This is a genomic window from Flavobacterium sp. AED (assembly GCF_000812945.1).
Classification (GTDB): Bacteria; Bacteroidota; Bacteroidia; order Flavobacteriales; family Flavobacteriaceae; genus Flavobacterium.
Genome location: NZ_JSYM01000004.1, coordinates 115344 through 173014, shown reverse-complemented (window position 1 = coordinate 173014; position 57671 = coordinate 115344). Strand labels below are relative to the sequence as shown.

44 protein-coding genes (2 of these 44 cut by a window edge) are annotated in these 57671 nt (G+C 34.0%); 30 read left to right on the top strand and 14 right to left on the bottom strand.

The window, feature by feature from the left end:
• The 4 genes from OA85_RS14270 to OA85_RS14255 all read right to left on the bottom strand — a co-directional run.
• On the bottom strand, positions 1-1205 hold the 5' portion of the coding sequence (locus OA85_RS14270; protein WP_039110456.1) for an arabinan endo-1,5-alpha-L-arabinosidase. 412 nt of this gene lie to the left of the window's left edge; only the first 1205 of its 1617 coding nucleotides appear in the window; it begins with the start codon at positions 1203-1205; the stop codon falls past the left edge of the window.
• Positions 1206-1216: 11 nt separating this feature from the next.
• Positions 1217-2764, bottom strand: coding sequence for an alpha-N-arabinofuranosidase (locus tag OA85_RS14265; protein WP_039110455.1), 1548 nt, complete (start codon positions 2762-2764; stop codon positions 1217-1219).
• Positions 2765-2863: 99 nt separating this feature from the next.
• The gene (locus OA85_RS14260) at positions 2864-4426 is read right to left on the bottom strand and encodes a RagB/SusD family nutrient uptake outer membrane protein (protein ID WP_039110454.1); all 1563 of its coding nucleotides are present in this window, start codon (positions 4424-4426) and stop codon (positions 2864-2866) included.
• Between the two features lie 31 nt (positions 4427-4457).
• On the bottom strand, positions 4458-7505 hold the full coding sequence (locus OA85_RS14255; protein WP_082014178.1) for a TonB-dependent receptor: 3048 nt from the start codon (positions 7503-7505) through the stop codon (positions 4458-4460).
• 634 nt (positions 7506-8139) lie between these two features.
• Here OA85_RS14255 and OA85_RS14250 point away from each other — a divergent pair.
• Positions 8140-8829, top strand: a complete 690-nt coding sequence (locus OA85_RS14250) for an NUDIX domain-containing protein (RefSeq protein ID WP_039110453.1) — start codon at positions 8140-8142, stop codon at positions 8827-8829.
• A gap of 204 nt (positions 8830-9033) precedes the next feature.
• Here the strand turns inward: OA85_RS14250 and fsa are convergent, their stop codons facing one another.
• The 3 genes from fsa to OA85_RS14235 all read right to left on the bottom strand — a co-directional run bounded on the left by fsa (position 9034) and on the right by OA85_RS14235 (position 13165).
• Complete coding sequence (gene fsa / locus OA85_RS14245; protein WP_039110452.1) at positions 9034-9690, bottom strand: fructose-6-phosphate aldolase; 657 nt, start codon at positions 9688-9690, stop codon at positions 9034-9036.
• A 27-nt stretch (positions 9691-9717) separates the two neighbouring features.
• Positions 9718-11757, bottom strand: a complete 2040-nt coding sequence (locus OA85_RS14240; RefSeq protein WP_039110451.1) for a transketolase — start codon at positions 11755-11757, stop codon at positions 9718-9720.
• Between the two features lie 409 nt (positions 11758-12166).
• Positions 12167-13165 (bottom strand): GntR family transcriptional regulator, encoded by a 999-nt coding sequence (locus OA85_RS14235; RefSeq protein WP_039110450.1) that lies wholly within the window; start codon positions 13163-13165, stop codon positions 12167-12169.
• Positions 13166-13293: 128 nt separating this feature from the next.
• Between OA85_RS14235 and OA85_RS14230 the strand changes: the two genes are divergently transcribed.
• The 10 genes from OA85_RS14230 to OA85_RS14185 all read left to right on the top strand — a co-directional run bounded on the left by OA85_RS14230 (position 13294) and on the right by OA85_RS14185 (position 32476).
• Positions 13294-14319, top strand: a complete 1026-nt coding sequence (locus OA85_RS14230; RefSeq protein WP_231557111.1) for an aldose epimerase family protein — start codon at positions 13294-13296, stop codon at positions 14317-14319.
• 59 nt (positions 14320-14378) lie between these two features.
• Positions 14379-16727, top strand: a complete 2349-nt coding sequence (locus tag OA85_RS14225) for a glycoside hydrolase family 2 TIM barrel-domain containing protein (RefSeq protein WP_039110446.1) — start codon at positions 14379-14381, stop codon at positions 16725-16727.
• A complete protein-coding gene (galK, locus tag OA85_RS14220) occupies positions 16727-17896 on the top strand; it encodes a galactokinase (RefSeq protein WP_039110445.1) in 1170 nt (389 codons plus the stop codon). The genes OA85_RS14225 and galK overlap by 1 nt, the downstream gene beginning before the upstream one ends.
• 1 nt (position 17897) lies before the next feature.
• Complete coding sequence (locus OA85_RS14215; protein WP_039110444.1) at positions 17898-18950, top strand: UDP-glucose--hexose-1-phosphate uridylyltransferase; 1053 nt, start codon at positions 17898-17900, stop codon at positions 18948-18950.
• Between the two features lie 164 nt (positions 18951-19114).
• Positions 19115-22189 (top strand): TonB-dependent receptor, encoded by a 3075-nt coding sequence (locus tag OA85_RS14210; protein ID WP_052257267.1) that lies wholly within the window; start codon positions 19115-19117, stop codon positions 22187-22189.
• A gap of 10 nt (positions 22190-22199) precedes the next feature.
• The gene (locus OA85_RS14205) at positions 22200-23717 is read left to right on the top strand and encodes a RagB/SusD family nutrient uptake outer membrane protein (RefSeq protein ID WP_039110442.1); all 1518 of its coding nucleotides are present in this window, start codon (positions 22200-22202) and stop codon (positions 23715-23717) included.
• Positions 23718-23875: 158 nt separating this feature from the next.
• On the top strand, positions 23876-27010 hold the full coding sequence (locus OA85_RS14200; RefSeq protein ID WP_039110441.1) for a glycoside hydrolase family 2 TIM barrel-domain containing protein: 3135 nt from the start codon (positions 23876-23878) through the stop codon (positions 27008-27010).
• Between the two features lie 89 nt (positions 27011-27099).
• Positions 27100-29322: an alpha-galactosidase gene (locus tag OA85_RS14195; protein ID WP_039110440.1), complete on the top strand. Its 2223-nt coding sequence runs from the start codon at positions 27100-27102 to the stop codon at positions 29320-29322.
• Between the two features lie 88 nt (positions 29323-29410).
• The gene (galE, locus tag OA85_RS14190; RefSeq protein ID WP_039110438.1) at positions 29411-30430 is read left to right on the top strand and encodes a UDP-glucose 4-epimerase GalE; all 1020 of its coding nucleotides are present in this window, start codon (positions 29411-29413) and stop codon (positions 30428-30430) included.
• A 360-nt stretch (positions 30431-30790) separates the two neighbouring features.
• Positions 30791-32476, top strand: a complete 1686-nt coding sequence (locus tag OA85_RS14185; protein ID WP_039110437.1) for a sodium/sugar symporter — start codon at positions 30791-30793, stop codon at positions 32474-32476.
• Between the two features lie 35 nt (positions 32477-32511).
• Here OA85_RS14185 and OA85_RS14180 read toward each other — a convergent pair whose 3' ends face one another.
• The 4 genes from OA85_RS14180 to OA85_RS14165 form a co-directional block, all read right to left on the bottom strand.
• Positions 32512-33321 carry a polysaccharide deacetylase family protein gene (locus OA85_RS14180; RefSeq protein ID WP_039110436.1) on the bottom strand — a complete coding sequence of 270 codons (810 nt, stop codon included), beginning with the start codon at positions 33319-33321 and terminating at the stop codon, positions 32512-32514.
• 109 nt (positions 33322-33430) lie between these two features.
• Entirely contained in the window at positions 33431-33799 is a 369-nt protein-coding gene (locus OA85_RS14175; RefSeq protein ID WP_039110435.1) for a glyoxalase, read from the bottom strand.
• A gap of 313 nt (positions 33800-34112) precedes the next feature.
• Positions 34113-34478, bottom strand: a complete 366-nt coding sequence (locus OA85_RS14170; protein WP_039110494.1) for a toxin-antitoxin system YwqK family antitoxin — start codon at positions 34476-34478, stop codon at positions 34113-34115.
• 175 nt (positions 34479-34653) lie between these two features.
• Positions 34654-35667, bottom strand: coding sequence for a TlpA disulfide reductase family protein (locus OA85_RS14165; RefSeq protein ID WP_039110434.1), 1014 nt, complete (start codon positions 35665-35667; stop codon positions 34654-34656).
• Between the two features lie 161 nt (positions 35668-35828).
• On the opposite strand from OA85_RS14165, the gene aspS reads away from it, so the two are divergent.
• From aspS to OA85_RS14080, 17 genes are all read left to right on the top strand, one after another.
• Positions 35829-37577 (top strand): aspartate--tRNA ligase, encoded by a 1749-nt coding sequence (gene aspS, locus OA85_RS14160; RefSeq protein ID WP_039110433.1) that lies wholly within the window; start codon positions 35829-35831, stop codon positions 37575-37577.
• Between the two features lie 129 nt (positions 37578-37706).
• On the top strand, positions 37707-37901 hold the full coding sequence (locus tag OA85_RS14155) for a cold-shock protein (protein ID WP_007137066.1): 195 nt from the start codon (positions 37707-37709) through the stop codon (positions 37899-37901).
• A gap of 232 nt (positions 37902-38133) precedes the next feature.
• Positions 38134-38499, top strand: a complete 366-nt coding sequence (locus OA85_RS14150) for an NADH-quinone oxidoreductase subunit A (RefSeq protein WP_039110432.1) — start codon at positions 38134-38136, stop codon at positions 38497-38499.
• Positions 38500-38618: 119 nt separating this feature from the next.
• Complete coding sequence (locus tag OA85_RS14145; protein ID WP_035668744.1) at positions 38619-39167, top strand: NADH-quinone oxidoreductase subunit B; 549 nt, start codon at positions 38619-38621, stop codon at positions 39165-39167.
• 3 nt (positions 39168-39170) lie between these two features.
• Positions 39171-39692 carry an NADH-quinone oxidoreductase subunit C gene (locus OA85_RS14140; RefSeq protein WP_039110431.1) on the top strand — a complete coding sequence of 174 codons (522 nt, stop codon included), beginning with the start codon at positions 39171-39173 and terminating at the stop codon, positions 39690-39692.
• Positions 39693-39727: 35 nt separating this feature from the next.
• A complete protein-coding gene (locus tag OA85_RS14135; protein WP_039110430.1) occupies positions 39728-40966 on the top strand; it encodes an NADH-quinone oxidoreductase subunit D in 1239 nt (412 codons plus the stop codon).
• Positions 40967-41041: 75 nt separating this feature from the next.
• Positions 41042-41572, top strand: a complete 531-nt coding sequence (locus tag OA85_RS14130) for an NAD(P)H-dependent oxidoreductase subunit E (RefSeq protein WP_039110429.1) — start codon at positions 41042-41044, stop codon at positions 41570-41572.
• Between the two features lies 1 nt (position 41573).
• On the top strand, positions 41574-42941 hold the full coding sequence (nuoF, locus tag OA85_RS14125; RefSeq protein ID WP_039110427.1) for an NADH-quinone oxidoreductase subunit NuoF: 1368 nt from the start codon (positions 41574-41576) through the stop codon (positions 42939-42941).
• An 18-nt stretch (positions 42942-42959) separates the two neighbouring features.
• Positions 42960-44009, top strand: coding sequence for a 2Fe-2S iron-sulfur cluster-binding protein (locus OA85_RS14120; protein WP_039110426.1), 1050 nt, complete (start codon positions 42960-42962; stop codon positions 44007-44009).
• Entirely contained in the window at positions 44002-45054 is a 1053-nt protein-coding gene (gene nuoH, locus OA85_RS14115; RefSeq protein ID WP_039110425.1) for an NADH-quinone oxidoreductase subunit NuoH, read from the top strand. Before OA85_RS14120 ends, nuoH begins: the two co-directional genes overlap by 8 nt.
• Before the next feature lie 114 nt (positions 45055-45168).
• Positions 45169-45714 (top strand): NADH-quinone oxidoreductase subunit I, encoded by a 546-nt coding sequence (locus OA85_RS14110; protein ID WP_039110424.1) that lies wholly within the window; start codon positions 45169-45171, stop codon positions 45712-45714.
• The gene (locus OA85_RS14105) at positions 45714-46253 is read left to right on the top strand and encodes an NADH-quinone oxidoreductase subunit J (protein ID WP_035668726.1); all 540 of its coding nucleotides are present in this window, start codon (positions 45714-45716) and stop codon (positions 46251-46253) included. The genes OA85_RS14110 and OA85_RS14105 overlap by 1 nt, the downstream gene beginning before the upstream one ends.
• A gap of 1 nt (position 46254) precedes the next feature.
• Positions 46255-46575 carry an NADH-quinone oxidoreductase subunit NuoK gene (gene nuoK / locus OA85_RS14100; RefSeq protein ID WP_035668725.1) on the top strand — a complete coding sequence of 107 codons (321 nt, stop codon included), beginning with the start codon at positions 46255-46257 and terminating at the stop codon, positions 46573-46575.
• 6 nt (positions 46576-46581) lie between these two features.
• Positions 46582-48477, top strand: a complete 1896-nt coding sequence (gene nuoL / locus OA85_RS14095; RefSeq protein ID WP_039110493.1) for an NADH-quinone oxidoreductase subunit L — start codon at positions 46582-46584, stop codon at positions 48475-48477.
• A gap of 9 nt (positions 48478-48486) precedes the next feature.
• The gene (locus tag OA85_RS14090) at positions 48487-49929 is read left to right on the top strand and encodes a NuoM family protein (protein WP_039110423.1); all 1443 of its coding nucleotides are present in this window, start codon (positions 48487-48489) and stop codon (positions 49927-49929) included.
• A gap of 12 nt (positions 49930-49941) precedes the next feature.
• Positions 49942-51312: an NADH-quinone oxidoreductase subunit N gene (locus OA85_RS14085; RefSeq protein WP_039110422.1), complete on the top strand. Its 1371-nt coding sequence runs from the start codon at positions 49942-49944 to the stop codon at positions 51310-51312.
• 204 nt (positions 51313-51516) lie between these two features.
• Entirely contained in the window at positions 51517-52233 is a 717-nt protein-coding gene (locus OA85_RS14080) for a DsbA family protein (protein WP_039110492.1), read from the top strand.
• A gap of 76 nt (positions 52234-52309) precedes the next feature.
• On the opposite strand, the gene OA85_RS14075 is transcribed toward OA85_RS14080, so the two are convergent.
• Complete coding sequence (locus OA85_RS14075; RefSeq protein WP_039110421.1) at positions 52310-53020, bottom strand: hypothetical protein; 711 nt, start codon at positions 53018-53020, stop codon at positions 52310-52312.
• A gap of 513 nt (positions 53021-53533) precedes the next feature.
• Between OA85_RS14075 and OA85_RS14070 the strand changes: the two genes are divergently transcribed.
• The gene (locus tag OA85_RS14070) at positions 53534-54526 is read left to right on the top strand and encodes a Gfo/Idh/MocA family protein (protein WP_039110420.1); all 993 of its coding nucleotides are present in this window, start codon (positions 53534-53536) and stop codon (positions 54524-54526) included.
• 79 nt (positions 54527-54605) lie between these two features.
• Here the strand turns inward: OA85_RS14070 and OA85_RS17085 are convergent, their stop codons facing one another.
• Entirely contained in the window at positions 54606-55202 is a 597-nt protein-coding gene (locus tag OA85_RS17085; protein WP_052257266.1) for a hypothetical protein, read from the bottom strand.
• A 189-nt stretch (positions 55203-55391) separates the two neighbouring features.
• Between OA85_RS17085 and OA85_RS14060 the strand changes: the two genes are divergently transcribed.
• Positions 55392-56264 (top strand): AraC family transcriptional regulator, encoded by an 873-nt coding sequence (locus OA85_RS14060; protein ID WP_039110419.1) that lies wholly within the window; start codon positions 55392-55394, stop codon positions 56262-56264.
• A 40-nt stretch (positions 56265-56304) separates the two neighbouring features.
• On the opposite strand, the gene OA85_RS14055 is transcribed toward OA85_RS14060, so the two are convergent.
• Positions 56305-57671, bottom strand: partial view of a glycoside hydrolase N-terminal domain-containing protein gene (locus tag OA85_RS14055; RefSeq protein ID WP_039110418.1) — the 3' portion only. It continues 1039 nt past the right edge of the window; the window shows 1367 of its 2406 coding nt (coding positions 1040-2406); its start codon lies beyond the right edge, outside the window; the stop codon is at positions 56305-56307.

Here is a 57671-nt window from a genome sequence, read left to right as displayed (position 1 = left end):
TCCGGTAAACGTGCTTGAGACGAATAAAACCATTCTTTGGTTTCTGGGTTCTGGAAAACAGCACAATGTGAGATTCCAACCCAACCGGTATGATTATTAAACGAATAAGGATGTGTTAGCATTGGCCAACAATCGGCGCCACTGGTCACATCGGCACCATTGATTCCTAGATAAGGACCCATGATGTTTTTGGAACGAGCCACACGAGTATTGTAGGGAACATCAAGTCCGTCGTAAGCCATGAATAGATAGTAATATTCAGTATCTGAATTGTATATAATCTCTGGTCCTTCGGAACCTTGCCAGCGACTTGTAGCACTGCGGGTGGCAATACGGGTTCCATAATCACTCAGCGTTTTCAATTGATCCGGTTTCCCAGTTGTAGGATTCAGTTTTAAGGCTGCAATACCAGAATGCCAAGATCCGTAAATTAGGTATTGCTCTCCCCCAGGAGTTTCAACAAAACTTGGATCAATAGCATTGAATTTGAAATAAGCATCATCCCAATTTCTGGTGCCTGTAAAAGAATATGGTTTTAATCCGTCAGGTTCTGAACAAACCACCATTCCTTTATCTGTCCAAACATTTGAAGCTAAATCATCGGTTTCAGCCAAACCAATAAAGGCTCTTTCCCCCCAAGTGTTATCAAAAGTACTTCCAATTATAGGGTTATCGACCACAATGCTGTAATACATGCGGTATTTGTTTCCCACTTTTCGAACACAAGGAGCCCAATATCCATAATTAGGATTTTCAATTGGTGGTAAAGCAGGATTCATTCTTGCTCTTTTGTTATTCAAAGAATCCTTTACCCAAGCCGGAGCTGTTGTCATAGATGATCCCATAAATTCCCAATTGACAAGATCTTTAGAACGTCTGTAAAAAAAATGTCCATGTCCTTCAGTGGCGTTTCCATAAGAAGCATCCGTTTGATACATATAATAATAATCGCCACATTTGGCAACTGTTGGGTCGTGAACGTTTGCTAAATTCCATTGTGAATTAGAACCCCAAGAAGAAATGGAGGAATAATTATCTAAATAGCTAGGTCCAGGAAAACCGGGTACAACCACTACTGGCGGCACAGGAGTTGGTGTTGGAGTTGGGGTAGGAGCGTCACTACTCGAACAACTACTAACGGTAACAGCTACTAAAAAAAGCACTAGATAGGGTACTAATTTTAAAATGGAATTTGATTTTTTCATTGTATTCTTTTTTATTTACCTTCTAACATTATTACAGAAAAAGGAGGAACTGTTATTACTAACTTACCCTTTTTTATTTCAAACCCTTTGAAAGCGGTCGGTTGGATTTTTGTTGGGTTGTCAAAGGAATTGAAATCTTGCAATTTTGGGGATGCTAATAGGCTTCCCGAAACATTTTTGATTCCAAGTTCTTTTATGTCGATTTCGATTTTATTTTCTTTTTTAGAGTCAATATTTACTAATGAAATATGAACTAATCCGTTTTTATCTTTTGATGCTGAAGCAGATAAAGCCGGAAGTGTTTCGCCATTATAGGTGTATAGTGGAGAATTTATTGTAATTGGTAATAATTTTGCATCTTGATGTACGCTGTACATTTGCATCACATGATAAGTAGGTGTTAAAATCATTTTGGCTTTATCCGTAAGAATAACGGCTTGCAAAACATTTACACATTGCGCTAGATTAGCCATACGAACTCTGTCAGCATGGTTATTGAAAATATTAAGAGTTGCCCCTGCCAAAACAGCATCTCTCATCGTATTTTGTTGGTATAAAAATCCAGGATTGCTTCCTTTTTCTACATCGTACCAACCGCCCCATTCATCTACAACCAAAGCAATTTTTTGCTCAGGATCGTATTTATCCATGATGGCGCCATGTTTGGTAATAAGTTCATCCATTTTTAAGGCTTCTTTCATGGTGGTGAAATATTGCCCTTCGGTAAAATCTACTGCATCTCCTTTTTTGTTCCATTCAATTACAGAATAATGGTGCATTGCTACACCGCCCAACATACTTCCTGGGATATTCTTCATTAATGTTTCGGTCCAATTATAATCGGCATCACTTGCGCCAGATGCAATACGCATCAATCCGCCAGTGTTTTCCCAATCAGACATAAATGTGGCATATTTACGGTATTCGCCAGCATAATAGTCCGGTTTCATATTACCTCCGCAACCCCAAGCTTCATTTCCAATTCCCCAAATTTTTACTTTCCAAGGTGCAGTTCTGCCATTTTTTTTACGCAAATCACTCATTGGGCTTTTACCACCAAAGTTGGCGTATTGTACCCAATCAGAAAGTTCCTGAACGGTACCGCTTCCCACATTTCCGGATAAGTAAGGTTCTGCTCCAAGTAATTCACACATGTTTAAAAAATCATGAGTTCCAAAACTATTGTCCTCAGTAGTTCCTCCCCACCATTGATTTACAATTGTTGGTCTGTTTTCTTTTGGACCAATACCATCTTTCCAGTGATACGTATCCGCAAAACAACCGCCTGGCCATCTTAAATTAGGGATTTTTAATTTTTTAAGAGCATCAATAATGTCGTTACGGACTCCATTTGTATTTGGTATTTTTGAAGTATCCCCAACAAAGAAGCCACCATAGATTGATCTTCCTAAATGTTCTGCAAAATGTCCGTAGATATTTTTATTGATAGTTGGTGCATTGGCAGTATTTTTTATAGAAAGTACTGTGGTTTCTTTTTGTGCAACAATAAGTTGATTGCAAAAAGTAAAAATAAATAAGATTAATAGGGCTTTTTTCATGTTGTCTCTAAGTTATAATATCACATGGTAAGCTAATTAAAAGCTTACCACATGATACTAAAGAATGCTAAAATTATAATTAACTAACTCAAAATAATATTAATAACCACTGTTTTGAATTGTTCCTGGATTGTTATCCATTTCCAATTGTGGTATTGGGAAAAATTCTCTCCCTGTTGCATAGGAATTAAATTCAACGTCTCTTGATTTTAACCATGCTAATTTTGTAGCATCTTGTAACCAACCCCAACGACGAATATCATCAAAACGGTGCCCTTCTAATGGGAACTCTAAGAATCTTTCGTGACCTATTTGTTCTCTCATGGCAGCTTGACTTAATCCTGGTTTTGCTGTAGCTAAATTAGGTAAGCCAACTCTGTTTCTAACCATTTGAATGTAAGTATATGCACCTGGTGTATCGCCTGTTTCGTTTAAACATTCAGCATACATTAGTAATATATCAGAATATCTTAATAAACGCTCGTTTATGCCTGAACGCCAATCGAATTCATTCGCATAAGCCCCATCTGAATTCTCGTATTTTCTACAGAACAAATCATTTAAATCTCCTGGATTTCCTGCGTAAAAAGTCGCGAAATTTTGTCCATAAAGTTGCATTCCACCTGGTTTGTTGTAAAACATTGTAGCATCTAAACGTGGATCTACTGCACCAGAAGTAGTCAATTCATCATGGAATTCATTAAATAATGTTCTTGTTGGTTGTACGTCTGTCCATCCAAAAGCTCTAGGTCCGTAAGTAATTGCTCTTGCGGATGTTTTCCCCCAACCAGAAGCTGGAGCACCACCCCAACCTAAATCAACACCACCAGCTTGTCTGCTAAATTGTACTTCGAATAGTGATTCTGAATTATTTTCGTTAGAGTCTGTAAAGTTATCACGGTAATTAGCTACTAAAGAGTAAACCCCTAAATCAATCACTTGTTTAAATGTTGTTTTTGCATTTGCAAAATCTTTAGTAAACAAGTATGCTTTTCCTAAATATCCTAAAGCTGCTCCTTTAGTAGCACGTCCTTTTTGACCTGCGTCTAAACCAGTAACATTGTCATAAGAAGCTGGAAGTAAATCAGCAGCAGCTTTGAAATCTGCAATAACTTGCGCCCAACCTTCTTCGTTTGTTTTTTGAGGATAATAAACAGAAATTTCTGTTGGCAATGGTACGCTTTTAAACATGTTTACTGCATGAAATAAATACAATCCTCTCAAGAAATAGGCTTGACCCAGAATTCTATTTTTAAGTGTTGCATCTGCCATTTCGATAGTAGGTACTTTTGTTATAACTTGATTTGCACGGTAAATACCTTGATAATACGTTTCATAAGCCCAGCCATAAATGGCAGAATTCGAAACATTTGAGTTAAAACGACCCACATTGTACATCGCATCCCATGGACTGTTACTTCTAGTGTCATCCCCTTTTAAGTCTAATAATAAAGGTGTACTTCTCATGTAAGTACCATCGGTCAATAAGCTTCCGTAAGCGGCATTTACGCCTTCAATAGCGTCTTGGTCTGTTTTCCAGAATGAATCTACTGCATCATTATTTGGGTCAACTTGAACTAAATCTTCATTGTTAACACAACTAGTCGTTACGACTGCTAGTGAGAAGAAAACGGTTAGATAATTAAATATTTTATATTTCATTTTGATTCGTTTTTAATTTGTTTGGTTAGTTTTAAAAATTCACTTCAAGTCCTAAAGAAACAGTTCTAGGATTTGGGAATGAACCACCATCGTATCCTCTAGAGAACAATCCGTCATTGCTATTAAAATCAGGGTCGTATCCTCTGTATTTGCTGATTATCAATAGGTTTTGACCATTTACAAATACTTTAGCTTTTTGAATAAAACTTGCAGTTGGAACAGGAATTTCATATCCAATCTCCATAGTTTGTAATTTTATATAATCCCCTTTTTCAATAAATCTATTAGAATCTCTTGTGTTAGCATTTGGATCTCCAATAATTGGACGTGGTACATTCGTGTTTGTATTTGTAGGCGTCCAATAATTAAGTTCGTCAGTACTATGGTTTCCATATTGACCAGCCATTAAATTACGGTACATACCATCAAATACCTTGTTTCCACCACTTCCTTGCCAAAACATAGAGAAATCCCAGTTTTTATATGAACTGCTAAAGTTGATTCCGTAACTGTATTTAGGAATTGTAATTCCTTGGAATGTTCTGTCTAGATCACTAATCTTACCATCGCCATTGATATCTTTGAACTTAACATCCCCAATTCCGGCATTTGTTTGTGTTGGAGATGAAGCAATATCTGCTGCATTTTGAAAAATTCCATTTGTTTCATAAGCATAAATCTCACCTATTGATCTACCCACTTCTGTTTTTGAAGCAGCACCATAGATTGGATTTCCATCAAGACCAATTTGTAATACTTTATTTTTCAAGGTTCCTAAGTTAGCAGAGATACTGTACTTGAAATCATGATGATTGTTATTGTATGTTGCAGAAAACTCTAAACCGTTATTTCTAACCGCACCTGCATTTGTAGTTACACTAGCAGGAAAAGCACCTGTTGAAAATGGTAATGGAACACCAATTAAAAGATCAGTTGATTTCTTAACATAATATTCAGCCGTAAACTGCAAGTCATTATTGAATAATCCTAACTCAAGTGCCACATTGGTAGTTTTTGTTTCTTCCCAATGTACATTTGGATCTAATGCACTTACTACTGTTGTACCTGGAGCTAATTGATTATTAAAATCATAACCAGCAAAACTATTAATTGTACTAGCGAAGAAATAAGTTGGTATCGTATTATTTCCTAATATACCGTAACCACCTCTTAATTTAATATTGCTTACCCATTCTGGTAAGTGAAGAAATTTTTCATTACTAATTTTCCAAGCCCCTGAAAAAGAGTAAAAATTACCTTTATTGTATTTTTGGCTAAAAAGAGACGTTTTATCTTGTCTAAAGTTAGCTTGTAACAAATAACGATCATCATAGCCGTAATTTATTCTACTCAAGTATGATACACCAGTAACCGTATTTTCATACTCCCCAGCACTTGTTGCATCAGCATATTCTAAATGGCTAATTTCGCCTGGTTTGTAACCCACACCTCTTGACCAGTGGTTGTAATTATCATTTCTTTCTTGAACCCATCCTGCTAAAACATCAAATTTATGTTTACCAATTGCTTTTTCGTAAGTTAATAAATTATTAAGGAAAGTTCTAGACTGACTTCCAGTAGATACATCTAGTGAAGCTTCATCATTAGTAGTAATGTAATACCAACCTAAATCACTTGGCGGTACAAATTTTCTGTTTTGCCAATCTAATCTGTCAAAACTAGCGTCAATTTTGTATTTTAATCCTTTTACGATTTCAAGTTCTCCCCAAATGTCCCCAATGAAACGATTTCTTTTGGCGTTATTTGTTATTAAGTTATTGTATCCAATAACGTTCATTGAGATTGCTCTTTGTGTTAAGTTAGTTGTTCCTCCGTATCCACCTAGTCTATTTACATCATAAACAGGCATTGTAGGAATAGCACCTAATAAATCACTAACTGGCGATTCCCCAGCATTGTATTCGTTAAAATTTTCTTTACCAGATTGAGTGAAACCTATTTTTGAACCGTATTTAAATTTCCCTTTTTTACCTGTTAAGTTTAAAGTGGTAGATAATCTCTTGTAATCTTGTGGTGAATTAAGATAGCTGCTGTTTTTGAAATAATCTACATTCATGTTATATCCTAAGCTTTCTGCCCCACCACTAAAAGTTAAGGAATGGTTTTCTATGATACCAGTTTGGAATGCCGCTTTTTGCCAGTTAGTATCTACATTATTGATATAAGAAGGACTTGTTGGGTCATTTCCTGGAGCTACACTTAATCCAGCATTTATCTCAGCTGCGCTAGTAATATTTTGATACCCTACTCTGTCAGTTAGAGACCATTTTTTAGCTACATTTTGAAATCCAACAAGGGATTTGTATTTAATGTCAAATTTACCAGATTTCCCTTTTTTGGTAGTAATAATGATTACACCATTAGCTCCACGAACCCCATAAATCGCTGCCGAAGATGCATCTTTTAAAACTTGCATAGATTCTATTTCTCCTGTAGCAAAATCATAAGGACTGTCTACAATCATACCATCTACTACGAAAAGCGGATTGTTATTACTAAAAGAGCTGATTCCTCTAATTTTAATATTAACAAAACCTCCTGGTTCTCCAGAGCTTTGCATGGTTACACCAGCAACTTGCCCTTGAAGCATTTTTGCAACATCATAGCTTACTGTTTTTTTGGCATTGTCCATGTTTACTACACTCACTGATCCGGTAAGATCTGATTTTTTCTGAGTTCCGTATCCAACAACGACTACTTCATTTAGTTTATTCAAATCATCATTCATTACTATGTTTAATTGAGATTTGTTCCCTACAGTAACTTCTTGATTTGCAAAACCTATATAACTGAAGACAAGAATATCATTTGAGTCCGCTTTTATTGAATATTCTCCATCAAAGCCAGTAACAACTACTTTGTTGGTACCTTTTATTAAAACATTTACACCCGGTAAAGGCATCGCGTCTTTTGTTGATGTAACGATTCCTTTTATAGTCTTATCTTGTTGTGCAGAAAGAGTATAAGAAGAAAATAACATAACTATTATTGCTAATAGCCATTCTTTTCTTGGCAATAAAAAATTGCAATAGAAAAATAATCGTTGGTTTGTTTTCATTCTGTTTTGTTTTGGTTAATTTATAAGTGTGTATTTTACATTTGTAAATTTAATTAAAAAAAAACAACAAAAACAAATTAATCTGATAAAAAAAACTCCTTAAAAAAATACATCTTGTAAATTAAGTGTAAAAACAACATTTAAATATTGTGGTTTTGTAAAAAAAGTTCCCGTTTTTACAATTTATTTATTTAAAATCCATCCTTTTAGTAAAAAAACAAACTTTTCTACAAAAAACGCGATGTGTTAATTATTTTAAAAAAAAATGGAATATTCTCTTTTTTAACTATAAATCAGAGTGATATTGTAAAAAAAGTCTTGTTTAAAGTGTGCTTTTTTTAGAAAAAAAGTCAAATTGTAACCTGATAAAGAATCATTTTTCTTCTCAATCGATTGAAATGGTATTTCATGAATCAATAATTTTGAAATTCAACGTGTTATCTTTTTCAAATTAGAAGGTAAAAAGGGTATTTTGAAATGCGTAAAGCCTTATTTTAAATGAAGTGTTAAATACTTATTGAACCCTATTTTAAAGTGTCATTTTTTTGTTTTAAATTTACTAAGTGTAAAATCTACATTAATAAAATTATGAAACCTATAAGGAAGTTTATATATTTACCCTAAAAAAAGTAGTATGCTTAATAGTTATAGTTCTGCGGATAAAGTTTTATTGGCGGTAGATTGTATCATTTTTGGTTTTGATGATGAAGGTTTAAAAATACTTTTGATTAAAAGAGATTTTGAACCTGAAAAAGGGAAATGGTCTTTAATAGGGGGGTTTCTTAAAAAAGAAGAAGTATTAGATACTGCCGCAATTAGAATTCTTGATCGCTATACAGGTCTTCAGGATATCTATATGGAACAATTATATGCCTACAGTGAAATAAATCGTGACCCTGTCGAAAGAACTATATCGGTTGCTTATTATGCATTAATTAATATTGAGAATCACAACGCAGAATTGACTCAAAATTATCATGCACAATGGTTTAGTATTGCTCAGGCTCCTAAATTAATTTTTGATCATGATTCTATGGTAGAACACGCTATTAGAAGATTGCGTTATAGAACTTCTATAAAACCGGTTGGATTTGAGCTTTTGCCAGAAAAATTTACCATGCGTCAATTATTGGAATTATACGAAGCCATTTTAAGTAAAGAACTGGACAAAAGAAATTTTATCAGTAAAATCAATTCGTTAGATATTCTTATAAAATTAGAAGAGAAAGACATGATGTCCTCCAGAAAAGGATCGTACCTATATACCTTTGACAAAGAAAAATACGATGCAAAATTATTGGATAATTTTGTATTGAATTTATAAATAGTTTTAGTCTGTTTTCAGAGCATAAAAAAAGGAAGTCTTATTTAAGAGCTTCCTTTTTTTGTATAACTAACTAAAATTAGGCAGAGATAATCCTATTTTCTTTGATTTACTACAATTTCAAGATCTCAGATTATTTCTTATAAATCAGAACTACTGTAATTATAAAAATGACTAAAATATAAGTAGTTCTAAATTTTGGGTTTAACTATTTCCTTTGTTATAATCTGCTAAAAATGTTGCTAAACCACTATCAGTAAGGGGATGTTTTAGCAAACCTTCAATGGCGCTTAATGGACCAGTTATTACATCGGCTCCAATTTTTGCACAATTCAAAATATGCATGACGTGACGTACTGAAGCAGCTAAAATTTGTGTTTCATATCCGTAATTATCGTAAATCAATTTGATTTCGGCAATTAATGCCATTCCATCTGTTGAAATATCGTCTAGCCTTCCAATGAAAGGGGACACATAAGTTGCACCGGCTTTAGCAGCAAGTAAGGCTTGACCTGCTGAAAATACTAAAGTACAGTTGGTTCTGATTCCTTTATTCGAAAAGTATTTTATTGCTTTTATACCATCTTTAATCATTGGAATTTTCACAACAATTTGAGGATGTAAAGCCGCTAGTCTTTCTCCTTCGGTAATCATTCCTGCAAAATCAGTTGAAATTACTTCGGCACTAACATCGCCATCTACCAATTCACATATTTTTACGTAATGTGCAATAATATTTTCAGCACCCGTAATTCCTTCCTTCGCCATTAGCGATGGGTTAGTGGTTACACCGTCTAGAATTCCTAGATCATTGGCTTCTTTTATGTCTTTTAAATTTGCGGTATCGATAAAAAATTTCATTTCTTTATTATTTAGTTTTTTGATTATTTAGTTACTTTCTTCAATATATTTAAGGATTGCTGCACAAGCGTGTTCACTTGTAAATCCAAATTTTTCGTCCAATACGCTTGCCGGAGCTGAATAACCAAAATGGTCCAGTCCCATTACTTTTCCGCTATCACCAATCAACCCTTCAAGGTTTACCGGAAGCCCAGCAGTCAATCCAAATACTAATTTCCCTTTTGGGATAATGCTTTCTTGGTATGCTTTTGATTGTTCTTTGAATAAACCTTCAGATATAATTGACGCTACGTTTATTTTTAGATTTTTAGATTTTTCCAATATAACTGCCGCTTCTAAAAGTGTTGCCACTTCTGATCCATTTGCAATTAAAGTGATATCAGGATCTTGCGTTGATTTAACCAAATAACCTCCTTTTGTTGATTCAGTTGCCTCTTCATATCTTGAAGCTCCTTGTGCTGGAATGTCTTTGATATTTTGTCTCGAAAGAATCAAACCGGTTGGTGTTTTGGTATTGTTTAATGCCATATTCCAAGCCACTGATGTTTCTATAGCATCTGCAGGGCGCAACGCCAGAAAACTTTGATTACCTGAATGGTTTTTTATTTTTTCCATTAAACGAATTTGCGCTTCCTGTTCAATAGGTTGGTGTGTTGGTCCGTCTTCACCCACTCGGAAAGAATCGTGTGTCCAAACATATTTTACCGGAAGTTCTTGAATAGCGGCTAATCGAATGGCAGGTTTCATATAATCAGAAAAGACAAAAAATGTTGCTACTACAGGAATAACACCTCCGTGAAGTGCAATTCCATTAGCTATTGAAGTCATGGTAAGTTCCGCAACTCCCGCTTGTAAAAAGGCTCCGCTAAAATCATTTTTTTGTAAAACAGATGATTTTTTCAGGAATCCGTCTGTTTTGTCACTATTGGATAAATCTGCCGAAGAAACAATCATGTTCTCCACGTTTTCCGCTAAATAGGCCAATACAGCGGATGAAGCATCTCTAGTGGCAGCATTTGGTTTTTGGATAATGCTACTTAGATCTAATTCAGGTAGTTTTCCGGATAAAAACAAATCCATCTTTTGAGATAGTTCCGGATTTTCTTTTCTCCAACTTGCAATTTGAAGTTTTTTATAAGCTGATTTTTCCGCTTTTATTGCTAGTATTTTTGCATAATGCGTTTCCACTTCTTCAAAAATGGCAAACGGATTTTCAGGATTTGCATTTAGATTAATAAGCGTTTTTACATAATCTGCTTTGGTGTCACCAATAGGTTTTCCATGCAATTCACATTCTCCTTCGTACATGGCGCCAGTTGCAGTAACACAACCTTTTCCCATAATTGTTTTTCCAATGATCAGAGTAGGTTTTTCAGATTCTGCATGAGCTTCATTCAACGCTTTTCTAATTTGATCATGGTCATGACCATCAATGGTTATTACATTCCATCCCCAAGCTTCATATTTCATGGCTGTGTTTTCTGAGGTAACTTCCTCTGTCATAGAAGAAAGCTGTACGTTATTAGAATCATAGAACATGATAAAATTATTCAATCCTAAATGTCCCGCGATTCTCCCGGCTCCTTGAGAAATTTCTTCCTGAACGCCACCATCAGTTATGAAACCGTATATTTTGTGATTGAAAAGTCCTTTGAATCTTGCATCTAGAAATTTTGCTGCAATAGCGGCTCCAACTCCCATAGCATGCCCTTGACCAAGTGGACCTGATGTGTTTTCAATCCCTCTAAGTACATCTACTTCTGGGTGACCTGGTGTAACAGAGCCCCATTGTCTAAAATTTTGAAGGTCTTCTTTTTTATAATTCCCCAATAAATAATATTGAGAATACATTAACGCTGATAAATGTCCCGCATCCATAAAGAAACGATCTCTAAATGTCCAATCCATTTCTGTAGGATCAAAATCCACATATTCAGTGTACAAAATGTGCATAAAATCAGCACCTCCCATAGCACCTCCTGGATGTCCTGAATTTGCTTTTTCTACCATAGAAATGGCAAGTGCTCTTATATTATCGGCTGCTAATTGATCAATTTTTTTATTCATAATTTAATTGTCATAATTTGGTGTAAATAGAAAAAGTACATAGTTCGTTTTTAGTATAGGCATTTCAACATAGAAAATTTAAAGTTTCTAAATCCATCTCAAACGGTTCTGTTTTGAAGTGGTTGGTCAAAATTTAATGCGCTAATAGTTTTAAAAACGGGTTGCTGTATTTAATTATTTTTTTCTGTGGTTTTTAAATCAATCAAATAAGAGACTGTTTTTGAGTGAATAACGTAGAAATTAATAATAAGTGTAAAAAATACATTTGCAAATATATGTAAATTTATTTTACAATAACAAATAAATTATTTTTCTTGCTTTTCTAAAACGGGAATCACATTTTCTTTGCCAATAAAAAATGAGATTCCTATTTTTTTAAATTTATGTATGTAAATAAAAGAATTGTTTTTTACAAAGAATTTCGAATAATTAGGGCACACTTGTTTTCTATTTGTTCTTTTTTCCCTTGTAGAATCATCTGTGCCATAATTTTTCCCATGGCTTCAAAATTTGTGGAAATTGTCGTAATTCCATTTGCCACTACTTTTTTGAGAGGAGTTTCGTTATAGGAAATAATGCCAAAATCACTGCCTAATTTTAAGTTTTGGAGCTTTGATTTTTCAATCACACGAACTAGATCTCTGTCGTTAGGTATGATGTATACTTCACCGATGCTTATTTCTCTGTCGGCAAACTCGGTAATGACCTCGTAATTAAATGAATAATTGTTACAGAAATCTAAAAAACCTTCTTTCATTCCCGGTGGTTCTCTAAATCCAGGGAAAATCATAATGAGTTTTTTGTATTTATTTAACCTAGATTTTCCTTTGCATAACCCATTAAAGATGTCTTTTTTGTGATTCTGGTAAATTGCAGGATAGGATTCTAGTTCAATATTGGTCTGATCTAGTATAAAAACTTCATTTACTGGTAGGGTTTTTATAAATTCAGCTACATCGATTAAGTTTGTTGGCATTATAATGTATTTCGTGTAATTCCCATTATTGTCATTTATTAGTTTTTTAAAAACTTGCACATTAAAATAATGGAAAAAGATATCTACCTGTGCATTTTTTCCAATGTTTTTTACAAATGAATTATAGGTGTCTTCTTTGAAAATGTTTAACTCATCAAAAAGTAAAAAAATCCTTTGTTTTATAGTGATTTCAACACTTTTAATGTAGTATCCTTTCCCTGGAATGGCGTAAACAATACCTCTCTTTTTCAATTCATCGTATGCCTGTAGAACAGTGTCACGTGACAATGATGAGGCTAAACAAACTTTATTTACAGAAGGAAGCCGGTCTCCTTTTTTTAGTTTTTCTTCTTCTATTGCCTTTTCAACGGAGAGAATTATCTGCTTATATTTTGGAACTCCAAGATTGTTTTGGATTGAAATAATTTTCATAAATGGAAATTTTTTGCGCAATATACGAAAAACTGGTAGGTACTGGTATGCTAAAATGAATTAATCGTATAATTTTGAATTTAATATTTCGTAAAAAAATAATCAAAATAAAACATATATCATATTTTATGTCTAATTATATAATGGAATTATTTGGTTTAATGCCTGCAGGTGAGATTGTCGATTCTTGTGAATTGACTAACAAAAATGGAATGCAATTAAGTGTTATTAATTATGGCGCTACTATTACGTCATTGAAAATGCCATTGAAAAATGGAGAAATTGTAGATGTAGTTTTGGGATTTGATACTTTAGAAGGCTACATGGAATCCTTTGATTTAGAAAGTGCTCCTTATTTTGGAGCAGCAGTTGGGAGATTTGCCGGGAGAATAAAGGATGGTATTTTTAGTTTGAATGGAAAAAAAATTCAATTGAATAAAAACAATAATAACCATTCATTACATGGTGGAAAAGCCAACTTCAGCCAGAAAATTTGGAAGATAGAAAATGTAAATGAAGGTAAAAACCCATCAATAACGTTATCATACGTTAGTCCAAATAATGAAGAGAATTATCCTGGAGAATTAGCAATTGAGTTAACCTATACATTATCGGAGGAAAATGAATTAATTATAGAATACAAAGCAAACACTACTGAGGATACCATTGTGAATTTGACGCATCACAGTTATTTTAATCTTGATGGTCACGAATCCGAAATCTCAGAACAGGAATTGATTATAAATTCCGATAAAATGTTAGAAACGACAAACGAAAATATTCCTACGGGAAGGTTTTTAAATACGACTAATTCTTCGTTTGATTTTAGTCAACCAAAAAAATGCCCTTCAAAAATTGATACAACGTTTGTTTTAGAAAAAGGAAATGAATTTTCGGCTTCGCTTTTTAATAAAAAGAATAATCTAAAAATGGCAGTTTATACCAACCAACCGGCAGTTCACATTTATGTTGGGGGCAATTGTTTCAATACTGTAAAAGGAAAAGGAAATGTAGATTATCATTCGTTAAGTGGTATTTGTTTTGAAACACAAAATTTTCCTGATGCACCAAATCACGAGTATTTTCCGAATTCGATTTTAAAAAAAGAAGAGATTTATAAGCATAAAACGATCTATAAGTTTCAATCCTTTTAACAAAAACGAATTATAATAATTGCTGTTTTTATTTATTTAAATTTTTATTGTACCAAAAAATGAAGTTGATTCCGAAACATATTATTTTTCTATTGCTAATTACGCTGACTTTTTCTTTTGGAAAAGTGCAAGCGCAATCTAGAACTAAAATAAACTTTGGTTTTGATTGGGAATTCAAAAGAGAAGAAAAAATAGCTTCCAATTGGGAGAAAATAACGATTCCACATACTGATAAAATTGAACCTTTGGTAGTCAATAATCAATTTCAGGGAACGTCATGGTATCAAAAAAAGTTCAAAGTTGGAAATTCAAACAACAAGAAAATCTTTCTTTATTTTGAAGGAGTAATGCAAGAAGCAGATGTTTGGATAAACAATCAAAAAGTAACCAATCATAAAGGGGGTTATTTGCCATTTACGATAGATATCACACCTTTTTTAAATTCGAAAAAAGAGAATACGATAAAAGTTAAAGTCAACAATGAAGATAATCCAGAATTTCTTCCGGGAAAATCATTGAAGGATTTAGATTTTAATTATTATGGTGGGATTTATAGAAATGTATATCTCCTTACAACAGATAAATTATACATTACCAATGCCGTTCAGGCAGATAAAAAAGCAAGTGGCGGGATTTATGCAAACTTTGATAACATTAATAAAGAGAAAGCTTCAGGAACAGTTCAGGTAGATTTGAAAAATGAATTTGCAGTTGCAAAACAGGCTTTATTGAAATTTATTCTAACTACTAAAGAAGGCGGAAAACTAGAATTTAAATCCAAAGCATTTACGATAAAATCCAATTCAGATAAATCGATTACTCAAAAGATTGAAGTAAAAAATCCAAATTTATGGTCAATTTCGAACCCAAATTTATACCATTTAGAAGTCCAGGTCATTTCAAATGATAAAATAATCGATAGTTATTCGGAAAAAGTGGGAATCCGAAAATCCGAAATAAAAGACGATGGTTATTATCTCAATGACGAAAAAGTATACATTACTGGAACAAACGAACATCAGGAATATCCGTATTTAGGATACGCTATTTCGGATGAAGCACAATATCGTGATGCGGTGAAAATTAAAAATGCAGGTTTTGATTTTGTCCGATTATCACATTATCCACATGCCGAAGCATTCTTAAATGCTTGTGATGAATTGGGAATTTTAGTAATGAATAGTTTGACGGGTTGGCAGTTTTTCGGGAATGATACTTTTCAAAAAAATGCTATCAAAGATATTCGGGATATGGCGAGAAGAGACCGAAATCATCCGAGTATTATTTTTTGGGAAGCCTCTTTGAATGAAACCGAAATGAGTGAAAGTTTTATGAAAGAAGCGACAAAAGCCTTGAAAGAGGAATTGCCTTTTGCTCATAATTACAGTGCCAGTTGGATTGATAACGATAATTATGATTTGTTTATACCTGCGCGTCAGCACGGAAAAGCACCAGATTATTGGACCAAATACAACAAAGGAAATCGTAAAATTTTCATTGCTGAATATGGTGATTGGGAGTATTATGCGCAAAATGCCGGATTTAATCAAAAGGAATTTTCAAATTTGAAAGAAGATGAAAGAACTTCCCGTCAGTTGCGTAGCAATGGTGAAAAAAGATTGTTGCAACAAGCCTATAATTTTCAGGAAGCGGCTAATTCGAATAGAAAAGGAGTACAGACTATTGGTGAAGCAAACTGGGTGATGTTCGATTACAATCGCGGTTACAGTAATGATTTAGAGAGTTCTGGAATAAGCGACATTTTTAGGATTCCAAAATTTGCCTACTATTTTTATCAAAGCCAACGAGATACAAATAGCATTTTAGATAAAAAAATAGTTTCTGGCCCAATGGTACATATTGCGAATTATTGGACTTCAAATTCTCCATTGAATATAACCGTTTATAGTAATTGCGACGAAGTTGCTTTGTATTTGAATGATGTTTTGGTTGGGAAACAAAAACCAACAATAAATCAAAATAGTGATGAATTAAAGCATGCGCCATTTGTTTTTAAAGCAGAAAAATTTATTCCGGGAACTTTACGTGCTGAAGGTTTTATAAAAGGAAAGAAAGTAGTTTCAAATGTGGTAAAAACACCTGAAAGTGCTGCTAAAATAGCATTGAATTATGATGTTTCATCAAAAGCAATCAATCCGAATTATCCCGATATGGTTTTTGTTTATGCCAAAATTACAGATGAGAATGGAACTATTATTCCTGATGCAACTAATGAAGTGACTTTTGCTTTAAGCGAAGGCAATGCAGAATTAATAGGTAAAAATCCAGTAAAGGCCGAAGCAGGAATCGCAACTATTATTCTTAAAACATCAAACTTAAAAACATCAATAAAAATAACGTCAAGTTCCGAACGATTACAAAATGGAACGCTTACAATTTCTAAATAATGAATGATATTTTAATCAAAAAAACGACCGCTTTTTTTAAAGAAACATTTGGTGCTGAGCCACAAAAAGTAGTGCTTTCTCCGGGAAGAATTAACATCATTGGGGAACATATTGATTACAATGATGGCTATGTTTTGCCTGCAGCGATTGATAAAATTATTTGTTTTGCTTTCGAAAAAAGTAATTCAGATACATCAAGAATAATTGCGATTGATCTTGATGATGAATTTGAAATTGATGTTACTGATTCAATGGAACTAACGGATAATGTTTGGACTAATTATATTCGTGGGGTTGTTAATCAATTGAAAATAAATGATTTTGAATTTGAAGGATTCAACTGTGTTTTTAGCAGTAATATTCCTGTTGGTTCTGGTTTATCTTCTTCAGCGGCTTTAGAATGTGGTTTTTTATTTGGAATAAATGAACTTTTCAATTTGAATATAAAACCAGTTGATATTGCACTAATAGGTCAAAGTGCTGAGCATTGGGTAGGAATCAATTGCGGGATAATGGATCAGTTTTCGAGTGTTATGGGTTTAGAAAATAAAGTCATAAAAATTGATTGCAAAACATTGGAGTTCGAATATCATAATGCAGATTTCATTGATTATTCTTTGATTTTATTCGATTCGAATGTAAAACATTCATTAATGACATCGGCTTATAATGAAAGAAGAGAGCAATGTGAAGAAGGTATTGCTATTATAAAAAATAATTTTCCTGAGATCACTAGTTTTAGAGATTGTAAGGAGCAACATGTTTTAGAATTGCAAAAGGTAATGAGTGCCAATGTTTTCAAAAGATGTCTTTTTGTTGTAAAAGAAATCAATCGGGTAAAACTAGCCTGTGAAGCATTAGATAATGGGAAAATTGAAGTTTTAGGACAATTGATGTTTGAAACTCACGAAGGATTGTCAACTGATTATGAAGTAAGTTGTGCTGAATTAGACATGATTGTTGATACTCTTAAAAAGGAAGAAGCGGTAGTTGGTTCCCGATTAATGGGTGGAGGTTTTGGAGGTTGCACCATCAACTTGATAAAAAAAGGACATGAAGAAGGGATTAAAAAGAAACTTTCGGCACTTTATTTTGACGCTTTTGGAATAGAATTAAAAATTTATGATGTTAAAATCGGAAACGGTACATCACTTTATAACAATAACTAGGATGAAAAATTTTGATATCAACGAAGATCCGCACAGACGTTATAATCCGTTAATTAACGAATGGGTTTTGGTTTCTCCTCACCGTTCTAAACGTCCTTGGCAAGGCCAAAACGAAACAGTTACCTCAGATTCTTTGCCGGAATATGATCCAACTTGTTACTTATGTCCAGGTAATGTTCGTGCGAATGGGGAAGTGAATCCAGCGTATGAAAATGCTTTTGTCTTTGAAAATGATTTTGCAGCTTTAAAACAGGAAGAAATTGCATTTGAAGAGGACAAAAACGAAACTTTTTTCAAAGCTCAACCAGAAAGAGGAATTTCCAGAGTGGTTTGTTTTTCACCAAAACACAATCTTACACTGCCGGAAATGCCTGTTGCTGCTATTGAAAATATCATTCATACGTGGCAAAAAGAATATACCGATTTAGGTAATGTTGATTACATCAATCACGTTCAGATTTTTGAAAACAAAGGAAGTGTTATGGGGTGCAGCAATCCGCATCCGCATGGACAAATTTGGGCGCAATCGTCATTACCAACAGAAGTGGAAAAAACGCAAAATAACCAGAAGGCATATTTTGATAAACATGGAAGTACACTTTTACAAGATTATTTACAAGAGGAATTAAAATTAAACGAACGTATAGTAATTGAGAATGATCATTTTGTGGCATTGGTTCCTTTTTGGGCAATTTGGCCTTACGAAACAATGATAATCAGCAAGCGTCATTTTGGAAAAATTACTGATTTAACCAAAGAAGAAATCACTGATTTCGCCTTGACTTTAAAGCAATTGACAACTAAATACGATAATTTGTTTGAAACGTCATTCCCATACTCATCAGGAATTCATCAATCTCCAACTGATGGAGAATTACATCCTGAATGGCAATTTCACATGCATTTTTATCCACCATTATTACGCTCTGCAACCGTAAAAAAATTCATGGTAGGATATGAAATGCTTGGTGAATCACAACGAGACATTACTCCTGAAAAGAGTGCTGAAATTCTAAAAAACCTATTAGGATCTCATTATAAGCATTCCCTATAAACCACACAGAATATAGTAAAATTTCCGAATGAATTGATTTTTAGCTCAATTTCAATTTCTTTCTTTAGCAAGGAAGGCTACTATTCTTTTGTTTTTTTTAAAAGGATAATTAAATAAACACCCAAAAAAATTATTAACTAACCAATTTTTAAAACCATGAATTTATGAAAATCATTAAGAAAGTAAATCAGCTGTTAAGGATTAAAACATTCTTAACATCTAAACTCACAATGTCAATAATCATTATGACGTCGTGTATTAGTTTACAGGCTCAGAACACTATTACTGGGTCAATTGTTGATCAAAAAACATCTCAAACCGTTATTGGGGCTTCTGTAGCTGTCAAAGGAACGACAAATGCAACAATGACTGACGGCGATGGAAATTATAAATTAAATGTAGCTGACCCTAATGCTACACTAGTTTTCTCTTACATTGGATATACTAAAGTAGAAGAAGCTATTGCGGGTAGAAAAGTGATCAATGTTTCACTTAAAGAAGAGAATAATACCTTAGATGAAGTAGTAGTAATTGGATATGGTACTGTTAAGAAAAGTGATTTAACTGGAGCTGTTGGAGGATTAAAAGCAGCACAATTAGATTCTCAAAGTAATACAAATTTAGGGAGTGCAATACAAGGTAAAATTGCCGGTGTTACTGTAGAGTCTGCTGGTGGCGCCCCTGGTTCTGGAACCAGAATTCAGATTAGAGGTGCAGGATCATTAAACAATAATAATCCTTTGATATTAGTTGATGATATTGCTGTTGCCTCAATGAATAACCTTAACCCAAATGACATCGAATCAATTCAAGTTTTGAAAGATGCATCTGCGGCTGCAATTTATGGTTCTAGAGCTGCAAATGGTGTAATTTTAATTACTACTAAGAGCGGGAAAAAAGGAGAAATGAAAGTGAGTTTTGATTCTTTTTATGGAATTGCCAGTGTGACTAAAAAACTTGATTTATTAAATCAAGAACAATGGGCAAAGGTAAGTAATGCAGCATATAGTGCAGCAGGAAAAGCACCATTGGACATTGCTTTAAACCCTCAGGTTCCTGGAGCAGGAATTAATTGGCAGAATGAAATTTTCAGAGCAGCTCCTACACAAAACTATTCATTAGGGCTTTCTGGAGGTTCAGATAATTTAAAATACAATATGTCTTTGAGCTACTTTAATCAAGAAGGAGTTATCAAGGAAACTAATTATGACCGTGTTAACTTAAGAGTTAAATCGGATTACAAAAAAGGTATTTTTAAAATTGGAGAAACAGTAATGTTGACCAAAGAAAAAAGAAATGATTTACCAGGAATACCTGGACAAGGAAGAAATATTCTTGGAGCTGCTATTTCTATGATTCCAGGGTTTGCAATTTATAATGAAAATGCTGTAGGTGGATATGGTGGAGCATCAGGTGCGGTTACTGATATATTCAATCCAGTGGCAGCTTTGAATCTTTTTGATGTTAAAAATGATTATTACCAAGCATTGATTAATACCTATGCAGAAGCAAGTTTCTTTGATGGGTTTAAGTATAAATTAAATGTTGGGGTAACAGCCTCAGAACATAAAAGTTATAACTATACACCACGTTATGAAGTGGGTGGATTCTTCAAGAATTTAAAAAATACTTTAGCGGAAGGAAGTGAATTAAATCAATACTATCAAATAGAAAATACTTTAAACTATTCTAAAAAATTTGGTAAGCATTCGGTAAATTTATTGGTAGGACATACTATTTATGAAAATAATTTTCGTTCTATTTCAGGTTCTGTTCAAGGTATGCCTGATGGTATATTTGTTTTGGCAGGTGCTGAACAACCAGCTATATCAGGGTATGCTACTGAGAGTAAATTGATTTCTTATCTTGGACGTGCGATATATTCGTATGATAACAAATATATCCTTACAGCAACTTTTAGACGTGATGGTTCTTCTCGTTTTAGCCCAGAAAATAAATGGGGAAATTTCCCTTCCATTTCTGCAGCATGGGGAATAGGAAAAGAACAGTTTTTCAAAAACTTAGGTTTACCTGTTTCTGAATTTAAAATACGTACTAGTTATGGTATCTTAGGAAATCAAGAAATTGGAGATTACCAGTATCTGGGGTCAATTACATCAGGAATAAGCTATGGTACAGGAGAGCCAAATACACTTTGGATCGGAAACATTCAAACAGATTATCCTGCGATTGGGTTAAAATGGGAGTCAACTTCAACAGCTAATGTTGGTTTTGATTTAGGGTTATGGAATGGTAAATTAGATTATACTTTTGATTACTTCCAGAAAAATACTTCCGATTTACTTTTACGTGTGCCAATTCCATTGTCAGTAGGTTCTAGTAATGACCCTTACACTAATGCAGGGAAGGTTTCAAATAAAGGTTTTGAGATGGGATTAACATACAATCAAAAGGTAGGAGGAGTTAATTTTTCTATAACTTCTAATATTTCAAGTGTAAAAAATCGTGTTGATGAACTAAGCACAGGAAGCCAGATTCTTGCAGGCTCTAGCGGATCATTTCATGGATCAGCAGTGACTTATAGTAAAGTTGGATATCCTATTTATTCTTTTTTCCTTGTTAAGACTGACGGATTATTTAGAACACAAGAAGAACTGGATGCACATAGTGTAAATGGAAATCCTATTCAGCCTAGAGCTCAAATTGGTGACATCAGATATGTTGATTATAATGGAGATGGAAAAATTGATGCTGGAGACAGACAATTTAGAGGTAGTGCTTTCCCTGATTTTGAATATGGATTCCGTCTTCAAGCAGATTGGAAAGGAATTGATATGACCCTAGCTCTTCAAGGAGTTCAAGGAAATGAAATATATAATGGAAATAATACAGACTTAGCAACAGTAAAAGCAAATACAAATTATGCCAGTTCAACTTTAAATTCATTTACTTTTAATCCAAACTCTAATTTTCCAAGATTAAATATTGATGATCCAAATGATAATGGTGCTGATTACTCAGATCGTTTCCTTGAAAATGGGTCATATCTTAGATTAAAAACGATTCAATTAGGATATACGTTTCCTAATGACTTAAGTCAAAAATTAGCAATTGACAAATGTCGATTCTATGTTGCAGGTGATAATCTTTTCACTTCTACTAAATACACAGGATATAATCCAGATGTTTCGGCTGATGGACTTGGAGGTAGAGGAATCGATTATAAATCGTATCCATTAAGCAAGACTATTATTTTTGGTATGCAACTTAACTTTTAAATCAACGAAAATGAAAAAGAAATTAATAATATTATATTTTATGGGAGGACTGGTTTTGCTAAGCTCTTGCTCTGATAACCTCGAATTACAAAATCCTAGTAAAGTAACAACTGGTTCTTTCTGGCAAACTCCTGAGGATTTAGAGTCTGGATTAGCGACTGTTTACAATGTATTAGTAGATAATAATAACGCGGGTTATTGGGAAATACAAGCGATGCAGTTGAAAGAAAACAGAACCGAAAATTTTGTTGCAAGAAATGATGTTCCAGGTCGTTATGCCGTTTCCAGTTATAAAAATACACCTAGTACAAGTGAGACTACCGGGATGTATAAAGCAATGTATATTGGTATATTTCGTGCCAATCAAGTAATCAATTATGCTCCTCAAATCAAGAATATTGATGAAACAAAAAGAGCACAAATAGTTGCTGAAGCTACTTTTCTTAGAGGATTGAACTATTTTAATTTGGTAAATGAATTTGGAAGTGTTCCAATTTTTACAGATTTAGTAAAAGAATCAGCAGATTATTTTAAAGAAAAATCAACAGAAGAAGAAGTGTGGAAACAAATAATTGCTGATTTTCAAGCAGCTGCGACAAGTCCATTACCTGAAATCTATCCTTCAGCTTTAAAAGGTCGAGTAACAAAAAATACGGCAATTGCTTACCTTGGGAAATCGTATTTGTATTTAAAAGATTGGGCAAAAGCCGAAGAGCAATTTTCTAAACTAGTAAATAACGAATCTGCAAATGGGTTTGGTCTTTTGGATGATTATGCACAACTATTTGATGGTAAACATGAAAATAGTAAAGAATCAGTGTTTGAAATTCAATTCAGCAGACAAGGTGGTGCTACTATTTGGGGTGGAAATCCATCCGAAAGAACTAGAGCAACTACTATGGCACAAGAATTAGCGCCAGGAGAAGTTGGAGGATGGTTTGAGTTGTTGCCTACAAAAGTATTATTGGATGCCATGACTAAAGAAAAAACGGTTGATAATAATTTTGATCCTAGAGCTCTTGCTACTTTGGCTTGGAACTATCCGGGTAGTACCTATTATAATTCTGATTTTGCATCAAAGTTTGGAGCTAATGCTATATGGATTAGAAAAAACCAAAACTGGTGGAATAATGATGAAGGGGATTGGAAATCAGAATTGAATGAATATGCAATGCGTTATGCTGATGTTCTTTTAATGCTTGCTGAAGCAAAAACGATGCAAGGAAAAGTGGCTGAAGCGATACCTTTAGTTAAAAGAATAAGAGACAGAGCAAAGTTAGCTACTATCACAATGACAGGATGGAATCAAACCCAAATGATGGATGAGATTATGCACCAAAGAAATGTTGAATTTGCTCGTGAAGGGATTCACTGGTATGATTTAAGAAGATGGGGTACTTTAGAAAAAGTAATTAAAGAAAGTCAAGTTGGCGGTTATCTTAATTACTCAGCGAAATATAACTTCTTTCCTATTCCAGAAAGTGAGTTGAATAACAATCCAAAAATGACACAAAATGCCAATTGGTAATTTGGGTTATACCTTTTAATTAATAAAAGATTAAATAAGAACTTGACAAATGGTTAATGCGTTTTATTATAGCGAATTAATCATTTGTCATCTCTTATAAACATCTGATAGCTTTATGTCTTCAGATAAAAGTAATTCGATCTTAAAATTCATTATATATGAAAAAAGCAACAATTTTATCCTGCATTTTTACCATTATTTCTTTGGTTGTGTGTGCACAAGAAAAGCCAACGACTAACGATTGGGAAAATCCAGCTATATTTCAGATTAATAGAGAACCTGCAAGAGCGGCATTTTTGCCTTATGCTGATGAATCATCTGCTATTGCTGATGATTATGCGCGTTCTCCTTGGTTTTTAACGTTAGACGGAAAATGGAAATTTAATTGGTCACCAACACCAGATGAACGGCCAATGGATTTTTTTAAAACTGATTTTAATGCTACTAATTGGAAAGAAATTGCGGTACCGTCAAACTGGGAATTAGATGGTTATGGGATTCCTATTTATACTAATATTACTTATCCATTTGTCAAAAATCCACCGTTTATTAATCATGCGGATAATCCAGTGGGGTCTTACCGACGTGCTTTCGAGTTGCCAGAAAACTGGAACGGACGCCGTGTTTACCTTCATTTTGAAGCAGGAACTTCAGCGATGTATATTTGGGTAAATGGAGAAAAAGTAGGGTATAGTGAAAACACAAAAAGTCCAACAGAATTTGATATAACTAAATATGTAAAAACAGGGAAAAATCAAGTTGCTGTTGAGGTGTATCGCTGGAGCGATGGATCGTATTTAGAGGACCAAGATTTTTGGCGTTTGTCAGGAATCGACCGCGATGTCTATCTTTACAGTACAACTAATACCCGTATTGCTGATTTCTTTGCGCGTCCTGATCTTGATGCTGCCTATAAAAACGGAAGTCTGTCTGTTGATGTTAAACTGAAGAATATGAATGCGGTTGCGAAAAACAACCAGATTATTGAAGCTAAATTAGTAGATGCAGCTGGGAAAGAAGTTTTTAAGAAAACAATAAAAATTAATGTAGGTGCTAATTCAGTTGAATCAACAACTTTTGCACAAAATGTTTCTGCACCTAAATTATGGAGTAATGAAACACCAAATCTTTATACTTTATTGCTTACGCTAAAGGATGAAAATGGAAAATTTATTGAAACGGTTGCTACGCAAATCGGTTTTCGAAAAGTAGAATTGAAGAACGGACAATTATTGGTCAACGGTATTCGAATTATGGTTCATGGTGTGAATATTCATGAACATAATCCTAAAACAGGTCATTATCAGGATAAAGAAACTATGATGAAGGACATTAAGTTGATGAAGCAATTAAACATTAATGCGGTGCGTTGCAGTCATTATCCAAATAACTTAATGTGGGTAAAACTATGCAATAAATATGGTTTATTCTTGGTAGATGAAGCTAATATTGAAAGTCATGGAATGGGAGCTGAATTGCAAGGCTCTTTCGATAAAACAAAACATCCTGCTTATCTTCCGGAGTGGAAAGCAGCTCACATGGATCGTATTTATAGCTTAGTAGAACGCGACAAAAACCAACCTTCGGTTATCCTTTGGTCTTTGGGTAATGAATGCGGAAATGGACCTGTTTTTCAAGAGGCTTATAATTGGATAAAAAATAGAGATAAAACACGATTGGTTCAATTTGAGCAAGCAGGAGAAAAAGAAAATACGGATGTGGTTTGCCCGATGTATCCAAGTATGGATTACATGAAAGAGTATGCCAAACGTAAGGACGTAAAACGCCCTTTTATTATGTGTGAATATGCTCATGCTATGGGTAATAGCAGTGGAAATTTTCAAGAATATTGGGACGTTATTCGCAGCAGCAAAAACATGCAAGGAGGATTTATTTGGGATTGGGTAGATCAAGGATTTGAAATGACTGATGAAGTAGGACGTAAATACTGGGCCTATGGTGGTGATATGGGAAGTCAAAATTATACCAATGACGAGAATTTCTGTCACAACGGTTTAGTTTGGCCAGATCGTACGCCTCATCCTGGTGCTTTTGAAGTAAAAAAAGTATATCAAGATATTTTATTTTCAGGAGCTGATTTGAAAAAAGGACTTGTTCAAGTAGAAAATGGATTTAGTTATACCAATCTTGATAAATATCTATTCAAATATGAAGTGCTGAAAAATGGGTTGGTTGTCAAAACGGGAACTATTGCTATTCGTCTTGCGCCACAATCTAAAAAAGAGGTTCAGCTAGAATTGCCAAAATTATCTACCGAAGACGGAGTAGAATATCTTTTAAATATTTTTGCCTACACAAAAGACGGTACTGAAGTTTTACCTCAAAATTTTGAAGTAGCCCGAGAACAGTTTTCAATTGGTGAGCCTAAATATTTTGTTAAAACAGCTGATGCTGGCACAAATCCTATAGTTAAAAATACTGAAGATACGGTCACTCTTAGTGCAGCTGGTGTTGAAGTGACTATAAATAAGAAAACGGGTTTAATGCAACAATATAAATCTAACGACGAATATTATTTCAATCAAATGCCTGTTCCTAATTTTTGGCGAGCACCTACGGATAATGATTTTGGGAATTATATGCAAGTAAGCAATAATGTATGGAGAACTGTGGGAAGATTTAGTAATTTGGATGCTATTGAGGTCAAAGAAGTGTCCGGTAAAACAATAGTAGTGGCTCACCTTTTCTTAAAGGATGTAGCTTCTACATATACAATTACTTACGCAATGGATTCTAGTGGTAGTTTAACTGTGCAAAATTCATTCAAAGCGGGAGAAAATCCATTAGCCGAAATGCCTCGTTTTGGGATGTTATTCTCCCTTAAAAAGGAGTTAGATAATTTTAGTTATTATGGAAGAGGACCTTGGGAAAACTATCAAGATAGAAACACCTCTTCTTTGAAAGGGATTTACCAAAGTAAAGTTGCCGATCAATATGTTCCTTATACACGTCCTCAAGAAAATGGATATAAAACGGACGTTCGTTGGTTAACACTTACAAATAGTTCAGGAAATGGTATTGAAATAGAAGGTTTACAGCCGCTAGGTGTAAGTGCATTACATAATTATCCTGAAGATTTTGATCCAGGTTTGACTAAAAAATACCGTCATACGAATGATATTACACCACGTCATGAAGTTGTAGTATGTGTTGATTTAGCACAAAGAGGTGTTGGTGGAGACAACAGTTGGGGCGCTATGCCACACGAACAGTATCAATTGAAAAATAAAGAATATAATTACGGTTTTGTTATTAAACCTAAAAAGAAATAAAAAATTAAAATTTCGCCCCTATTTTAGCAATTATAAATAAGGGTGAAATAAATTGAGCTGATAGAAAGGTGCTGTTAAAATTAATTATTATGAAAGAAAAACTAAAATTCTGTTTCAATAAAAAAGGTGTTTTTACATTGTTTTTTATGTTTGGTGTCATCAGTTTATGGGCGCAAAAAGTTACAATACCTATTGCAACCAATAACAATATGATGCTGTTGCAAACAGATAATAATAATCGTTTGATGACAGTTTATTTTGGTAAACCACTTGAAAACGCAAGTGAATTTGCAACGGTTTCGGCGGGATATAATTATGATTATTCTAATCAAGGAATTTATAATTCTGCATACACACCATCGGGCACTTGGAATCTTTCTGAACCAGCCATTCAGGTCAAACATGCAGATGGAAATACTTCTTTAGAACTAAAATATGTAAGTCATAAAACGGAAAAAATTGATGCTAATAGTTCGATTACCAGTATTATTCTTAAAGATCCAATTTATCCGTTTGAGGTGACTTTGTTTTATAAAGTTTGGGCAAAAGAAAATGTAATTGAGCAATGGACTGAGATAAAACATAACGAGAAGAAAGCGGTATTGTTACAAAAATACGCTTCGGCAAATTTGTTTTTTGGAGGAAAAGATTTCTATCTCACCAGTTTTCAAGGAGAATATCTAAAAGAAATGCAACCTGTTGAAACTAAGCTTGTGCAGGGAATAAGATCTTTAGATACAAAATTAGGAACCAGAGCGATGCTTACACAAACTCCTAATTTTATGGTTTCTTTTGGAAAACCAGCTTCAGAAAATGATGGAACAGTGATGTTAGGTCAATTAGCTTGGAGTAGTAATTTTAAACTTGAATTTGAAATCGACTCTAATAAAAATCTTAGACTAATTGCAGGAATCAATCCGTTTGCTTCTGAATATTCATTGGCTCCAAACGAAATTTTTAAAACTCCTTCTTTAATTTATGCACTTTCAAATAATGGTACAGGCGAAGCCAGTAGAAACCTTCACGATTGGGCAAGAAAATACAGACTTCTTGATGGTCAAGGCGAACGTCTTACCTTATTGAACAATTGGGAAGCCACTTATTTTGATTTTGATGAAAATAAACTTAAAGGCTTGTTTAAAGATGCAAAAGATTTGGGTGTTGATATGTTTTTGTTAGACGATGGATGGTTTGGCAATAAATATCCAAGAAATAATGATGATGCAGGGCTTGGTGACTGGCAGGAGAATAAAAAGAAACTTCCAAGCGGCTTGGGCTACTTAGTAAAAGAAGCTAAAAAAGAAGGAGTTAAATTTGGTATTTGGATAGAACCAGAAATGGTAAATCCTAAAAGCGAATTATACGAAAAACATTTAGACTGGGTAATTCGTCAACCACAAAGGCCTGAGATTTATTATAGAAATCAGCTCGTTTTAGATTTGTCGAATCCCGAAGTTCAAGATTTTGTTTTTGGAATTGTAGATAATCTATTTGTAAAAAATCCAGAATTAGCATTTATAAAATGGGATTGTAATGCGACTATTTATAACGCCTATTCCGCATACCTTAATAAAAAAGGATTGCCACAATCTAATTTGTATGTAGATTACACCAAAGGATTGTATAAAGTACTGCAACGAATTCGTGCCAAATATCCAAAAGTTCCAATGATGTTATGTTCTGGTGGCGGTGGACGTGGCGATTATGAATTTTTGAAGTATTTTACAGAATTTTGGCCAACAGATGACACCGAACCTTTGGAAAGAATTTTTGTTCAATGGGATTACTCCTATTTCTTCCCTTCGATTGCAACCTGTAACCACGTGACCGATTGGGGAAAACAACCACTAAAATTTAGAGTTGATGTGGCTAGTATGGGAAAATTGGGTTTTGATATTGTAGCAAGCAAATTAAACCCTGATGATAAAACATTTTGCAAACAAGCTATTTCGAATTACAATTCATTTAAAGATATAGTTTGGCATGGCGATATGTTTCGACTAGTGAATCCTCACGAAAACAATATTGCAGCATTGATGTATGTAAATCCAGAGAAAAGTAAAGCAGTTGTTTTTAACTACTTAGTGAATAATAGATTTAATATTACTGCTACTGAGCGACCAGTTGTATTAAACGGATTAAATCCAAAGAAAAAATATACGGTAAAAGAAATTAACGTGTATCCAGGCGTTACTTCATCAATTGATTCTGATAAAGTTTACTCAGGCGATTTCTTGATGAAAGCTGGAATAAATCCAAATGTTTCTTTGAAAAGAACGAGTGTAGTTTTAGAGATTAACGAAGTAAAATAAGGCAACCAAATAGTTAAAAAGATAATAAATGATTTATAAGTTATCTACTGAATTTTTACTGTTTTTTAAATAGCATAAATAATAAATTATGAAAATATTAGTTACTGGCGGATTGGGATTTATTGGTTCGCATACTGTAGTTGAATTACAAAAGGAAGGTTTTGAAGTTGTGATTATTGATAATCTTTCTAATTCGTCTGAAGAAGTTTTAAAAGGAATAGTTGCTATAACAGGCATAATGCCAGTTTTTGAAAAGTTGGATTTGAGAGAGAAAGCATCAGTTCAAGATTTTTTCAAAAGACATTCTGATGTTTCTGGTCTAATTCATTTTGCAGCTTCTAAAGCAGTTGGTGAAAGTGTTGGAAACCCGTTATTGTATTATGAAAACAACATTAATACGCTAATCTATTTGCTTCAGGAATTGCAACAAAAACCGGAATCTCATTTTATTTTCAGTTCATCTTGTACTGTTTATGGTCAAGCCGAAACAATGCCGATTAATGAAAGTGCCTCAGTTAAACCAGCAATGTCACCTTACGGGAATACCAAACAAATTGGCGAAGAAATCATTACAGATGTTACAAAAGTAAGTGGGATAAACGCTATTTTGTTGCGTTATTTTAATCCGATTGGTGCTCATCCATCAACAGAAATTGGTGAATTGCCTATAGGGACTCCCCAAAATTTAGTGCCATTTATTACCCAAACCGGAATTGGATTGAGAAAAGAATTATCCGTTTATGGGGATGATTATCCAACAACTGATGGGACTTGTGTGCGAGACTATATTCACGTTGTCGATTTGGCAAAAGCGCATGTTATTGCTTTGCAGCGATTGGTTAACAAAAAGAATTTAGCTAAAATAGAAACTTTTAATCTTGGAACAGGAACAGGAAGCTCTGTTTTAGAAGTTATTGCAGCTTTCGAAAAAGTAAGTGGACAAAAATTACCCTACAAGATTGTTGATAGAAGAGAAGGAGATGTGATTTCGGCTTATGCCAATACAGATAAGGCGAATAACATTCTTGGCTGGAAAACAGAGTCAACTCTTGAAGAAGGGATGGCAAGTGCTTGGAAATGGGAGCAGAAAATCAGAAAGAGCAACTAAAATAAATAAAAACAGTATTGTAAACCAGTGAAATGAATCAGAAATAAAATTAGTATTTAATACGGGGGAAACACCACTCTTTTAAGTATTTAACTTACATAATAGTAATAAATGTAAAAAATACATTTATAAATGACGTAAATAAATATTTTTATTTTACTTTTGACTTTCGTAATTCATAAAATAACAATATAATTTAAACACATATCACATTTTATACTTAAATTTTGTAATGGAATTGTATATTTTTAACCAAATTATAAGATGTGTTTGATGTAAAACTAAAAATAGTTCAGCTAACAATAAAAAAATAGTACAAGTCGCATTCATTTATATTAATTTCTAAAAAACCATTTACTCATGAACCAGAACCTTGCTTTTGCGGATTACGCAGTATTTATTATCTATTTTATCGTGGTGTCCACCTATGGATATACCATCTATCGCAAGCGTGAAAAAAACGAACACGATGCAAAAGCTTATTTTCTTGCAGAAGGAACTCTTACTTGGTGGGCTATTGGTGCTTCATTGATTGCTTCTAATATTTCAGCAGAACAATTCATTGGAATGAGTGGAGAGGGATTCTTTTTAGGAATTGCTGTTGCTGCTTATGAGTGGATTGCTGCTATTGCTTTGATTATTGTTGCAGTTTGGTTTATTCCTGTTTATTTAAAAAACAAGATTTATACCATGCCTCAGTTTTTAAAAACCAGATATAACGAATCTACGGCTTTAATTATGGCTGTTTTTTGGTTGTTTTTATATGTTTTTGTAAACTTAACTTCTATTTTATATTTAGGAGCTGTTGCCATTAATGGTTTAGCTGGTGGGGAATACCTACATGCTATTATGATTGGTTTAGCTCTTTTTGCCTTGCTAATTTCTTTAGGAGGAATGAAAGTGGTGGCGTATACCGATGTAATTCAGGTTGCTGTTTTGATCATCGGAGGATTAGTTACTTCTTATATCGCTTTGACTACTGTTGGACACTATTTTGGTTTTGGTGAAAACGCAATCGCCGGTTTCAAAGTATTAATGGAAAAAGCACCGGAGCATTTCAAAATGATTATTCCAAGACCGACTGCTGCGTCTTCTCAATTGGAAATCAATAAGTATCTTACTTTTCCTGGGATGATGTCCTATTTAGCAGGAATTTGGATTATTAATTTGAATTACTGGGGTTGTAACCAATACATTACTCAAAGAGCTTTGGGAGCAGACTTACAAACTGCCCGAACTGGTATATTGTTTGCCGGTATGTTGAAATTATTAATGCCACTTATCGTTATGTTGCCTGGTATTGCTGCTTTTGTTTTACACGAAAACGGACATTTACCACAATTAGTTGGTGGAAAAGACGGAGCGTATTCTGCAATGTTAACATTCCTTCCTACAGGGTTAAAAGGATTGTCTGTGGCCGCTTTGACAGCCGCCATTGTTGCTTCTTTAGCAGGTAAAGTGAATAGTATTTCTACTATTTATACTTTGGATGTTCACAAAAAATACATTCAAAAAGACGCTACTGATAGAGCTCAAGTAAACATAGGTAGATATGCAGTTTTTGCTGCGATGCTTCTTGCTGTTTTGTTTACTTGGAATGATGTTTTAGGAATTGGTGGTGTGGGTGGTTTCACTTACATTCAAAAATATACAGGGTTCATTAGTCCAGGTGTATTTGCTATGTTCTTCCTTGGAATGTTCTGGAAAAGAACAACGGGTACAGCTGCTATAGTAGGGGTAATCTCTGGTTTCTTATTATCAGTTTTGTTTAATGAATTTGCACCTGCATTGTTTGGAAATGAAACGTTGTTGTACACAGCTTTCGCCAATGGAAAAGGTGGATTCGAAATCCCATTCCATATTTGTATGGGATTGTCTTTTGCATTTACGATGCTTCTAATGATTGCCATCAGTTTTGCTGGGCCAAAAGTGAATCCAAAAGCATTCGAATTAGATACAGAAATGTTTAAGGTAAAACCACAAACAACTGTATTGATTGTAATAACGCTATTGATTATTTTTGCTTTGTACGTGAAGTTCTGGTAGAAATTAGTAGTTGATATTTTATTAAAAGTGTGAAACTAAATTCGTTTGGTTTCACACTTTTTTTTGATGTATTTAGTTAAATCTACCATTGTGGTAACCCAAATATCCTTTTCTCTTTCTTTTAAATATAGAAGCAATTTATGATGTTCTTCTAAATCTATATTTAATGGATGCTCACCGCCAACGCCATGAAATAAAAAAACGATAAATGATCCTGCTTTTTCGGCTTCTTCAATTTGAGTTATCATTTGTGCTGCAGTAGTTCCATTTTCTACAAAAGAATTTACATTAGCTAAATCGACCGCTTTTGCTTGAAGGAATCCCTGCTCAACTCCTCTTGCGGCTACAAAATCACGCTTCAAAAAATCATAATAAAGAGTATCTCCAATTTTAAGATCACCGCAAGGATATGCAAAAGTCCGTTCCTCTTTACCATCAATATCTTTTAGAAATTCGTTTGCAGCCCTTATTTCTTTTACTGCTCTGGCTATCGAATATTTGGAGAGATCATTTTCTTTGGTTACAAAATCACGTCCGGGTAAACTACCATCACAGGGATGATATAAAGTGTGATTCCCTAATTCATGTCCTTGTTTAGAAGCAGTTCTCCATTCTTCTATTCTCCCCGTAACGACAGGGGATGATGTGATTAGATAAAAGGTTGCTTTGAAGTTAAATGAATTAAGAATTGGGATTACTTTATCAAGATGAATATTCAGTGCATCGTCATAGGTTAGGACCACGGCACATTTTTTACCATTCCAGTTCATTGATTCTTTTTGTGCATAACATAAACCATTGGCTAAAAATAGTAAGCAAAGAATAGGGAAATTTTTAAAATTCATTGGATATAAATAGTTGCGTTTTATAATTCTAATATCGGGTTTTGGTTGGAGTAAATATGTTTTTTTGTAATTTTATACTTCTTTGATGTATAATAACATATGTAAAATCTTATTTCGTTTTAAATTCTCCAAAATGCCATAAAATTCCTGATGGATCGTGTAAGAAGCATTCTTTTCCCCAATCAAGCTCTCGGATAGCTACTAATTTTACATTTTCATATTTCACAGTAAGTTGTAATTTCAATAATTCGCTCCAAAATTGGTTTACGTCATCTACTTCCATAAAAACCATTGTATTGTCTACCCAATCTTTAACATAGGCATTTTGCAAATAAAAACCCAAGCCATCCGTGTTGAAATAGCTCATATCAGAAGATATAATATGCTCTTGAAATCCAAGATCACGATAAAAATTACGTGATATCTCATAATTTTTAGCGCCAATGAACGGTCTGATAGATTTTCCTTTATACTCCATTTTTTTTTCTATAATAATTTGATTGCTAAAACAATGTGTTTAATAACTAAAATAATCTTTTGAGAATTTGTCTATTTAAAATCTTCCAAACCCAGAAGTCCAAATGTCTGTTTCTACATATAATGGTTTAAATAGTTTTGCGTTTTGTAGTTTTAAGGGCGTACTGTAATCTCTCTGACTACGCTTAACAAAATTCGTGTTTGCTTCCATAGAATACTTTTTTGTGTATTGCTATTTCAGGACGGGACACTCATAGAACTAAAAAAAGCTTTCGTTTTGTGCGAAAGCTTTTTTGTATGAGTAAAAATAATCGTTAGTTTCTGTTAACTAATGCTTCTTGTTTCCAGTTTTTAATGGAAGCGATAGTGTTATTAGAATAATCAACTTCAGTTAAATTATGGAAGCCATTGTCATTTTTTTCAGACCAAAAAAACCATTTACCAGTTTTTTGACCATTTTTATATTCTCCTGACGAAATTTTGTTCCCTTTTTCATCATAAGCAACCCAAACTCCTTGTAGTTTTCCGTTTTCAAAAAAACCTTCTTGTTGCACTTGACCATTTTCAAAAAAGTAAGTTGCTTTTAGTTTTTTACCAAAAGGTTCCAATACTGGTTTTGATTCTTGTGCAAAAATCATCCCTGAGAACAATATTGCAATTAAAATAATACATTTTTTCATATCTTGAGTTTTTAATATTTTACATTTCTTTATCAAAATTAACGAATACTTTACATTAAAAAAACTTTTAGATAACAATTTAGTAACATTAGACAAAAGCTTAACATTGGGATTTTTTTTAGACACAAAAAAAGCCAACACTTTCGTATTGACTTTGTTGCTCATTTGATATAAATTAATTTAATAATGCGTCTAATTGGATTTCTAATTCTGGAGCTGACGGTCTTGGTGCATCAGCGTTTATAATTTTTCCGTTTGGATCAATCAGGATGAATCTTGGGATACTGGTGATTCCGTAGTCTTTGGCAAATTTAGAATTCCAATCGTTATCTGCAAAAAGTTGTATTCCGCCTAATTCTTTGTCCTTTATTAATGTTTTCCATTTTTCCATATCTTTTTGCACATCTATTGAAATGCTTACAAATGAAATGTTTTTATCATGGTATTTTTCTTCAATTTTTTTTAAAAAAGGAATTTCTCCACGACAAGGTCCGCACCAAGTCGCCCAAACGTCAATGTAAACATACTTGCCTTTTAAATCCTCTAATTTTGTCTTACCTCCAGCATAATTATCATAATTAAAAGAAGGAGACATCGTATTCGCCAATTTGCTTTTAGCTAAATTAGCTTCGTAATTCATTTTGTAATACTTAACGATACCATTATAATTTTCATCAATACTTTTCTTTTGAAGAGCAACAAAAAGAGGATCTAATTTTGGGTTTTCCAATCGCTTCAAATCATCCACTTTTTTCTTGTCCAGTCCTTTCGTGAAATCAGCTTCGGTAGAAGCAAGTAATGTGCTTATGTTTGTTTGTTCTTCGAATAGAGAATTTTGAGCTAAAAAATTGTTTTCTATAGCTCCTTTTCCAGCATATACTATTGATTCGTCAAATTGTTTGGTGTCCATTTTTAGCTTTAAATCAAAGCCATTTTTCAAGTATACAATAGTAAATTCATTACCATCGGATAAACTATACCTCCCCGTGACAACATTCATGGTGTCTTTGAAAATACCTTCTTTATTGACTTGGATTTTTTTGATCAATTTGTTTTTACTGTCAGTGATGTAGATTGCGTCTCCATTCTTGTTAGCTATTTCAGCCTGAATAGTCATATACTTTTTATTTTGACCTATAGCGCTCAAAGTACTGATTAAAACAAGGGCGGTAAAAAAATGTTTCTTCATAATTAATTGTTTTCGAATTTATAGCATTTCAAAAATAAAGAAATTACCTATAAAAATTTTAAACATTAACATAATATTCTATTTTAAATAGTACCTATGGGTATAATTTTTAGGGATTAATTTGATTTTTGTGTTTACTTTTGCAATCTAAAATTTAGATCATGTATAGAAGTCATAATTGTGGCGAATTGAACGCCTCACATATTAATACTGAAGTTACACTTGCAGGTTGGGTTCAGAAATCACGAGATAAAGGATTTATGAATTGGGTTGATTTGCGGGACCGTTACGGAATTACGCAATTAATTTTTGACGAAGGACGTTCTGAAAAATCAGTTTTCGAATTGGCAAAAACATTAGGCCGTGAATTTGTAATTCAAGTAAAAGGAACTGTTATTGAGCGTGAAGCCAAAAATAAAAATATTCCAACAGGAGAGATAGAAATTTTAGTTACTGAATTGAACATTCTAAATGCGTCACTTACGCCTCCTTTCACGATTGAAGATGAGACAGATGGTGGAGAAGACATCCGAATGAAATACCGTTACCTTGACATTAGAAGGAATCCTGTTAAAAACAGTTTGCTTTTTCGTCATAAAGTAGCGATGGAAGTGCGCAAGTATCTTTCAGATTTGGATTTTTGCGAAGTGGAAACACCTTATTTAATTAAGTCTACTCCGGAAGGAGCAAGAGATTTTGTTGTTCCTTCTCGAATGAATGAAGGGCAATTTTATGCCTTGCCACAATCACCACAAACATTCAAGCAATTATTGATGGTGGGTGGAATGGATAAATATTTCCAAATCGTGAAGTGTTTCCGTGATGAAGATTTGCGTGCTGACAGACAGCCGGAATTTACACAAATCGATTGCGAAATGGCTTTTGTGGAACAAGAAGATATTTTGAATGTTTTCGAAGGACTGACTAGACATTTATTAAAAGAAATAAAAGGTATTGAAGTAGAGAAATTCCCTAGAATGACTTACGAGCATGCCATGAAAACATATGGAAATGACAAGCCGGACATTCGTTTCGGAATGGAATTTGGCGAATTGAATGAAGTTGCTAAAAGCAAAGAATTCCCAGTTTTCAATGCTGCAGAATTAGTTGTTGGAATTGCTGTTCCCGGAGTTGGAAATTATACTCGCAAGGAAATAGATGGATTAATTGACTGGGTAAAACGTCCTCAAGTTGGTGCATCAGGAATGGTGTACGTAAAATGCAACGAAGATGGAACTTATAAATCATCAGTAGATAAATTCTACGATCAAAATGATTTAAGCAATTGGGCAAAAACTACAGGAGCACAGCCAGGAGATATGATTTTTGTGCTTTCTGGACCAGCTGATAAAACCCGTGGACAGTTAAGTGCGTTGCGTATGGAATTAGCAACACGATTAGGTTTGAGAAAGCCAACTGAATTTGCGCCACTTTGGGTTGTTGATTTTCCATTATTGGAATTTGATGAAGAAAGTGGTCGTTACCATGCTATGCACCATCCTTTTACGTCTCCTAAACCGGAAGACATGCATTTATTGGAGACAAATCCAGGAAAAGTTCGTGCTAATGCATATGATATGGTTTTAAATGGAAATGAAATTGGAGGAGGTTCAATTCGTATTCACGATAAAGCGACACAACAATTGATGTTTAAATATCTAGGTTTCACCGAAGAAGAAGCGAAAGCGCAATTCGGATTCTTGATGGATGCATTTCAGTTTGGTGCACCGCCACACGGAGGTTTAGCTTTTGGATTGGATAGATTAGTTGCAATTCTAGGTGGACAGGAAACCATCCGTGACTTTATTGCTTTTCCAAAAAATAATTCAGGAAGAGATGTCATGATTGATGCTCCGTCTACAATAGACATATCACAGTTAAAAGAGCTGCATATAAAAATTGACTTATAATAGTTTATCGTTAAATTTTGTTAGAAAACGTTGAATATCAATATTTTTACAAAATAAAAAGCGAAGAATGTCTTTCGTATTATATTAAATATTACATTTGCTCCATTATAAATTATTATTACTATTACAATGCGTACAGGTACAGTTAAATTTTTCAATGAATCTAAAGGTTACGGATTCATTACAGACGAAGAAACAGGAAAAGACATTTTTGTTCATGCATCAGGAATCAACGCGGAAGAATTACGCGAAGGTGACAGAGTTAGCTATGAAGAAGAAGAAGGAAGAAAAGGAAAAGTTGCTGCGAAAGTAGCAGTGATCTAAGCATAAAAATTTATTTTTTTGCCTACGAATGTTTAAAACGTTCCGATTATATCGGAGCGTTTTTTTTTGCATTATTATGAAAAAAGGGCATTGTGAATACGAAATTATTTATAATCATTAAAAATTGCAAGAAAATCATATTTTCATAGAAATTAATTTCAGTTTTTAGCTTGTGTTTTAATTCCTTGAAACCTATCTTTGTTGCTTATTTTTGCACGAAAAAAACATACTTATGCAGTCCGATCAATTAAATTATATTCCTATATTAATGCAGTTTGTTTTAGCTGTAGGTTTTGTAGTTGGAACAATACTTATTTCTGGGAAATTAGGTCCAAAACGCAACTCTGAAATCAAAGATAAAAACTTCGAATGCGGTATCGAATCAGTAGGTAACGCAAGAATTCCGTTTTCAGTTAAATATTTTCTTGTTGCTATATTATTTGTTTTGTTTGACGTTGAGGTAATTTTTCTTTATCCATGGGCAATCAATTTTAAAGAATTGGGAATGGAAGGAATGGTTAAAATGGTAATTTTTATGCTTTTACTTTTGGTAGGTTTTTTTTATATTATCAAAAAGAAAGCGTTAGAGTGGGAATAGTTTAAATGTACGATTTAAGAAATTCGATATTCGATTTCAAGAATTGTATGATATCAAATCTAAATATAATAGAGCGAATATTTTATTCGTAAATCAAATATTGTAATTCGTAAATACAAATGAGCGATTCTAAAATAAATATGGTTGAGCCACCTGAAGGTGTTGTTGGGGAAGGTTTCTTCGCTACAAAACTGAATGATGTTGTGGGAATGGCTCGCGCTAATTCATTATGGCCTTTGCCTTTTGCAACTTCTTGCTGTGGGATTGAATTTATGGCTACAATGGCTTCGCATTATGATTTAGCACGTTTTGGTTCAGAGCGAGTGAGTTTTTCTCCTCGTCAAGCGGATATGCTAATGGTAATGGGGACAATTTCAAAAAAAATGGCGCCTATTTTACGTCAGGTTTACGAGCAAATGTCAGAACCTCGTTGGGTAATCGCTGTTGGTGCTTGTGCTTGTTCAGGTGGAATTTTTGATACTTATTCTGTTTTGCAAGGGATTGATAAAGTAATTCCAGTTGATGTTTATGTTCCAGGTTGTCCGCCAAGACCAGAACAAATTGTTGATGGTGTAATGAAATTGCAGGAATTAGTAAGAAACGAATCCGTAAGAAGAAGAAGTTCTCCAGAATACCAAGAATTATTGGCTTCTTATAATATCAAATAAATAATGGCGCTAGAAACAATACAAATCCAAGAAAAATTAGTCGAAACATTTGATTCGGCTGTTTTTGAATTCAAGCAGGAAAAAGATATATTTTCATTTGAAGTCGCTGCCGATAAAATTACGGCGGTGATTCTTTTTTTGAAAAATGACCCAACATTACGTTTTCATTTTTTAACTGATTTGTGTGGGATTCACTATCCTGACAATGATGTTGATCATCAATTTGCCGTTGTTTATCATTTACACAATTGGTACGAAAATAAAAGAATTAAAATCAAAGCTTTTATCAACGGTGAAAATCCAGAAATAAAAACGATATCTAATATTTTCTTAAGTTCAAATTGGATGGAAAGAGAAACATTTGATTTTTATGGTATAAACTTCATTGGTCATCCACAATTGAAACGTATTTTGAATATGGATGAAATGATTTCTTTTCCAATGCGAAAAGAATTTCCAATGGAAGATAGCGGAAGAACGGATAAAGATGACCGTTTCTTTGGAAGAACGACAGACAATTATTAAAAATACTCACTATTATAATTTTTCACATTAACTAAATGTCAGAACTATTATTACCACCAGAGCATCGCTATGCTAAAAGAATTGCAGCCCAACTGAACGAAGACGGAAGCGAACTTTCGATTTTGAATTTAGGGCCTACTCACCCAGCAACACATGGTATTTTTCAAAATATCTTGTTGATGGATGGAGAAAGAATTCTAGAAGCGGAACCAACTATTGGTTACATTCACAGAGCTTTCGAAAAAATTGCTGAAAACCGTCCTTTTTACCAAATCACCCCTCTTACTGATAGAATGAACTATTGTTCATCGCCTATAAATAATATGGGTTGGTGGATGACATTAGAGAAATTGTTAGATATTGAAGTTCCTAAAAGAGCACAATATTTAAGGGTAATTGTAATGGAGTTGGCAAGAATTACGGATCATATTATCTGTAATTCGATTCTTGGTGTTGATACCGGAGCCTATACCGGATTTTTATATGTGTTCCAATTTAGAGAAAAAGTCTACGAAATCTACGAAGAAATTTGTGGAGCTCGTTTGACTACTAATATGGGAAGAATTGGTGGTTTCGAAAGAGATTGGTCAGCAGAAGCTTTTAGAAAATTAGATGTGTTTTTAGAGGAGTTTCCAGCAGCTTGGAAAGAATTTGAAAACTTATTCGAAAGAAATAGAATTTTTATTGACAGAACTGTAAATGTAGGGGCTATAACAGCTGAACAAGCTATGGCTTACGGATTTACAGGTCCAAATTTACGTGCTGCGGGTGTTGATTATGATGTTAGGGTAGCGCAACCGTATTCTTCTTACGAAGATTTTGAATTTATTATTCCTGTTGGAAAATCCGGAGATACTTACGATCGTTTTTGTGTTCGTAATGCCGAAGTTTGGGAGAGTTTGAGTATTATTCGTCAAGCTTTAGCAAAAATGCCAGAAGGAAATGATTTCCATGCGGATGTTCCTGATTATTATCTTCCACCAAAAGAAGACGTGTATAACAACATGGAATCGTTGATTTATCATTTCAAAATTGTAATGGGAGAAGTTCCTGTTCCAGTTGCCGAAATATATCATCCAGTAGAAGGTGGAAATGGAGAATTAGGTTTCTATTTAGTTACAGACGGAAGCAGAACGCCTTATAGATTGCATTTCCGTAGACCTTGTTTTATTTATTATCAAGCGTATCCAGAAATGATTAAAGGTTCATTACTATCAGATGCAATTGTTATTTTATCAAGTTTAAATGTTATTGCCGGAGAATTAGACGCATAAAGAGTATTGATTAACGATTTTATATTTTAAAATAAAACTTTGTGACTTTGCGCCTTCGCGGCAAAAAAAATAAAAATGGAAAGAACGTATCACAAACAAGAAATAAATATGACGGAAGCATTGATGACTCGCATCAATGAATTAATAAGTCATTATCCTGAAGACAAAAGAAAATCGGCATTATTACCTGTTTTACATGAAGTTCAAGATGCTCACGAGAATTGGTTGAGTATTGAATTAATGAATAAAGTAGCCGAAATCCTTTTGATTAAACCAATCGAGGTTTACGAAGTAGTTTCGTTTTATACGATGTACAACCAAAAACCAATTGGAAAATATATGTTCGAATTTTGTCAAACTTCTCCTTGTTGTTTGAATGGAGTGGAAGATTTAATGGATTACACCTGTGAAAAATTAGGTGTAAAAGTTGGTGAGCCTACTCCAGATGGTTTATTCGAAGTTAGAGGAGTTGAGTGTTTGGGTGCTTGTGGTTACGCTCCAATGATGCAATTAGGCGATTTTTACAAAGAACATTTGGATAAAGAAAAAATCGATCAATTAATTGCTGATTGCAAAAACGATAAAATAATATTACACGATAAATAATATGTCACAAAAAATATTATTAGATAAAATAAATATTCCAGGAATTAAAACATACGAAGTGTACCGTCAAAACGGGGGTTATGCTTCAGTAGAAAAAGCCTTAAAAACATTAACACCAGACGAAGTTGTCGAAGAAGTAAAAACTTCAGGATTGCGTGGTCGTGGTGGAGCAGGTTTCCCAGCAGGAATGAAATGGAGTTTTATTGATAAAAAATCAGGAAAACCAAGACATTTAGTTTGTAATGCGGATGAATCTGAGCCAGGAACTTTTAAGGATCGTTATTTGATGGAATTTATTCCTCATTTATTGATTGAAGGAATGATTACTTCCAGTTATGCTTTGGGTGCAAACCTTTCTTACATCTACATTCGTGGAGAATACATGTGGGTTTATAAAATATTGGAAAAAGCCATTAACGAAGCAAAAGCTGCTGGATTTTTGGGTAAAAATATATTAGGTTCAGGATACGATTTAGAACTTTATGTTCATTGTGGTGCCGGAGCTTACATCTGTGGTGAAGAAACTGCATTGATTGAATCATTGGAAGGAAAAAGAGGAAATCCTCGTATCAAGCCACCATTTCCTGCTATTTCGGGACTTTGGGCAAATCCAACGGTTGTAAATAACGTAGAAACAATTGCCGCTGTGCCTTGGATTATCAATAATACAGGTGCGGAATATGCTAAAATTGGTATTGGACGTTCTACAGGAACCAAATTAATTTCGGCTTCAGGACATATCAAAAATCCTGGTGTTTATGAAATTGAATTGGGATTAAGTGTTTACGAATTCATGAATTCTGATGAATATTTAGGAGGAATGAGTTCTGACAGGCCTTTAAAAGCTTTTGTACCGGGAGGAAGTTCTGTTCCCGTTTTACCAGCCCATTTAATTTACAAAACTGCCGCTGGCGAAGATCGTTTGATGTCATACGAATCGTTAAGTGACGGTGGATTTGCAACTGGTTCTATGTTAGGGTCAGGTGGATTTATCGTTTACAATGATACGTCTTGTATTGTTCGTAATACTTGGAATTTCTCTCGTTTTTATCACCATGAAAGTTGTGGACAATGTTCCCCTTGTCGTGAAGGTACAGGCTGGATGGAAAAAGTATTGCACCGAATAGAAAATGGTCACGGTCGTGAAGAAGATATCGATTTGCTTTTGAGCATTCAAAGTAAAATTGAAGGAAATACAATTTGTCCATTAGGTGATGCGGCGGCTTGGCCAGTGGCAGCAGCAATTCGTCACTTTAGAGATGAGTTTGAATATCATATTCGTTTCCCGGAAAAAATAAAAAATAGAGATCATTTTGTTGCTGAACCTTTTGAAAAAGTAAAGCATTTAGTTTCTAAAGTAATCGTATAAAGTCAAGAATTTCAGAAAATGAAAGTAACCATAGACGGTCAAAGCATAGAAGTAGAACCAGGAACAACAATCCTGCAGGCAGCACGTATGATAGGTGGAGAAGTAGTTCCGCCAGCGATGTGCTATTATTCTAAACTAAAAGGAAGCGGTGGAAAATGCCGTTGTTGTTTAGTGGAAGTTGCAAAAGGAAGTGAAGCTGATCCAAGACCAATGCCTAAATTAATGGCATCTTGTGTAACAGGTTGTATGGACGGAATGGAAGTGAATAGTAAATCTTCACCGAGAGTTCAAGAAGCAAGAAAATCAGTAACAGAGTTTTTATTGATTAATCACCCCTTAGATTGTCCGGTTTGTGACCAGGCAGGAGAATGTGATTTGCAAAATTTAAGCTTTGAGCACGGGAAGTCAGAAACTCGTTTTATTGAAGAAAAAAGAACATTTGAACCAGAAAATATTGGTCCAAATATTCAACTGCACATGAACCGTTGTATCCTTTGTTACCGTTGTGTAATGGTTGCTGATCAATTGACTGATGACCGTGTTCATGGAGTAATGGATAGAGGAGATCATTCTAATATATCGACTTGTATTTCTAAAGCGGTAGATAATGAGTTTTCAGGAAATATGATTGATGTTTGTCCTGTAGGCGCATTGACTGATAAAACATTTAGATTTAAATCTAGAGTTTGGTTCAGTAAGCCTTACAATGCACACAGAGATTGTCCTACCTGCTCCGGAAAAACTACGGTTTGGATGTTTGGTGACGAAATTCAACGTGTTACGGGAAGAAAAGACGAGTACCATGAAGTAGACGAATTTATTTGTAATGGATGTCGTTTTGACCACAAAGACATAAAAGATTGGATTATCGAAGGACCTAGAGCATTCGAAAAAGACTCCGTTATCAATCAAAATAAATACAACAGAAAATTACAAAAAGTTGAAATCGCTACCGAAGATCATATCCTTCTAGGTAGAGAAGAAGACCGTAAGAAAATAAGCATGGTGGAGATTCCATTGACTGAGGAAGACATTATTAATCAAAAAAGTTTGGGAAATAATGAATAGTACACTTATCATAGATAAAAGCGTAATTATTGTGGTAGTTTTTGCTATTACAATGCTTATGGCGATGTATTCTACTTGGGCAGAACGTAAAGTTGCGGCTTGGCTTCAAGATAGAATTGGTCCGAACAGAGCAGGTCCAATGGGTTTGTTTCAACCGCTTGCTGATGGTTTGAAATTATTTTCGAAAGAAGAGTTTGAACCCAATACACCAAATAGATTTTTGTTTTTTGTTGGTCCTGCAATTGCAATGAGTACCGCTTTAATGACCAGTGCCGTTATTCCTTGGGGAGATCATTTTCATTTGTTTGGAAGAGATATTTTACTTCAGGCAGCTGATATCGATGTGGCATTATTGTACTTTTTTGGAGTAGTATCTGTTGGAGTTTACGGAATCATGATTGGTGGTTGGGCATCTAATAATAAGTTCTCTTTGATGGGTGCGGTTCGTGCTGCTTCACAAATGGTTTCTTATGAAGTTGCGATGGGACTTTCGATGATTGCTTTGTTGATGATGACCGGAACGTTGAGTTTAAGAGAAATTTCAGCGCAACAAGCAGGAATGAATTGGAATGTTTTTTATCAGCCATTGTCATTTTTAATCTTTTTGATTTGTGCTTTTGCAGAAACAAACAGAACTCCATTTGACTTAGCGGAATGCGAAAGTGAATTAATTGGAGGGTACCATACCGAATATTCATCAATGAAAATGGGATTTTATTTATTTGCTGAATACGCAAATATGTTTATCTCTTCAACGATTTTGTCCGTTTTATTCTTTGGAGGGTATAACTATCCTGGAATGAGTTGGGCTGTTGAAAATTGGGGTGTTAATATTGCTAATGTTATTGGGATTGTAGCTCTTTTTGTAAAAATATGTAGTTTCATTTTCTTCTACATGTGGGTAAGATGGACTATTCCAAGATTTAGATACGATCAATTGATGCATTTGGGTTGGAGAGTATTAATTCCATTATCGATCATCAATATTATGATTACTGGTATTGTAATTTTGAGAAGTGAAATTGCAACTTATTTAGGATTTTAATTAAGTACCGAAAAGCCCTAGCCCTGATAGCAGTGGAAATCCTTTTATGTTTTTCTTTGAAAACATAAAAGATTGAAACGAATAGCAGGATTAAGCTTCAAATAAAAATAAAAAATGTCAATAGAAAGTATATCCTTATCGGGAAGAAAAAAAATGGTCTCTAATAAAGAGATGACTTTTTGGGAAAATATGTATCTGATTGCGATAGTCAAAGGTTTGATTATTACTATTAAACACTTGTTTACTCGAAAAGTTACGATTCAATATCCAGAGCAAGTACGTGAAATGAGTCCCGTTTATCGTGGTCAACACATGTTGAAACGCGATGAGGAAGGTCGCGAGAATTGTACAGCTTGTGGCTTGTGTGCGTTGTCTTGTCCTGCTGAAGCAATCACGATGAAAGCGGAAGAGCGCAGAGCGGATGAAAAACATTTGTACAGAGAAGAAAAATATGCTTCGATATATGAGATTAATATGTTGCGTTGTATTTTTTGTGGATTGTGTGAAGAGGCTTGTCCAAAAGACGCAATTTATCTAACGACTTCAAAAGTATTGGTTCCTTCCAGTTATGAAAGAGAAGATTTTATCTTTGGAAAAGACAAATTGGTCATGCCTTTAGAAATGGCAATGAAAAATGCTCAACTTAAAAACGCTAATTAATGATACATATACCTGATTTAGCTAATGCAACACCGATACAAATCATTTTTTGTGTTTTATCTATTATTACATTAGCCACTGCATTTTTGACAATTTTTAGTAGAAACCCGATTCACAGTGCTATTTATCTTGTGATTTGTTTCTTTTCGGTTGCAGGACATTATTTGTTATTGAATGCGCAGTTTTTGGCAATTGTTCATATTATTGTTTATTCTGGAGCCATTATGATTTTATTTTTATTCACCATTATGTTGATGAATTTGAATGAACAACATGAAGTCCACAGACCAAGGATTACCAGATTAGGTGCTATCGTTTCTTTTTGTTTGATATGCATCGTTCTTATTTTGATTTTTATAAACTCAAAACCAATTGTTGGAGAATACGTTGCTACTGGCGAAGATTTTCAGTCTATAAAAGTATTAGGTAGAATATTACTAAACGAATATATGGTTCCTTTTGAATTTGCTTCCATATTACTTTTGGTTGCCATGATTGGGACTGTTTTATTGTCTAAAAAAGAAAAACTGCAAAAATAAGATGAACAATATTTTAAATCAAATAGGTATAGAAAATTATATATTCCTGTGCGTGATACTTTTTTGTATTGGCGTTTTTGGAGTGTTATACAGACGAAATGCCATTATCGTATTTATGTCAATTGAAATAATGCTGAATGCAGTAAACTTATTGTTTGTGGCATTTTCTACCTATCATCAAGATGCGCAAGGACAAGTTTTTGTGTTTTTCTCGATGGCTGTTGCAGCTGCAGAAGTTGCGGTAGGATTAGCAATTCTAGTTTCAATATTTAGAAACTTAGGCTCAATTACTATCGATAATTTAAAAAACTTAAAAGGATAAATGGAAATGAATACCAATATAGCTTTAGTTTTAGTTCTTGCTCCTTTTTTAGGATTTTTAATCAATGTTTTCTTTGGAAAAAGTCTGGGGAAATCGCTTTCTGGAATAATTGGGACACTTTCTGTAGTGGTTTCTTTTATTGCTACCGCTTATTTCTTCAGTGGAATTTCGGCACAACCGGAAGGAATTCATATTTCACTTTTTGACTGGATTCAAATCAGTAATTTCAAAGTCGATTTCGGATTTCAATTAGATCAATTGTCAATTTTATGGTTGCTTTTTGTAACCGGAATTGGATCTTTGATTCATTTGTATTCTATCAGTTACATGCACGATGATGAAAATATGCACAAGTTCTTTGCGTATTTGAATCTGTTTATATTTTTCATGATCACTTTAGTAATAGGAAGTAACTTATTAGTAATGTTCATCGGATGGGAAGGCGTAGGTCTTTGTTCTTATTTGCTGATTGGATTTTGGCATAAAAACCAAGATTTTAATGATGCAGCTAAGAAAGCTTTTATCATGAATCGAATTGGAGATTTAGGTCTGCTAGTTGGAATTTTCATCCTTGGAAGCTTATTCTCGACGTTAGATTTTGCTACATTAAAAACGGCTATTTCAACAGCTACCAATTTAAATAGCTATTGGATTGGAGTTGCCGCTTTTGCTCTATTTATTGGAGCTTGTGGTAAATCAGCACAAATACCATTATATACTTGGTTGCCGGATGCGATGGCTGGACCAACACCGGTTTCAGCATTGATTCACGCGGCTACAATGGTTACTGCAGGTATTTTTATGATAACCAGATTAAACTTTTTATATAGTCTTGATTTACCGAGTATGCATTTGGTAAATGATATTATAGCGATTGTTGGAGCAGTTACAGCTTTAGTTGCCGCAACAATTGGTTTGGTTCAAAATGATATTAAGAAAGTCTTAGCTTATTCAACTGTTTCTCAATTGGGATTAATGTTTTTGGCTTTAGGTTTAGGTGCTTATGAAGTGGCTGTTTTCCATGTAATCACACACGCTTTTTTCAAAGCTTGTTTGTTCTTGGGTTCTGGTTCTGTTATTCACGCTTTACATGGAGAACAAGACATGCGCAAAATGGGTGGTTTGAAAAAAGCGATGCCAATTACTTTTATCACCATGTTAATTGCTTCATTAGCGATTTCTGGAGTTCCATTGTTCTCTGGGTTTTTCTCTAAAGATGAAATATTATTAGTGGCTTTCGAACATACAATTCCATTATGGGTTGTTGCTTCGGTTGCGTCTATAATGACTGCTTTCTATATGTTTAGATTGATGTTTTTAACGTTCTTCCAAGAATTCAGAGGAACGGAGGAGCAAAAACACCATTTACATGAAAGTCCTTCTTTGATTACTTTTCCTTTAATCGTTTTAGCGATATTGGCAACAATAGGTGGGTTAATCAGTTTGCCGGGTAATAGTTGGTTGAATGGGTATTTAACGCCTATTTTACCGAAATTATTGAATGCTGAGCACCATTTAGGAACCACAGAATATATGTTGATGGCTATCGCAGTCGTGGGTGGATTGGTAGGAATTGGTTTGGCTTACGCCAAATACATCAAACAAAACACAGTTCCTAGAGAAGATGCTGAAATCACAGGGTTTTCTAAAGTACTTTACAATAAATATTATGTTGATGAATTCTATGATGCTATTTTTGTTAAACCAATTAATGTCTTGTCTGGTTTTTTCAGAGACACTATAGAAACGGGTTTATCAGCTTTGGTTTTTGGATTCGGAAAAGTTACCAACGAAATAAGTTACCAAGGAAAGAAAATACAAAATGGAAGCATTGGTCTTTATCTTTTTGTTTTCGTATTAGGGCTTTGTGCCATTGTTTCTTATTTATTTTTAGCTCAATAATCTTATACTATGAATGTATCTCTAATATTAATTATACTTTTAGTTGGTGCGTTTGCAACTTTTCTTGCAGGCGATAAACTAGCTTCAAAAGTGGCTTTGTTCTTTGGGTTGGCTGCTGCAGGCTGTTCTATTGTATTATTAAATCACTATAATTTAGGTGAAAATATCAGTTTCATCAAACAGTGGATTACAAAACCTAATATTTCTTTTGCTTTAAAAGCAGATGGACTTTCCCTGGCAATGCTTTTATTGACTACGGTTTTGACTCCAATTATTATTTTCTCTTCTTTTGGGAATGACTATAAAAATTCAAAATCATTTTATGCATTAATCTTGTTTATGTCATTTGCAATGGCAGGAACATTCTTAGCATCAGACGGTCTTTTATATTATATTTTCTGGGAGTTATCATTGATTCCTATTTATTTCATCGCATTAATATGGGGTAACGGAGATACGGAAGAACGCAAAAAAGCGGTAGTTAAATTCTTTATCTACACGCTTGCAGGATCATTATTTATGCTTGTTGCTTTTGTTTATATGTATCAAAAAGCAGGTAGCCTTTTATTGGAAGATTTATACAAATTGAATTTATCAGCAGCCGAGCAATTATGGATATTCCTGGCTTTCTTCTTGGCGTATGCAATTAAGATTCCATTGATTCCTTTCCACACTTGGCAGGCTAATGTGTACCAAAAAGCACCAACTGTTGGAACGATGCTTTTATCGGGAATTATGTTAAAAATGGGATTGTACAGCGTTATCCGTTGGCAATTACCGCTAGCGCCACTTGCTGCTAAAGAATACATGTTTATCTTTATTGGACTTGGAATTGCAGGTGTAATTTATGGTTCAATTGTAGCCTTGAGACAAAAAGACTTGAAGAAATTATTAGCGTATTCTTCCTTGGCACACGTAGGATTAATAGCTGCCGGAACATACACCTTAACATTAGATGGATTGCGTGGAGCAGTTTTACAAATGATTGCACACGGTTTTGTGGTTGTTGGATTGTTTTTTGTAGCTGAGATTATTTTCAGAAGATATGAAACCAGAGTAATTGCTGAAATGGGAGGTATTCGTGCGCAAACACCAAAATTCACCTCCATGTTTTTGATTTTGGTTTTGGCATCTGTTGCTTTGCCAACTACTTTTAACTTTGTTGGAGAATTCACCGTTTTATACAGTCTTTCACAAATTAATATATGGTTTGCCATTTTAGGGGGATCAACTATAATTTTAGGAGCGTATTATATGTTGAAAATGTTTCAACACGCTATGTTAGGCGAAACCAATTCAAAACTTTTTGCTGATGTAACGATCAATGAAGGAATAACTTTGGTAATTGTCATTGCTGTCCTATTCTTTTTTGGAATGTATCCAAAACCAATCATTGATTTGATCACACCAAGTCTTGAAGAAATTTTAACTCAAATAAACCGAATTAACTAAGTCAAATAAAAAATGAATACATTAATAGCTATAATAGGATTAGGTGTTTTATGCCTTTTATTTGAAATTTTTAATTTAAGGAAAGCCATTGTTCCAATAACGATTATTGGATTATTGGCAGTTCTTGGTTTAACGATATCTGAATTTAATTCTACACAGAGTTACTATAACAATATGATTATTGTCAGTAAATTTTCAACTGTGTTTTCTTCTTTGTTTATTGTGCTTACTATTTTCTTAGTGGCTTTAGGACATAATTTTTACGAAAATCATCAATCTAAAATTTCTGATTTTATTGCGATAAAAGTGTTTTTATTGGCGGGAGCAGTAGCGATGGTTTCTTTTGGAAATTTAGCGATGTTCTTTCTGGGAATCGAAGTATTATCTATATCACTTTATATTCTTGCAGCAAGTGACCGTATGAATTTAAAAAGTAACGAAGCGGGAATGAAGTATTTCTTAATGGGATCTTTTGCTTCGGGAATCATTCTTTTTGGTATTTGCTTGATTTACGGAGCGATGGGGAGTTTTGACGTTACTGAAATAAGTGAATTATCACAATCGGCTGAATTGCCAATTTGGTTTCCAATTGGGATTGTATTGTTAACCATTGGGATGTTATTTAAAGTTGCAGCAGTTCCTTTTCATTTTTGGGCACCGGACGTTTACGAAGGTTCTCCTGCATTGACAACTGCATTGATGAGTACTTTGGCAAAAGTAGTTGCTATGGCTACTTTATACAAATTACTTTACGTTATGAATGCTGATATTTCGGAAGCATTTAAAACTATTGTAGTCGTTATTTCTATGGCTTCCATGACTGTTGGTAATATCATGGCCTTAAGACAAACAAACGTGAAACGTATGCTGGCTTTTTCAGGAGTTTCGCACGCAGGGTTTATGTTGATGACTTTATTGAGTTTGTCCACTTCAGCGGGTAGTTTGTTGTATTATGCATCAGCGTATTCTTTATCAGGAATAGCGGCTTTTAGTGTGATTTTATATGTTTGTAAAAATAGAGATAACGAAGATATTGTGAATTTCCACGGTTTAGGGAAAACTAATCCGTTGTTAGCAGCGATTCTTACAGCCGCTTTACTTTCTATGGCTGGTATTCCAATTTTTGCTGGTTTCTTTGCCAAATTGGTTTTGTTCAATCAAACGATTCAAGCAGGTTATTTGGCTTTAGTAATCGTAGCAGTTGTGAATTCTATCATAAGCGTTGGTTACTATTTCAAATTGATTTTGGCGATGTATACTAAAGAACCAAACGAAGAAAGAAAAGGAACTCCGGTTATTATTTATGCCGTTGCCGTTATAGCGATTATTTTGAATATTGCCTTAGGTTTGTTTCCGTCTTTTGTTTTGGATTTATTGGGATAAGCCAAATTTTAAAAAATATACAAAAACCATCAAGAGCAATTTTGATGGTTTTTTTGGTTTCATGGATGTCCTGTTTTCTGGATTGTAATAAATATTTGCTATTCGGGTATCTATAATAAAATTCCAAAACTCAAAAAGCTCAAAACAGAATAGATTAATTTTGTCTTATAGAATCAATTGCGAATTTTAATTAAATAAATGAAGATGGAAAATAAATTAAAAATACAAATTTGGTCGGATATCATGTGTCCGTTTTGTTATATAGGAAAAAGAAGAATAGAAGAAGCTTTGCAAAATTTCGAACATAAAGAAGCTGTAGAGATTGAGTGGAAAAGTTATCAACTGGATGCGAGTTTTATCGCCTCTCCGGAGGACAATATGGTAGAACATTTGGCAGAAAAATACAGAAAAGACAATGATTGGGCTCAAAATATGCTCGATAACATGACTCAAAATGCAAAGACAGCAGGATTGGATTTTCATTTTGAAAAAGCAGTTCTGGCGAATTCATGGAATGCACATCGTCTGTTGCATTTGGCTAAAAAGTACAATCTTGCAAATGATTTAGAAGAATTATTATTCAAAGCGTATTTAACCGATGGCAAGAACGTTAACGATTTAAATACCTTAACCGAATTAGGGCTTGAAGTTGGACTCGAAGCGGAAGAAATTAAACAAGTGTTATATTCTGATGCTTTTGCAAATGAAGTACAGCAAGATATTGTAGCGGCAAACTCAATAGGTGTTCAAGGTGTTCCCTTTTTCGTTTTCGAAAATAAATATGCAATTTCTGGAGCGCAACCCGCAGCCGCTTTTCTGAAAACGTTAGATAAAGTATGGGAAGAAGGTAAATTTGAGTCTAAAGTTACTTTGCTGAATACTACAACCGAAAATAGTTGCGACATCAATGGTTGTGACTAAAACGAAATTCAAACAAGAGTCCCGTTGATACGAATACCAACGGGACTTTTTTAAATAACCTTTTATAACAAACTAATTATCTTTTATCTACTCTAATATCTAAACTTCCTGTTACTTTAGCGTCTTCGATTTTGTTTTTTGTACCATTAGTTCTATAATAGTATTGATCTTGATCATTTGAATTTTGGGTGTTTCCATAATCACGATTGTCGTTGTCATCGTTATTTTGATTATTTCTATAATCACGATCATTATTACCATAGTTGTTTTGGCTGTATTCATTCGCTCTACGTCCTTTTACACTTCCTACAATATCAACAATTTGACCGCGACGGTTGTAGATAATTTGCAATCCACCTACTTGTTCTAATGCATAACGGTTGTAAGTCATGTATACGGAACCAACTCGTTTGATTCTATCATTTGAATCATAGTTGATAAATACATTTCCAATACGTCTTACTTTACCAGAATTATCATGTTCCACTTTTACACCGTAATTTTCATTTCGATAATTTGTGGGCGCACCATACGTTTTATTTACAGCACTTGTTCGGGTTGATTTATAATACATATCGCTACTTGTTGATGGACGTGTATTGAAATCAAATTGTCCGTCAGGAAATACAAAAAATTCGATTCCTCTTTCGGTGAACACAATTGGTTCCGCATTTCTAAAATCAACAGGTGATCTTCTCTCAAGAGAAAAATTCGTTTTTTCTGTTGCATTCGCTACACCACCTCCAATAAGGAAGATACTAGCTACTAAAAGGGTAATTTTTTTCATAATCAATATAATTTGGGTTTTGCCTACTCTCGAGCTTTTCGGCTTACGCTTTTTTACTTATTTGATTAGGTATATCCAAGTAGCGTGCCAAAGTTTTGAATAACGGTTTTGACCTTATGAACTTTGAATTATTTTTTAGGAATTAAAATACTTAAAATCAATACGTTGAAATTTGAAAATAAACAAATAATATAATTTTTAAGGGACGAATATTTATGTTTTTTTTAAGTGTAATTTCCCTTTAAGGATATTTTTTCTTGACTTTTTATATAATTCAACGACCGATAATAGTTACTACAGCAATGAAAAGACTAAAATGAAAAGACATTTTTATTTCTAATATTTGTCAAATAACTTTGATGAATGTTTTGTCTTTGCCAATAAATATTTAAATTTACTTTAACCTTAATGGTGTGTTTTGTCTGCAAATAAGGTATGTGTAATGACCAGATTGACTTGACAAAAAGAAATAAACTAATACTATAAGTAGCATTAGTTTTAAAACTATAGAAAATGATTAACAGTAGTGAAAGTACAAAAGTAATTCGTTGGGGAATATTAGGATGTGGTAATGTTACTGAAGTGAAAAGTGGTCCTGCTTACCAGAAAACGGAAGGGTTTATAATCGAAGCAGTGATGCGAAGAGATGCTGACAAAGCCGCTGATTATGCTAAAAGACATGGAATAGATAAATTTTACACTAATGGAGATGACTTAATTAATGATCCAGAAATTGACGCGATTTATATTGCGACACCTCCGGATACCCATAAATATTACGGACTTAAAGTGGCTCAAGCCGGGAAAATTTGTTGTATCGAAAAACCTTTGGCACCAAATTACCAAGATAGTCTCGCCATTTATGAGGCTTTTGAAGAAAAAAATATCCCTTTGTTTGTTGCATATTATAGACGTACACTTCCTCGTTTTGAACAAATAAAAACATGGCTGGATGCTAATAGCATTGGTGCTATCAGACACATAAGATGGCATTTGAGTAAACCTGCAACAGCTCAAGATTTATCTGGAGAATACAATTGGAGAACTGATTCTGAGATTGCTACTGGGGGGTATTTTGATGATTTGGCGAGTCATGGACTGGATTTGTTTATTCATCTTTTAGGAAATATAAAAGAGGTTTCAGGTATAAGTCTTAATCAACAGGGATTGTATTCTGCCAAAGATGCCGCTACAGCTTGTTGGGTTCATGAATCTGGAATTACTGGAACTGGAAGTTGGAACTTTGGGTGTTATGAGCGGGAAGATAAAGTCGAAATTTTTGGAAGTAAAGGAAAAATTACATTCTCTGTCTTTGAAAATGAGCCCTTAGTACTTTCTAGTGAGCAAGGAAAAAATGAAGTCTCTATTGAACATCCTGAAAATATTCAGTTGTTTCATGCAAAGCAAATGCGGGAACATCTTCTTGGGAATAGTAAACATCCTTCAACGGGATTAACCGGCGCTCATACTAGTTGGGTTATGGATAAAATTATAGGAAACCTTTAGCAATTTAAAATAGTTTAAAACAAAAAAAAGGCTATCCCAAAAAGACAGCCTTCTCAAATTACTACAATTTATTTAATCACTATTTAACATCAACGGTTTCTATAAAAGTTTTCCCGTTAGAAGTTATCACAAACGTGCATCTGTCTCCTCCAATGTTACTTACATCAAATAGTTTACCCACATTTATTTCAGAAGGTAAGGTTTCTTTATATACCTCTATATCATTTGAGTTATAAATTTTAACAGTAACTGGAGTTTGAGAAACGTTTAACATGTTAAGTGTTATTATTCCATTTTTAGTTGTTAAAGATGGTTTATAAACTTCAGAAACAGCATCAGCAGATAATTTAGCTACTTTACCAACAACCTCAATTTTATACTTTGAGATTTTAAGGTCGCTTTCAGCTTGTAAGTAATATACCCCGTCAGGGAAAGCCGTTAAATCATATGTTCTGTTAATATCGTCGTCAGAAGTAACATTTTCTTGATAAATTAAATTTTCACTGGTGTCATAAATCGACAAGTCGATTTTCTTGATTTCTCTTAAAGTAAAACTAACAGTCTTTCCTTCTTCTTTTTTTAAATCTAATGAGAAATCAGTGTTCCCTGCATGTGCTTCTACGGCAGTTAATGCTACTGCAGCTAATACTAAACTAAATTTTAAAATCTTTTTCATAATGTAAATGTTTAGATTTATAATTGATTATTTATCTGATGCTAAATTACCCTAAGAGATTCATTATGAAGTAGTACAGGATTTTCTAATTTATGTGCTATTTTACCTTTTACGAAATCGATTAAGGTTAAAAAAGATAATCGTGTGTCTGTTTTAGGTAATTTTGTACTAATTCTAAATACGTAGTCGATGAAAATAGTACCGCCTGCCTTTGAAATTATAGCCCCATCCTTCGGGAGTTCCTTTTGCTTTTCTCAATATGTTGAAAATGCAAACAGTAAGGCACATTTATGGCATTATCATCCAGAAATCGAATTGGTCTTTGTAAATGGAGGATCTGGGAAACGACAAATAGGGAGCCATATATCCTATTATACTGATGGAGACCTAATACTTATAGGGAGTAACTTGCCTCATTGTGGGTTTACCAACGAAGAGACTGGGAATAAAAATGAAACGGTCATACAGATGAAACCAGATTTCCTGGGGAATGATTTTTTTGATATTTCCGAAATGAAGAATATTCGGAATCTTTTTAGTCAAGCCAAAGCCGGAATTGCTTTTGAAGGAGAAACTAAAAAGAATATTGGGAAAAAAATAGAATCTATGGAAAAACAGCCGCATTTTGAAAAGTTGCTGACCATGTTAAGTATTCTCAATGAACTGGAATTATCTAATGAATATACCGTTTTGAATGCAGATGGATTTAGAATGGAAATGCAGATGCAGGATAATGATCGTATTAATGCGGTTTTTAATTATGTGAAAGATAATTTTCAGGAACATATTACACTAGAAGAAGTGGCTGTTTTGGTAAGTATGACTGTGCCTTCTTTTTGTCGGTATTTTAAAAAAATTACCAATAAAACATTTACTCATTTTGTAAATGATTATCGTTTGGTCCACGCTTCTAAACTACTGGCAGAAAAACCCATAAGCATTACTGAAATCTGTTTTGAAAGTGGTTTCAATAATTTCAGCTATTTCAATAAATCATTCAAGGAGTTTACAGGTAAAAGTGCTTCGCAATACCGTCAAGAACTTAGTTCAGTGCTTAAATAAAGAATTTCAAAAGTAAGTTGAAATGTCTTAAAATTAAATATTACCAGATTAATTCTATTTTCTGTCCTTTTTTCAAAGTAACTTTTTTGGTTTTGTCTCCATTAATAAGCGTTGTATTTCCACCATTTTTAGAAAAAACAGTTATTTTTTTCACCGTTTTATTGCTCCATTCCATCGAAACTTCAAATCCTCCTCTGGCACAAATTCCTTTTATTGAACCATTTTCCCAGGCATCGGGTAGGGCTGGAAGTAATCTGATTTCATTTATGTTAGATTGGACTAGCATTTCTGCAACTGCGGCAGCACCACCAAAATTTCCATCTATTTGAAAAGGAGGATGCGCATCGAATAAATTAGGATAGGTTCCGCCACCTCTTCTTGACTTTTCTGTTTTTTTTCCATCTGGATCTACATAACGAAGCAATTCTCGGAACATTTTATAGGCATGATTGCCGTCCCAAAGTCTTGCCCAAAGATTAATACGCCAGCCTTTAGACCAACCTGTTGTTTCATCTCCTTTTATTTCAAGCGTTTGTCTGGAAGCATTGGCTAACTCCGGTGTTTTTAATGGTGTGATGTGATCACCAGGAAAAAGGTCAAACAAGTGTGACTGATGGCGGTGTTTTGGGTCTTCGTCATTCCAATCAAAATACCATTCTTGCAGGTTTCCTTTTTTACCTATTTGATACGGATAGAATTTTGAAAGTGCTGTTTCGAGTTTTGCTCTAAATTCAGTATCAATATTTAACACTTTTGAAGCTTTAATTGTTTTATCAAAACATTCCCGAATCATCGCCAAATCTGCAGTTCCGCCATACATCGTGGCACCAATAAAACCATCAGGCGCAATGTATTTGTTTTCCGGAGATGTTGATGGCGATGTAATTAAATAGCCATTTTTATCCGTTATCATCCATTCTAAAAAGAATTGAGACGCTCCTTTCATAATAGGGTATCCTTCGTTTTTTAAATAAGTTTTATCTTGGGTAAAGACATAATGTTCCCAAATATGAGTGCTTAACCAAGCACCAGAAATTGGCCAACAAGCCCAACTTGGGTCTTCTTTTCCGAAGTTCCCAACAGGATTAGTCATCGCCCAAATATCTGAATTATGGGCTGCAGCCCAACCATTGCAACCATAAAAAGTCTTAGCGGTCACTTTACCCGTTACCGAAAGGTTTTTTATAAAACTCAAAAGCGGAATATGCATTTCTGAAAGATTGGTGTTTTCGGCAAGCCAATAATTCTCTTCGAGATTGATGTTCATCGTGTAATTACAACTCCAAGGCGGGTTTAGGTATGGATTCCAAAGCCCTTGTAAATTGGCAGGAACACCTTGGGTTCTGGAACTGCTAATCAACAAATAACGTCCGTAATTGAAATACAAAACTTCTAGATTTTTATCTT

What these genes read in the sequence shown, in the direction of transcription:
- nuoH (WP_039110425.1), top strand. Translation starts at nt 44,002, where the DNA reads ATGAATAGTACACTTATCATAGATAAAAGCGTAATTATTGTGGTAGTT.
- OA85_RS14135 (WP_039110430.1), top strand. Translation starts at nt 39,728, where the DNA reads ATGTCAGAACTATTATTACCACCAGAGCATCGCTATGCTAAAAGAATT.
- OA85_RS14195 (WP_039110440.1), top strand. Translation starts at nt 27,100, where the DNA reads ATGAAAGAAAAACTAAAATTCTGTTTCAATAAAAAAGGTGTTTTTACA.
- OA85_RS14170 (WP_039110494.1), bottom strand. Translation starts at nt 34,478, where the DNA reads ATGAAAAAATGTATTATTTTAATTGCAATATTGTTCTCAGGGATGATT.
- OA85_RS14150 (WP_039110432.1), top strand. Translation starts at nt 38,134, where the DNA reads ATGCAGTCCGATCAATTAAATTATATTCCTATATTAATGCAGTTTGTT.
- OA85_RS14255 (WP_082014178.1), bottom strand. Translation starts at nt 7,505, where the DNA reads ATGAAAACAAACCAACGATTATTTTTCTATTGCAATTTTTTATTGCCA.
- OA85_RS14155 (WP_007137066.1), top strand. Translation starts at nt 37,707, where the DNA reads ATGCGTACAGGTACAGTTAAATTTTTCAATGAATCTAAAGGTTACGGA.
- OA85_RS14215 (WP_039110444.1), top strand. Translation starts at nt 17,898, where the DNA reads ATGAAAAATTTTGATATCAACGAAGATCCGCACAGACGTTATAATCCG.
- galK (WP_039110445.1), top strand. Translation starts at nt 16,727, where the DNA reads ATGAATGATATTTTAATCAAAAAAACGACCGCTTTTTTTAAAGAAACA.
- fsa (WP_039110452.1), bottom strand. Translation starts at nt 9,690, where the DNA reads ATGAAATTTTTTATCGATACCGCAAATTTAAAAGACATAAAAGAAGCC.
- OA85_RS14265 (WP_039110455.1), bottom strand. Translation starts at nt 2,764, where the DNA reads ATGAAAAAAGCCCTATTAATCTTATTTATTTTTACTTTTTGCAATCAA.
- OA85_RS14070 (WP_039110420.1), top strand. Translation starts at nt 53,534, where the DNA reads ATGATTAACAGTAGTGAAAGTACAAAAGTAATTCGTTGGGGAATATTA.
- OA85_RS14130 (WP_039110429.1), top strand. Translation starts at nt 41,042, where the DNA reads ATGGAAAGAACGTATCACAAACAAGAAATAAATATGACGGAAGCATTG.
- nuoK (WP_035668725.1), top strand. Translation starts at nt 46,255, where the DNA reads ATGAACAATATTTTAAATCAAATAGGTATAGAAAATTATATATTCCTG.
- OA85_RS14120 (WP_039110426.1), top strand. Translation starts at nt 42,960, where the DNA reads ATGAAAGTAACCATAGACGGTCAAAGCATAGAAGTAGAACCAGGAACA.
- OA85_RS14235 (WP_039110450.1), bottom strand. Translation starts at nt 13,165, where the DNA reads ATGAAAATTATTTCAATCCAAAACAATCTTGGAGTTCCAAAATATAAG.
- OA85_RS14240 (WP_039110451.1), bottom strand. Translation starts at nt 11,757, where the DNA reads ATGAATAAAAAAATTGATCAATTAGCAGCCGATAATATAAGAGCACTT.
- OA85_RS14185 (WP_039110437.1), top strand. Translation starts at nt 30,791, where the DNA reads ATGAACCAGAACCTTGCTTTTGCGGATTACGCAGTATTTATTATCTAT.
- OA85_RS14210 (WP_052257267.1), top strand. Translation starts at nt 19,115, where the DNA reads ATGAAAATCATTAAGAAAGTAAATCAGCTGTTAAGGATTAAAACATTC.
- OA85_RS14085 (WP_039110422.1), top strand. Translation starts at nt 49,942, where the DNA reads ATGAATACATTAATAGCTATAATAGGATTAGGTGTTTTATGCCTTTTA.
- OA85_RS14140 (WP_039110431.1), top strand. Translation starts at nt 39,171, where the DNA reads ATGGCGCTAGAAACAATACAAATCCAAGAAAAATTAGTCGAAACATTT.
- OA85_RS14165 (WP_039110434.1), bottom strand. Translation starts at nt 35,667, where the DNA reads ATGAAGAAACATTTTTTTACCGCCCTTGTTTTAATCAGTACTTTGAGC.
- nuoF (WP_039110427.1), top strand. Translation starts at nt 41,574, where the DNA reads ATGTCACAAAAAATATTATTAGATAAAATAAATATTCCAGGAATTAAA.
- OA85_RS14145 (WP_035668744.1), top strand. Translation starts at nt 38,619, where the DNA reads ATGAGCGATTCTAAAATAAATATGGTTGAGCCACCTGAAGGTGTTGTT.
- OA85_RS14225 (WP_039110446.1), top strand. Translation starts at nt 14,379, where the DNA reads ATGAAGTTGATTCCGAAACATATTATTTTTCTATTGCTAATTACGCTG.
- OA85_RS14260 (WP_039110454.1), bottom strand. Translation starts at nt 4,426, where the DNA reads ATGAAATATAAAATATTTAATTATCTAACCGTTTTCTTCTCACTAGCA.
- OA85_RS14200 (WP_039110441.1), top strand. Translation starts at nt 23,876, where the DNA reads ATGAAAAAAGCAACAATTTTATCCTGCATTTTTACCATTATTTCTTTG.
- OA85_RS14075 (WP_039110421.1), bottom strand. Translation starts at nt 53,020, where the DNA reads ATGAAAAAAATTACCCTTTTAGTAGCTAGTATCTTCCTTATTGGAGGT.
- OA85_RS14250 (WP_039110453.1), top strand. Translation starts at nt 8,140, where the DNA reads ATGCTTAATAGTTATAGTTCTGCGGATAAAGTTTTATTGGCGGTAGAT.
- OA85_RS14090 (WP_039110423.1), top strand. Translation starts at nt 48,487, where the DNA reads ATGAATGTATCTCTAATATTAATTATACTTTTAGTTGGTGCGTTTGCA.
- OA85_RS14180 (WP_039110436.1), bottom strand. Translation starts at nt 33,321, where the DNA reads ATGAATTTTAAAAATTTCCCTATTCTTTGCTTACTATTTTTAGCCAAT.
- nuoL (WP_039110493.1), top strand. Translation starts at nt 46,582, where the DNA reads ATGAATACCAATATAGCTTTAGTTTTAGTTCTTGCTCCTTTTTTAGGA.
- OA85_RS14060 (WP_039110419.1), top strand. Translation starts at nt 55,392, where the DNA reads ATGAAAATAGTACCGCCTGCCTTTGAAATTATAGCCCCATCCTTCGGG.
- aspS (WP_039110433.1), top strand. Translation starts at nt 35,829, where the DNA reads ATGTATAGAAGTCATAATTGTGGCGAATTGAACGCCTCACATATTAAT.
- OA85_RS14110 (WP_039110424.1), top strand. Translation starts at nt 45,169, where the DNA reads ATGTCAATAGAAAGTATATCCTTATCGGGAAGAAAAAAAATGGTCTCT.
- OA85_RS14205 (WP_039110442.1), top strand. Translation starts at nt 22,200, where the DNA reads ATGAAAAAGAAATTAATAATATTATATTTTATGGGAGGACTGGTTTTG.
- OA85_RS14105 (WP_035668726.1), top strand. Translation starts at nt 45,714, where the DNA reads ATGATACATATACCTGATTTAGCTAATGCAACACCGATACAAATCATT.
- OA85_RS17085 (WP_052257266.1), bottom strand. Translation starts at nt 55,202, where the DNA reads ATGAAAAAGATTTTAAAATTTAGTTTAGTATTAGCTGCAGTAGCATTA.
- OA85_RS14175 (WP_039110435.1), bottom strand. Translation starts at nt 33,799, where the DNA reads ATGGAGTATAAAGGAAAATCTATCAGACCGTTCATTGGCGCTAAAAAT.
- galE (WP_039110438.1), top strand. Translation starts at nt 29,411, where the DNA reads ATGAAAATATTAGTTACTGGCGGATTGGGATTTATTGGTTCGCATACT.
- OA85_RS14230 (WP_231557111.1), top strand. Translation starts at nt 13,294, where the DNA reads ATGTCTAATTATATAATGGAATTATTTGGTTTAATGCCTGCAGGTGAG.
- OA85_RS14080 (WP_039110492.1), top strand. Translation starts at nt 51,517, where the DNA reads ATGGAAAATAAATTAAAAATACAAATTTGGTCGGATATCATGTGTCCG.